The organism is Parasphingopyxis sp. (assembly GCF_052168295.1).
Lineage (GTDB): Bacteria > Pseudomonadota > Alphaproteobacteria > Sphingomonadales > Sphingomonadaceae > Parasphingopyxis.
The window spans coordinates 1-55,592 of record NZ_JBQLZN010000080.1; the positions used below are offsets into that span (position 1 = coordinate 1).

Genomic DNA, 55,592 nt, shown 5'->3' on the forward strand with positions numbered 1-55,592 from the left:
ATCGACGAGATCGAAGACAATATGGATCGGGACAAGTTTTTCGACTCGGACGAAGCCAAGGCTTTCGGCCTGGTGGACGAGGTTTACGAAAAACGGCCCGAGGTCGACTCAAAGTCCGATAGCTGAGCGCGGTTAAGCCATTAGCTATTTTCTTGTGCAATAAGTCATTGTCTAGCCGGATAACGACGCGCTAGACTGTTTGCGGCTGCGGCGATGCGGCCGGAGGGAATTGATTATGACGAAGCTGAGCGGCAGCGACTCCAAGAGCACCCTGTATTGCTCTTTCTGCGGAAAATCGCAGCATGAGGTGCGCAAGCTGATTGCCGGCCCGACCGTGTTCATCTGCGACGAATGCGTCGAACTGTGCAATGACATCATCCGCGAGGAAACGAAGGGCTCGATTTCGTCGAAGCGGGAAGGGGGCGTGCCGACGCCCGCCGAAATCTGCGAAGTCCTCAACGACTATGTGATCGGTCAGGATAGCGCGAAGCGTGTGCTCTCCGTCGCGGTGCATAACCATTACAAGCGCTTGAACCATGGCGCCGCCGGCAGCGATGTCGAGCTCGCCAAGTCGAACATCATGCTCGTCGGGCCGACCGGGTGCGGCAAGACGCTGCTCGCCCAGACGCTCGCGCGCATCCTCGATGTGCCGTTCACCATGGCCGATGCGACGACGCTGACCGAGGCCGGCTATGTCGGCGAGGATGTCGAAAACATCATCCTGAAACTGCTTCAGGCGTCCGACTATAATGTCGAGCGCGCCCAGCGCGGGATCGTCTATATCGACGAAATCGACAAGATCAGCCGCAAGTCTGACAATCCGTCGATCACCCGCGATGTCTCGGGCGAGGGCGTGCAGCAGGCGCTGCTCAAGCTCATGGAAGGCACGACCGCCAGCGTCCCGCCGCAGGGCGGCCGCAAGCATCCGCAGCAGGAATTTTTGCAGGTCGATACGACGAATATCCTGTTCGTCTGTGGCGGCGCATTTGCGGGTCTCGAAAAGGTCATCTCGGACCGGATGCAGGGCAAGTCGATGGGCTTCGGCGCGCATGTCGAAGCGCCAGACGAACGCCGGGTCGGCGAGGTTCTCCGCCATGTCGAGCCCGAGGATCTGCTGAAATACGGCCTGATCCCGGAATTTGTCGGTCGTCTCCCGGTCATCGCGACGCTGGACGATCTGGATGAGGATGCGCTGGTGCAGATTCTGCGCGAACCGAAAAATGCGCTGGTGAAACAATATGCCAAGCTCTTCGACATGGAAGATGTGAAGCTGGAGTTCACGGACGACGCCCTGATCGCGATTGCCAAGAAGGCCATCGAGCGTAAAACCGGCGCACGCGGCCTGCGGTCGATTCTCGAGGGCATATTGCTCGATTCGATGTTCGACCTGCCGACCCTCGAAGATGTCAGCGAAGTAGTGATCGACAAGGATGTCGTGGAGGGCCGCAAGGAGCCCGTGCGCGTTTTCGCCAAAACCAAGGAAAAGGCCGCCGACGACGCGGCCTGACCCTGGAAAACATGGTTTAGGTCCGGTTCGTAACTTTTGTTTCGGACACGGTAATTCGCGCGTGGCATCTGCGGCCATGCACATCTTTGCCGCCGCTTGGCGTTGATACGTGCCTCTGCACCACCATATATTGCGGTAAGCCGGGCGCGAGCCCGAAGTTGGAGTATGTGATGAGCCTTTCCCTGCCTGTTCTTCCCCTTCGCGATATCGTGGTGTTTCCGCACATGATCGTTCCGCTGTTCGTGGGACGCGACAAATCCGTCGTATCGCTCGAGCGCGCCATGGCGGCAGACAAGACGATCTTTCTCGTCGCGCAGCTCGATCCGGCCGAGGACGATCCCGACCGCGACGCGCTCTACGATGTCGGTGTGACGGCGACGGTCCTGCAGTTGCTCAAGCTGCCGGACGGCACGGTGCGCGTGCTCGTCGAAGGGCAGCAGCGCGCGTCGTTGGAGGACATCCATTATCGCGACGAACATCTGATTGCCGATATCGAACTGATCGAGGACAAGCCGGCCGACGGCCCGGAAGTGACGGCGCTTATGCGCTCGACCGTCGAGCAGTTCGACAATTACGCCAAGCTCAACAAGAAGATTCCCGAGGAAACGGCGGTCCAGCTCGGGCAGATCGAGGAAGCGTCTCAGCTATCTGATGCGGTCGCCGCGAACATCGGCGCCAAGGTCGCGGACAAGCAGACGATGCTCGTCGAGCGCGACCCGTCGAAGCGTCTCGAAATGGCTTTCGCCTTCATGGAGGGTGAGCTCGGCGTGCTGCAGGTCGAGAAGAAGATCCGCAGCCGCGTGAAGCGCCAGATGGAGAAGACGCAGCGCGAATATTATCTCAACGAGCAGATGAAGGCGATCCAGCGCGAGCTCGGAAACGAGGATGGCGAAGAGGGCGACGAGCTCGCCGAACTCGCGAAGAAGATCAAGGAAACCAAGCTTTCCAAGGAAGCGCGGACCAAGGCACAAGCCGAGCTGAAAAAGCTCAAGGCCATGGCGCCGATGTCGGCCGAGGCGACGGTCGTCCGCAACTATCTCGACACGCTGCTTGGCCTGCCCTGGGGCAAGAAGGCCAAGCTCAAAAAGGATATCGGCGAGGCGCAGAAGATCCTCGACGAGGATCATTACGCGCTGGAGAAGGTGAAAGACCGGATCGTCGAATATCTTGCCGTACAGGCGCGTACCAACAAGCTGAAAGGCCCGATCCTGTGCCTCGTCGGGCCGCCGGGCGTCGGCAAGACGTCGCTCGGCAAGTCGATCGCGCGGGCGACGGGCCGCGATTTCGTGCGCCAGTCACTGGGCGGCGTGCGCGACGAGGCCGAGATTCGCGGTCATCGGCGCACCTATATCGGCTCGCTGCCGGGCAAGATCGCGAGCAACCTGAAAAAGGCCGGTACGTCTAACCCGCTGTTCCTGCTCGACGAGATCGACAAGCTCGGCCAGGATTTTCGCGGCGATCCGGCTTCGGCACTGCTCGAGGTGCTAGACCCTGAGCAGAACGACAAGTTCCAGGATCATTATCTCGAGATCGATCTCGATCTCTCGGACGTGATGTTCGTGACCACGGCGAACACGCTGAACCTCCCGCAGCCGCTGCTCGACCGGATGGAGATCATCCGCCTGTCCGGATACACTGAGGACGAAAAGGTGGAGATCGCCAAGCGCCACCTCTTGCCCAAGCAGATCGAAGCGCACGGGCTTAAGGAGGGCGAGTTCACGCTCGAGGACGATGCGCTGCGCGCGATGATCCGAAACTATACGCGCGAGGCCGGTGTCCGCACGCTCGAACGCGAAATCGCGAAACTGGCGCGCAAGGCGCTTCGCGAAATCCTAGAGGGCGATGCGGAGTCTGTGACGGTAACGCCGGACAATCTCTCCGACTATCTCGGCGTCATCAAGTTCCGGTTCGGTGTCGGCGAGGAAGAGGATCAGGTCGGCGCGGTCACGGGCCTTGCCTGGACCGAGGTCGGCGGCGAGCTGCTCACGATCGAAGCGGTAACGGTTCCCGGCAAGGGCCAGATCAAGACGACCGGCAAGCTCGGCGAAGTCATGCAGGAATCGATTCAGGCGGCGATGAGCTTCGTTAAGGCGCGCGCGCCGAGCTATGGCATCAAGCCGAGCGTGTTCGGCAAGAAGGACATCCACGTCCATCTGCCCGAAGGGGCGGTGCCGAAAGATGGGCCGTCCGCCGGTATCGGCATGGTCACCGCGATGATTTCGACTTTGACCGGGATTCCCGTGAACCGCGAAATCGCGATGACTGGCGAAGTTACGCTGCGCGGTCGCGTATTGCCGATCGGTGGGCTGAAGGAAAAATTGCTGGCGGCGCTGCGCGGCGGCATCAAGACCGTCCTCATTCCCGAAGAGAATGAGAAGGACCTGGCCGACATTCCGGCGAATATTCGTGACGGACTCGAAATCGTCCCCGTGGGCCATGTCGATGCGGTCCTCGGGCTGGCGTTGACCGGGCAGGTCGCGCCGATCGAATGGAGCGATGCCGACGAGATCGCGACCGACCCGAGCCCTCAGGTCACGCCGGGAGTTTCAGGCGATAGTGATCCGGCGGTCCGTCACTGATTCGCAACAAAAAGGTCGCTTTGGCCCGAAAACCTAGGAATATTACCGTTTTTCTTGCCTTTTGGGCTTTACAGCAGAGGGTCAATTAGACTTAGATGCGCGCGTCGGCATAGCCGTGAGTCATTTTTACGAAATACAGAAACAAGGGGTGCGGAGAGCATGAACAAGCAGGAACTTATTTCTTCGGTCGCGGATGCATCGGGTCTGAGCAAGGCCGATGCCGGCAAAGCGTGCGAAGCCGTGTTCGATACGATCACGAGTGCGCTGAGCAATGGCGGCGAAGTCCGCCTGGTCGGTTTCGGAACCTTCTCGACGACCGAGCGCAAGGCTTCGACGGGACGCAATCCGCGCACCGGCGAGCCGATGCAGATCCCGGCCTCGACCCAGCCGAAGTTCAAGGCCGGCAAGGGCCTCAAGGACGCGGTCAACTAGACGGGCGTTTCGTTCGGCGATTGCCGGGCGGGCCGGTGGCGGGCCCTTACCGCCACGAAAAGGCGGGCGCTGTTTCAGCGCTCGCCTCTTTTCTTTCGGGTCGACACGCTTAAATGTGCCGACATGGTATCGGGCGCGTAGCTCAGCGGGAGAGCACTGCCTTCACACGGCAGGGGTCGCTGGTTCAATCCCAGCCGCGCCCACCATCACTGTCAGGCCTTGGGCGACGGTCACTGTCAGGCCTTGGGCGACGGTCGATCGAAGGTCGTGTTTGTCGGGAAAATCCACCCGTAATTATATTACAAACCATTGACGGTTGGGTCTCGGCGATCCTATGTGCGCCCCTGGCTCTGTGCCGTTCATGGCGATCGTAGTTCAATTGGTTAGAATGCCGGCTTGTGATGCCGGAGGTTGCGGGTTCAAGTCCCGTCGATCGCCCCAGTTTTTCCGATGATCTGATCACCGGCTACGCAGGAATACCGAATGTCCGCGACCTGGGACCTTCCCGATTATGACGATCATGAAGCCGTGCATCTCTTCCGCGATGCCGAGAGCGGATTGAGCGCTATTATCGCCGTACATTCGACGCATCTGGGCCCGGCCGCGGGCGGAGTCCGTTTCTGGCATTACCCCGATTCGACTCGGGCGATTACCGACGCGCTGCGCCTCTCGCGCGGTATGAGCTTCAAAAATGCAATGGCCGGATTGCCCATGGGCGGCGGCAAGGCCGTGATTCTTGCCGACCAGGCGAAGACCAAGACCGAAGACATGCTCAAGGCCTTCGGCCGGGCGATCGACAGTCTCGGCGGCCGTTACGTCACCGCCGAAGACGTCGGCATGACGGACAATGACATGGTCGTGATCCGCAGCGAGACTGACCATGTATCGGGCCTGCCGGTCGAAAGCGGTGCCGCGGGCGGCGATCCGGGCCCGTATACGGCACTCGGCGTCTTTCTCGGCGTCCAGGCCGCAGCCAAACGGGCACTCGGCGTCAATCGCCTCAAAGACGTGCATGTCGCTATCCAGGGCGTGGGCAGTGTCGGCGGCGGCCTTGCCAAGCTGCTCGCCGAAGAGGGCGCGCGGCTGACGATCGCGGATGTCAGCATCGAACGCGCCAGGGCGTTCGCCACCCAATATGGCGGCGAGGCCGTAGAGGCGGACGAAATCCTCTCGATCGAAGCCGATATCGTTAGCCCCAATGCGCTCGGCGCGATCCTCGATGAGCAGAGCATCGCGGCACTGCGGTGCGCGGCGGTCGCGGGCGGCGCGAACAACCAGCTCGCAACGCCGGCGGACGGCCAGCGCATCTACGACCGCGGCATCCTGTTCGCGCCCGATTATGTGATCAACGCGGGTGGCATCATCAATGTCGGCCTCGAATATCTAGGGCAGGGCGATGAGGCCGAGGTGAAGGCGCGTATCGCGAAGATTCCCGAGCGGCTCGAACAGGTCTGGCAGGAAAGCGCGGAAACCGGCGCTCCGTCTGCCGATGTCGCCGACCGTATCGCGCGTCGCCTGATCGGCCGCGCCTAGAAGATAACCGGCCGCGCGGGACGCGAGCGAACCCGCTCGCGATAGAGGGTGTAAAGCCCGCTGCCGATGATGATCGCCGCGCCGCACCAGGTTGCGACTGATGGTACATCCGCCCAGATCAGCCATCCGAGCGCCACGGCCCAGAGCAGCTGCGTGTAATCGAACGGCGCAACGACGACGACCGGCGCCACCCGCAGCGAAGCCGTCAGCAACAATTGTGCCGTTCCGCCCAATATCGCGATGCCGATCATGATCGCCCAGCCTTGCCAGTCGTGGCTTTCGGCGAAGAATGGCACGACGAACCCGGTTCCCACGGCCGATATCGCGGTGAACCAGAATACCGTCGTGAGCGCGCGTTCGGTCTTGCTGATCTGGCGGATCGTAATGATGACACAGGCGACGCCGAAGGCCGACGCGAGAGCCACCATGAGCCCGTCGAGCGGCAGGTTCAGATCCTGCGGCTGTACTATGACGAGCACTCCGAGAAACCCGACAAGCACTGCGCTCCAGCGATGCCATCCGACTTTCTCGAGCAGGAATATGGCCGACAGCAATGTCGCGAATATTGGCGCGGCGAAACTGATCGCCGTCGCTTCTGCGAGCGGCAGCAGCGTCAACGCCCAATAGCCGAACCCCATGGCGACAAACCCGATCACCGCGCGCCACAGATGCGCAAGCGGCCGGCGGGTCTTGATGATTTGCAGACCCGGCCGCAGCAGAACCCAGAGAAAGAGCGGCGGCAACGCGAAGGCGAAGCGCCAGAATATCATCTCGATCGGATGCAGGCCGTGATCCGCGCCGATCTTCACCATTGCCGCCATGAACGCAAATATCGTTGCCGCCAATATGCGCAGCACGATGCCGGCGACAGGCCGTTGCTCGGGAAAGGAAATGTCGCTCAAAGCTGTTTCGGCGATCCTGCTATACTGTCCCCGACGGGATTCTTTTCGCGCCGTCCTGTTATGCTTTTCCCCGCCGAGAAGCTACGCTAAGACACCGCCAAGATGCATGTTTTCGCGAATCCGACCCGTTTTCTATCGATCGCCCGCCCGCTGACGCCTTGGATGTTCTGGGGCGGATTGCTGCTCGTCGGCGCGGCCTTCGTCATGGGTCTCGTCTATTCGCCGCCGGACTTCCTGCAGGGGGAGCTCGTCCGGATCATGTATGTCCATGTGCCCACCGCCTGGCTCGGCATGGCGGGATGGAGCGGCATCCTGATCGCCAGCATCATGCAGCTCGTCTGGCGCCATCCGCTCGCGGGTATTGCCGCGCGCGCGATTGCCGCGCCCGGCGCGCTGTTTACGGCCCTGTGCCTGCTAACCGGATCGATCTGGGGCCGCCCGGCCTGGGGCACCTGGTGGATCTGGGACGGGCGACTGACCTCGATGCTGGTTCTGCTGTTTCTCTATTTCGGCTTCATGGCGCTGGCGGCCGCGAGCGAGGAGCGCGCGAGCATCAGCCGGGTCGCCGCGATCTTCGGTGTGATCGGTGCGATCAACCTGCCGATCATCCATTATTCGGTGACCTGGTGGAATTCGCTTCATCAGCCCCAGAGCCTGACGTTGAGCGGTTCGGCCATCGATAGCGCGATGCTATGGCCGCTGGGGGTTGCAACCTTGGGCTTTTCGCTGCTCTTTGGCGCGATCGTCCTGTTCCGGATGCGCGCGATCATTGCCGGCATTCGGGTCGAGTCCCGGCTACGCCGATTGGCGCAAGGATAACATCGTGGAGCCATGGCCCTTCATCATTGCCGCCTATGCGTGCACCATTGTCGGAACCGCGGGACTGACTATCTGGAGTTATATGCAAATGCGGTCGTCCGAGGCGCGCATGGACGCTCTGCGCGAGGATAGAGAGTAATGAAGGCCAAGCATCAGCGATTGGCGCTCGCCATTATCGCCGTTGTCGCCGTCACTGCGGCCGGCTTCCTGGCGCTGTACGGGCTGCGCGACAATGCCGCTCTCTTCCGCACACCGGGCGAAATCGCGGCGGAACCCGTTCCGGCCGGTCAGGCCTTCCGGCTTGGAGGCATGGTTGCACAGGGCTCGATCGAGGAAATGCCTGACGGTGTATCGATCCGCTTCCTCGTCCAGGACGCCGAAGCACAGGTGCCAGTCATCTACGCTGGCATTACGCCGGACCTCTTCGCAGAGAATTCCGGCGTTGTCGCGGAAGGTGCATTGAACGAGAATGGCGTGTTCGTCGCCGATCATATTCTCGCGAAGCATGACGAGAATTACATGCCGCCCGAACTTGCCGATGTAGAGCTGGTAGGAGATCCGCGCCGGTGATCGCCGAAGCCGGACTTGCCGCGTTATGGCTTGCCGCTGCACTATGTGGTTTGCAGCTGGTATTCGGCGTGATGGCGCTGCGTTCGAACAGCAGCGGCGCGGTCAACGCGATCCGGCCGGTGGCGATCGTGCAAGGCCTGCTGACCGTATTTTCGTTCGCGATGCTCGTATGGCTGTTCATGCGCACCGATCTTTCGGTCGAACTCGTTGCGGCGAACAGCCATTCGGCCAAGCCGATGCTCTACAAATTCTCCGGGACATGGGGCAATCACGAGGGGTCGATGCTCCTCTGGGTCGCGATCCTGGCGCTGTCCGGCTCGCTCGTCGCGATGTTCGAGAAGCGGCTCAAGGAACGCACGCTGACGGCGACGCTGGCTGCGCAGGCGGCAATCGGGCTCGGTTTCTACGCCTTTCTAATCTTCGCCTCCAATCCCTTCGCCCGGCTCACCCCGGCGCCGGTCGAGGGCCGGGGGCTCAACCCGCTGCTGCAGGATCCGGGCCTCGCCTTCCACCCGCCGACTTTGTACGTCGGCTATGTTGGTCTTTCGATCGCCTTTTCCTTCGCCGTCGGCGCACTGCTGACCCGCGATGTCGGCCCGACCTTCGCCCGGGCGATGCGGCCCTGGGTGCTCGCTTCATGGATATTCCTGACGATCGGCATCGCGGCCGGCAGTTACTGGGCCTATTACGAGCTGGGCTGGGGCGGATGGTGGTTCTGGGATCCGGTGGAGAATGCGTCGCTGATGCCGTGGCTGGCCGCGACGGCATTGCTGCATTCGGTGACGGTGCTGGCAACGCGCGATGCGTTGCGCGCCTGGACGATCATGCTGGCCGTGGTCGCCTTTTCCATGTCGATGCTGGGGACATTCCTTGTCCGTTCGGGTGTGTTGACCAGCGTCCATGCGTTTGCCGTCGACCCGCAGCGCGGCACATTCATCCTCGCTCTGCTGATCCTCTATATCGGCGGTGCACTCGCGCTCTACGCGATGCGCGTCAGCACGGTGCGGGAAGGGGAACAGTTCGAATTCATGAGCCGCGAGGGCGCGCTCGTCGCGAACAATCTCCTGCTGTCCGCCATTCTCGGTATCGTTCTGATCGGCACGCTCTATCCGCTCGGCGTCGAAGCGGTAACGGGCGAACAGCTCTCCGTCGGCCCGCCCTATTTCAACGCGACAGCGGGGCCACTGGCCTTGCTGCTGGTCGCCGCCATGGCCATCGGGCCGCTCCTGCGCTGGCGGCGCGATACCTGGCGCAATGTGATGAACCGCATATCGCTGCCCGTGCTGATTACGGCGCTGGCGCTCATGGCGCTGGTATTGTTCGCGTCGCCGATCGGGATATTGCCGATGCTTGGCTTGATGCTCGCGGCCGGCGTAGCCGCGGCCAGCATCGCGCCGCTGTGGAAACGGAACCTCCGGCGTACGCCGATGTTCATCTACGGCATGGTCATCGCCCATCTCGGTATTGCCGTGAGCATGGCCGGCATGGCCTTCGAAAGTGCGTTTAGCGAGGAAGTGCTTGTCGCTTCGGCGCCCGGCGAGACGCATCAGGTCGGGCCCTATTCGGTAACGTTCGATGGCACGCGCCCGGTCGCCGGGCCGAACTGGACGGCTGTGGAGGGCGGATTGACAGTCCAGCGCGGTGATGGCGATCCCTTCGTCCTGACGCCGCAGTCGCGCATGTTCTCCTCGCCGCAAACCGAAACCAACGAAGCGGCCATTCGCACGGGCTGGACCGGCCAGCTCTATACCGTGCTCGGCAGCAGCGACGGGGCCGGCCGGTCGCAACTTCGCCTCTGGTACAAGCCGTTCGTGACACTGATCTGGTTCGGCGCGCTCCTGATCGCGCTCGGAGGGCTCTTGTCGCTCATCGGCCGTGTCCGGCGTGAACGCCGCACCATGGAACGCGAGGCCTGGGCATGAGCGGCGATCCCGCCATCGACGAACAGAGCGTGGCCATGAAGCGCTTCATCCTTTGGGTACCGCTCGCGGTTGCCGCGATCTTCTTCGGCTTCTTCGGCTATGCGCTCTTTTTTGGGAACAGTTCGCCGCAGCAGCGCGCGATCGAATCGCAACTGATCGGCGAACCCATGCCGGAATTCGCGCTCGAGCCGTCGCTGCCTGGTCGGCCCGGACTCAGCAGTGCGGACCTTGCGACGGGCGAACCGCGCCTCGTCAACTTCTTTGCCAGCTGGTGCGTTCCGTGTATCGCCGAGGCGCCGCAACTGATGCAACTGCGCGATGCAGGCGTGCAGATCGACGCCATCGCGGTGCGCGACCGGCCTGAAGATGTGTACGCGTTCCTGCAGCGCTGGGGCGACCCCTATCAGCGGATCGGTGCCGACACGCAGAGCGAAGCGCAACTCGCGCTCGGATCGTCGGGTGTGCCGGAAACCTTTATCGTCGATGGTGACGGTGTGATCGTCCACCAGCATATCGGCGATATCCGCCCAGAACATGTGCCCGAGATCCTTTCGGCGCTGGAGAACGCGCAATGATGCGCGCGCTCGCCATATTCTTGCTGATGACTGCCATTAGCGCACCCCTCCACTCGCAATCGCGCATGCCCGAGGCCGAATGGGCCAACCGCCAGCTGCCGGACGCCGCGCAGGAGGCAGAGGCCACGGAACTGATGGAATCGCTGCGCTGTCTGGTCTGCCAGGGCCAGTCGATAGCAGACAGCGATGCGGACATGGCACAAGACATGCGCGCGCTCGTGCGTCGCCGGATCGCGGCCGGCGAGGAGCCGGAGGACATCCGCAACTGGCTCGTCGATCGCTACGGCCGCTGGATCACATACGATCCGCCCATCGACAGCGTGACCTGGCCGCTCTGGCTGCTGCCGATCCTGTTGCTCGGCATCGGCATATGGCTTGCGCGCGGCCGGTTCCGCAGGACGCGCAAGGAAAGCTGATGGGGTGGTTCGCCGCGGTCGGCCTGATCGCATTGATAGTCTTCTGGCTCTGGCGCCTTGCCGAGTTTCGCGGCCGCAAGCTCGAATGGCTGGGCGCGGCACTACTGATCGGTCTCGCAGGCTATGCATGGCAGGGCAGTCCGATCCTCGAAGGCCGTCCGACGGAGAACCGCGCCGAGCGTCCGCCGGAGGGCAGTACCGAGGTCAATGAAGCGTTTCTCGACAATCGCAACGCATCGTCCGAACGCTGGATCGAATTCGCCGAAGCCTTGAACCGTGTCGGCAATCATATGAACGCGGCCCATGCGGTCCAGAACGGGATCGATAACGACCCCGACAATCCGGATCTCTGGGTCGCGCTCGGCAATGCGTTGCTTCTGCACGGCGAGGGCCAGATGAACCCGGCCGCGCAGCTTGCGTTCGAACGCGCCGCGCAACTGGACCCCGATCATCCGGGCCCGCCTTTCTTCCTCGGGCTGGCGCTAGCCCAGGCGGGCAGGTTGGACGATGCCGAGGCGACCTGGCGCGCCTTGCTGGAACGGAGCGCGTCGGACGCGCCCTATCGCGCCGATCTGGAAAGCCGGTTGGCGAGCATCGCCCGTTCGCAGGGGCGCCCGGTCGAACTGCCCGAAGCGCCCCCGCAGGATGCCGAAGGCGAATCCTAGTTGAACGGCAGGTCGAGCGCTTCGGCGACGGCCTCGTAACGAATCTTCCCGTCCGACACGTTGAGCCCGGCGGCAAGATGCGGATTATCAGCCATCGCCTGTGCCGGACCCTTGTTTGCGAGCTGGATGACATAGGGCAATGTCGCGTTGTTCAACGCGAAGGTCGAGGTGCGCGCGACCGCGCCGGGCATGTTCGCCACGCAATAGTGGATTATGCCTTCCTCTTCGTAGACGGGCTCGTCATGAGTCGTCGCGCGCGACGTTTCGAAACAGCCGCCCTGATCGATGGCGATATCCACGATGACCGAGCCGCGCTTCATGGTCTTCAGCATTTCGCGTGTGATGAGCTTCGGCGCCGCGCCGCCGGGCACGAGCACCGCGCCCACGACGAGATGCGCGTCCTGCACTGCGGCGGCAATGGCAGCCTTTGAGGCATATCCCGTTTTGATGGACGCACCGAAATGGGTCGAGAGCTCGGCCAGGCGGTCGTTGCTGATATCATAGATCGTCACGTCCGCGCGCAGACCGACGGCCATTTGCGCCGCGTTCAGGCCAGCAACACCGCCACCGATGATGACCACAGTGGCCGGTGCGACTCCGGGCACGCCGCCGAGCAAGATGCCGCGGCCACCCTGTTCCTTTTCCAGATAATGCGCGCCCGCCTGGATCGACATGCGCCCGGCCACTTCGCTCATCGGCTTGAGCAAGGGCAGCGAGCGATTGGGCGATGTCACAGTTTCATAGGCAATGCAGGTTGCGCCGGACTTCATCAGCCCTTCGGTCTGCGGCTTGTCGGCGGCGAGGTGGAGATAGGTGAACAGGATATGGCGCGATTCCAGCATCGCGACCTCTTCCGCCTGCGGTTCCTTGACCTTCACGATCATGTCAGCCGCCGCGAAAACGTCGGCCGCGGTATCGACAATGGTCGCGCCGACCGCGCGGTAATCGTCATCGTCGAAGTCGATGCCGCATCCGGCCTTGGTTTCGACTACCACCTCGTGACCGGCCTGTACGACATCGAAAACCGAATCCGGCGTGAGGCCGACTCGATATTCGTGATTCTTGATTTCCTTGGGGATTCCGACGCGCATTGACGCCTCCTGAAATTGCTGATGCACGGCCTATAGCGGGGCCGTTCACCCTTGTCCTCCCATTGCGAACCGGCCGGTCTCGTGATAGGCCGCCCGCTTCGCCGCTCGCCACAGGAAAGGCCGGAATGCGGCGGCTGAAGCAGCATTCGCACACGCAATCTGGGGTCGCATTCGTCCGAAATGAGTGATTCACGCACCGCTCACCCTGCTTCCGGTTCGCTGGCGCGAGACCAGTCGATCCTGAAGCTCGCATTGGGGGCTCTGGCCATCGTGTTCGGCGATATCGGTATGGGGCCGCTCTATGCGTTTCGCGAGGCGTTCACGGGTCATCATCCGCTCGCGCTCGAAGCGCTGCACATTTATGGCGTGCTCAGCCTTATTTTCTGGGCCATGATGCTTGTCGTCGGCGGAAAATATCTCACAATCATCATGCGCGGGGACAATCGCGGCGAAGGCGGCAGCCTCGCGCTGCTGGCGCTCATGGGCGGCAAAAATGCCGGTAAAAGGTGGGGCGGCGGGCTCGTCATGCTTGGCGTACTGGCGACGGCCCTGTTCTTCGGCGACGCAATGGTCGGTCCGGCAGTTTCCATGCTCGGGGCGGTGGAAGGGCTCTCTATCGTCGATCCGTCCCTGCGCGGGTGGGTCATACCGCTCGCTGTCTTCCTCCTGATTTTCCTGTTTCTCATCCAGCGTTCGGGCAAGATTCGCATCGGTGCCTTTTTCGGCCCGGTAATGCTGCTCTATTTCCTCGTCATTTCCGTGCTCGGTGTTCTGAGCATATTGCAGAGCCCACAAATCCTCTGGGCGTTGAGCCCGCATCATGCGGTGCAGTTTTTCATGGCCGAGCCGCTCCGGGCCTTTCTAGCGTTGGCCGCGGTCATCCTCGCCGTGGCCGGGGCCGAGGCGCTCTACGCATTCATGGGCCGGTTCGGGCGCCGGCCGATCGGCATTTCCTGGCTATGCTTCGTTCTTCCTGCGCTCATGCTGAGCTATCTGGGGCAGGGGGCGCTCGCCCTTCGCGGCGGCGAAGCCGTAATGACCAATCCTTTCTTCCTGCTCGCACCCGCATGGTTTCAGCTCCCGCTACTGATTATCGCGACGCTGGCGGCGATAATCGCATGCCAGGCAGTGATCTGGGGCGCCTTTTCGGTGACACAGCAGGCCATCCAGCTCGGTTTCATGCCGCGCCTGCGGATCGATCACGCCGCCGGTTCGTCGGTCGGCCCGGTCTATGTTCCGGTCGTAAACTGGGCGCTGATGATCGTCGTCGTGCTGCTCGTCCTCACCTTCGGAACCGTATCGAACCTGACCGCGGCCTATGGCGTGGCCGTGGGCGGCGCGATGCTGCTCGACACCTGTTTGCTTGCCGTCCTGCTTTTGAGTTTCTGGAAATGGAACAAGCTGTTGGCGCTCCTGCTCGTCGGCATATTCTTCGCGATCGACCTGCTGTTCGTCGCCGCAACGCTCACCAAGTTCATGGAGGGCGGTTGGGTGCCGCTCGCGATCAGCGGCGTCGCCTTCATCCTCCTGACGAGCTGGGCCAAGGGCCGCGCTCTCCTGATCGCACAGATGCGCGAAACCGCCATGCCCGTGCAGGTCTTCGTCAAATCGGCGGTCGGCGAGGCGACGCGCGTGCCGGGCACGGCGGTGTTCATGACGACGTCTCCCGAGGGTGTGCCGCACGCGCTGCTCCACAATCTGAAACACAACAAGATCCTGCACGAGCGCATCGTATTGCTGACCGTTTCGATCCTCGATCGCCCCTATGTCGGCGAGCAGGAGCGCGTGAAGTACGAGGACCTGGGCGCCGGTTTCTATCGGATCATCCTGCGCTACGGCTTCAGGGAAGACACCAATGTGCCGCAGGCGCTCGAGAAGGTGACGACCTGCGGCCCGCCTTTCCGCATGATCGAAACGAGCTTCTTCCTGGCGCGGCAGACATTGCTGAGCTCTGAGAACCCGCAAATGGCGCCCTGGCGTGAGAAACTGTTCGCCTGGATGCTGCGCAATGCCGAGACTGCGATGCAGTTCTTCCGCCTGCCGACGAACCGCGTGATCGAACTGGGCAGTCAGGTCGAGATATAGGGCCGGAACGGGTTGCGCGCCGCCATCATCCTGGCCGCGGGCCGCTCGCAGCGTTTCGGCGCGGCGAACAAGCTGCTGGCCAGATATCGTGGCAAGCCGCTGTTGCAATGGGCGATCGAGCATGCATTGCGCGCGCCGGTTGGTAGGGCTTTGCTCGTCGTCGGCGCGGATCACCGCCGTCTCACATCCATCGCTGCGCACTTCCCGGCGCATCGCATTACCACGGTGGTTGCGCGAACCCCGAACGAATCGCGGCGTAAGAGTCTATTGTACGGATTGCGAGCGCTGCGCCGACACGAACGCGAATGCTTCGTATTTCTGGGAGACCTGCCGGACCTGCCCGGCGGAGTCGCCACGAGGTTGGCGGTGCGAGCACGGCGCGGCGCTGCCGCTGTCCGAGCCCGTCATCGCGGTACGCCTGGCCACCCGGTCCTGATTGGCGATACCGCGACGACGCGAAAACGCCTCGAAGCTGGCGACAAACCATTCGAACAGGACGAAATGGTGTCAATCGAATGCGGCCGGGCCATTATCGCCGATATAGATCGGCCGTGCGACTTGCGCGCGGTTCCCGTAAGAGCGTGAACAGATGACCGGCACAGACGCGCCCATCATTGTCTCCGCATTGTTCGGCGATGCCGATTTCGCCTTCTTCAATGGTCTGCGACAGGCGCATTTCCCGCCGGAGCGCAACGTAATCGATGCCCATCTGACGCTCTTTCACCATCTTCCCCCGAGCATTGTGGGTGAACTCAGGCACCGGTTGAACTTGGAAACACGCGGCGTCGCGCGACCCAAGGCCCGACTAAGCGGTGTGATGTCGCTCGGTCGCGGCGTTGCTTTTCGCATTGAGAGCCCCGAGCTCGAGGCTATTCGCGACGCGCTCGCTGACGCCTTTTCCGGTTTGCTCACCCCGCAGGACCGGCAAGGCTGGCGGCCACATGTGACTGTCCAGAACAAGGTCGATCCGGCCGAAGCAAAGCGGTTGCTGCAGAAGCTATCCGATGAGTTCGTTGCGCGCCCGGTGGTAATTTCGGGAATCGCGTGCTGGTATTATCGCGGCGGGTCGTGGGAACTGATTTCGCGGCACATGTTCGCACGCTGACGGCCGCTCAATCGATCTGGCCGATGCCCTCGCAACTCAGATCGAACGCCTCGAGCCCGGCTTCGAGATAAGCGGCGAGCATCGGCATATCCATTAGCTGTTCGACGATGGGATCGTTTTCGGGATCGGCTGCCTCCGCGACTGCCTCTTCCCAGTCTCCGGCGTCATATGTGCCGTTGCCGATCCAGGCGAGCGCAAGCATTTCCGCCTGCTGGTCTTCGGCCAGATCCTCGAGCGCGGCCTCGATCTCTTCCTCGACCGAATCATTCTTCTCGTCGATCATCACGTCATAATCGTCATCGGTGGAAATCGGGCCGTCATCATCGACTTCGTCGGGTTCGTTCGACGGCACTTGCGCATCCCATTCGCGGGCGCGCACGATGATCCGGCAAATCATGTCGAGCGGCGTTTCGAGTTCCATCTGCGTGTCTCCTGCGAACGGCTATCTCTACCGATAAACCCGCGACATGGTAGCCGAGTTCCGTGACGTAACCAAACCGGTTGACCGCATTTCGCGCGATGCCTATAGGCCCCGAGCGCCTCTTAGCGGCGCTCGCCTTCGTGCGTGGGGCGGAGTAGCTCAGTTGGTTAGAGCAGTGGAATCATAATCCATGTGTCGGGGGTTCAAATCCCTCCTCCGCTACCAAATTTCTCTTTTCCCCGGTGAAGCAATGCCTGCCGCTTGCGCGCTTGCGCCGGGCGCGGCAGGGCACCTATCTAACTGGTGCATATCGAGTGGGAATAGCCATGTCTGAAACGCATCGTACCAAAATGCTCATTCTCGGATCGGGGCCGGCCGGCCTGTCCGCCGCCATCTATGGCGCGCGCGCGGGCATGGAGCCGATCGTCGTGCAGGGCCTCGAACCCGGTGGACAATTGACCACCACGACCGAGGTCGAAAACTATCCGGGGTTCGCCGACATCATCCAGGGCCCATGGCTCATGGAGCAGATGCAGAAACAGGCCGAGAATTGCGGCGCGCGGATGATGTGGGACAGCATCGTCGACGTTGACCTGTCGCAGCGGCCGTTCCGGATGACCGGCGACGGCGGCGACGAATATATCGGCGACGTGCTGATCATTGCGACCGGCGCGCAGGCGCGCTGGCTCAATATCGAGAGCGAGGCCGCGTTGCGCGGCAAGGGGTTGTCCGCATGCGCGACATGCGACGGGTTTTTCTTTCGCGGAAAGAAGATCGCGGTCGTCGGCGGCGGGAATACGGCCGTCGAAGAAGCGCTGTATCTGACCAACCACAGCGATGACGTCACGCTGATCCATCGCCGGGACGAGCTCCGTGCCGAGAAAGTGCTGCAGGACCGCCTTTTCGCGAATCCGAACATCACCGTGCTCTGGAACAAGACTGTGGACAAGTTTGTGGGTGGCGGCGATCCCGAGGGTCTGGTCGCAATCGATCTCAAAGACACGCAAACCGGAGAGATATCCCAGATTCCGGCGGAAGGCGGCTTCATAGCCATCGGCCACGATCCGGCAACGGCACTGTTCAAAGGCCATCTCGAACTCGATGAGGATAACTATATCAAGGTCGAGACGGGAAGTACGCGCACGAGCGTGCCCGGCGTCTTCGCGTGCGGTGATGTGATGGACAAAGTCTATCGCCAGGCGGTCACCGCTGCTGGCACAGGCTGCATGGCCGCCCTTGATGCGGAGAAGTTCTTGGCCGAGAACGAGATCGAAGCGGAACTCGAAACCGCTTAACCGGCATTCTCGAAACGCCGGACTGCTGAGAGGCACGTCTCATATAACTGATCGAAATCGCCATCGCGCGCAAAGCTGTGCGCGTCAGTTTCGATGGTATCCAGAGTGAAACGCCCCTCGCCTGCCAATGCCGTCATCGCACCGTTGCGCCACTCGTCCGCAAAGCCGATCGCCGTGGCGTCGTCCTTGGCAAGGACGATATGTGCGGGGGCGTCTGATGCCGCCAGCGCATCCGCGACACGCTCGGCAAGACTGCCTTCCGTTCGGCGTGGCTTCGCAATCTTGAACACACCGCGCGCGGCCTTGCGATAGTCGATCCCGCCAGTGAGCAGCCGTTTCCAGCCGGAAAGGCTCATCAACTGATCGCGATAATGGCTCTTGATCGCGGCGGGCGGCGGTTCGTTGGCTTCCGCTTCGACTACCCAGGGATTGGCGAGAAGCATGGCGTCGATGCCGCACTGACGATGGTACAGGCAGAGCGTCGTGGCGCCATCGCACAACCCGTAACCGACTATACGATCAAGTCCTGGTATCTGGTCGCGAAACGCCGCCACTGCGGCCGCGAGATCGGGCGCGCTGGCTTCGAATCCGGGATCTTCGCCCGAACTGTCGCCGACCCCGCGCCGGTCATACCGCAGCACCGGATAGCCGGCGGCGGAGAGCGCGGTGGCAAGCTCCGCGAACCCGCGATGCGCGCCAAAGCGCGTCTGACCGCCGCCGGTGACAATGATGATGCCCGTGCGCCCGTCCGCCGGGTCGATCGACGCCGCCAGCGTTTCACCCTCGCAGGCAAAGGCGAATTGCGTGCGCACCGTCAGGCGATCCGATCCGCGACGATTTTCGCCAGATTTTCGGCAAGTTCCGGCGATCCGCTAGGTTCGGCGCGACGCCATAATGGCGGTCCCGAGATCGTGATATCGGCCTCCCCATGATCGCTTTCGAGGCGGACGGTGGTGGCGCCATCGATCGGTATGACTTCCGCATCGCGCAGGGCAGACGCGAGTTCCGCGCCGACCGGATAGCCGCCAAGATTCGTCGATCCGCCGGTGAAAACGGCCTTTTGCGCCGCGCTGTCGAAAGCAGGATCGGTCAGGCTGCGAGAACGCAGAAGATCGCGGATGAGACGCTTACCCGCCACCGGCGAGAAGCGGATATGCGCCGCGGGCTGCACGGCATCGTCGAGCAGGCATCCGCCACGCAGAGCCAGTATCGCCGATGCGCCCACATGCGCGGCCGCGTCGGTGACGGCGTGACGCCAGGCCTCCCAAGTCACATCCGCCAACGATGTCTCGCTTTCCCCGGTGCCGGGCAGGTCGGGGAGGTGGCTGGCGATATCGGATGCCGCCAGCGCGCGCATGAGGTCGGATATCAGCTTGCGCGTGCGATTCAGTTCCTCGAACAATGATGGGACGATCAGGAGCTGCCGACCGGTATCGGCCCCGAAGCTCATCATCGGATGGTCGGCGCCCTGCGATCCATATCGCGAGAATCGCGGGGCAGGGGGCGTCACTGCAGCGCCTTTTCCTTGGCGAAAGCGAGCAGGTTGCCGAAGGTTTCGAGCATTTCGGCCTCGAATTCATCGTCTTCGATCCAGATATCGAGACGATCTTCGATCTCGGTCAGCAATCCGGCAACGGCCATCGAATCGAGCTCGGGAATCGCGCCGAAAAGCTCGGTATCGGCGTCGAAAGCTGCAACCCGCGCTTCATCGAGCCCGAGTACATCCACGAGCGCCGCGCGCAGCGTTTCTTCGACCTTCTCAGCGGCTTCGGTTGCCATCAAAACATTCCCCTGCAGAACAGTTGCGACCGCCTAGTCGCTCGCGGCGCGGCGGACAAGGCCCGACGCCTTCTGGCGCAACAACGGCAACCAGGCTGCCGGATGGCGGCGGTTGTAGAGTTTTAGCTCGTATAACGGCCGCGGCGCGTCCATCCAGTCGGCCTTGTAGGGCTCGCTGCCGGTTCCGTAGTCGATGATCTCAGGCGCATCCTGTTCGATTACATGACGGAACATGGCTTTGCTGAGGATCGAGCCGGGCGAAAAACTCTTGGCGCTTTCCGCATAAGCGAGTTTGTGAATCGTGGCCCGGCCATTCTCCACATGCCAGAGCTGCGCGGCGACGGGCTCGCCGTCTTTATATGCGAGACCAAGCCGCAGCGCGCCGGCCTCGCCCTCGGTCTCGGCGAATTCCTGCATGAACTCCCAGGAGCCTTCGTCAGGTTTCCAGCTATTGGTGTATATCGTGCGGTAATCGTCCCAGGCCTGTTCATCGAACCTGTCGTGGATTACGATGTCGAGATTGGCCTTCTTGCCTTTGCGCTTGACGATGCTGCGCAGTTTTCCGGGGCGCGCATTCCAGAATGCCTCGAAGTCCGCCGGGGGATGAAGCTCCCAATTCTCCGTCTTGACCGAGCGGACCGCCGACCATCCTGCCGCTTCGAAGGCGTCTTCGATCGGTTCCGGACGGGCCACAGGCGCGATGGTGATTTCGGCAAGATCTCCAAGCTGTTGCGCTATCGCGGCAATCAGCCCGTCGTCTTCGCCCTGTCTCACCAAATCGAAGGCGAGCGTATACCAGCTTGCCAGCGCTTCGGCACTGTGCGGGCCGGCCCTGCACAGGAAGAGCCAGGCGGCCCGGTCGCCGTCGCGCGCGCGGGCGACCAAGGGCGGTCTCCCGTCCTCGCCGCAATGGCGGGCGGTCATCTCGAACCAGCTCATCCGGTCGTACAGGCTGGGCTGGTGCGCGCGGTCCAGCGTGTCGGCTGCATCCTCTGCAACGTCTGCGAGACTATCGAATAGCTTTACGTTAACTGTCATGACGCTATCCCGGTGATAGCCGCGATGCGGCGCGTGACGCCACCATCTAGCCGGAAGCGATGACGAAAGCCTTAAATCCCGACCCGCGCCCGCTCGATCACCTTTCGTTACGCGGCAAGCCCGACGATGTCGCATTGATTGACAAGCAAGGCGCTTGGGATTTCGCGGGCTTGGAGACGGCCGTCGGCGCGCTGGCGCAATGGCTGAATGAGCAGGGGCTCGCACCGGGCGATCGTGTGGCGTCTTGGCTCAACAAGACGCGGCTCGCATGCCTGATGCCGCTGGCAAGCGCGCGCGCCGGGCTCGTCCATGTCCCGATCAACCCGCTGCTCAAGCGCGCCCAGGTCGGCCATATTCTGGCGGATAGCGGGGCAGGGCTCCTCATTGCGGGAAAATCCCGGCTCGGCTCGCTCGACGAGGGCGATGCGCCCGAGAATTGCGTCATCGCCGAGGAGACGGATCCGGTCCTTGACGGCGACGGACTGCCGCCGTCGCAAAGCGATCCAGGCAGTCTTGCCGCCATTCTCTACACATCGGGTTCGACCGGGCGACCCAAAGGCGTAATGCTCAGCCATGCGAATATGTGGCTGGGCGCCATTAGCGTCGCACAGTATCTCGACGTCCGCTCGTCCGATCGGGCTCTATGCCTCCTGCCGTTCAGCTTCGATTATGGCCAGAACCAGCTGTTTTCGACTTGGTATGCGGGCGCTTCTGTGGTCCCGTTCGATTATCTGATGGCGCGTGACGTCACAAAGGCTGTCGGGCGTCATGACGTCACAATTCTGGCCGGCGTGCCGCCGCTTTGGGTGCAATTGACCGAGATCGACTGGCCCGATGAAACTGCCGGAAAACTGCGAATTCTCACCAATAGTGGCGGTAAGATGCCGGTACCCTTGGTCGAGAAGTTGCGCGAAAACTTCCCGGGTGCGGCGCTGCATTCGATGTACGGCCTTACCGAAGCCTTTCGCTCTACGACCCTCCCGCCAAACCTGATCGACACGATGCCGGAGAGCATCGGCAAGGCCATACCCTTCGCCGAGATCATGGTCGTTGCGCCCGACGGCTCGCAAACGGCGCCCGATGAACCGGGCGAGCTCGTACATGCGGGCCCCTTGGTGGCCCTTGGCTATTGGCAGGATCCAGAGCGGACGGCCCAGCGATTCAAGCCTGCACCTGATTTTTCGGACTATGGCGGCATGGCCGTATGGTCCGGGGATACGGTGACGCGCGATGCCGACGGATTTCTGCGGTTCGTCGGGCGGGACGATGCGATGATCAAGAGCGCGGGCAATCGCATATCGCCGAGCGAGATCGAGGATGCAGCGATCGGGAGCGGAGAAACGGCGGAAGCCTGCGCCTTTGGCGTCGCTGACGAGCGCCTGGGGCAGGGAATCCGTCTCGTCGTGCGCGGAAACGGGGATGCGTCGGACGATGCATTGAAACGCTATCTCAAGACGGAGCTGCCAAACTTCATGCAACCGCAGGAGATTATCTGGCAGGAAAACCTGCCGCGCAATCCCAATGGCAAGCTTGATCGTACTGAAATTGAACGGAAATGGGGCGCATGAAACCGATCGGACCGATTCCGCCGGCCTTTGCCGATCAGAAAGGCGAACTCGCTATCGGCGGGATCGGTGTCGCCGATTTGGCAGAAGCGGCAGGACAGACGCCATTCTACGCCTATGATCTCGAAATCGCCTCCCGGCAGGTCGCGCGGTTCAGAGCGGCTATGCCGGGTGATCTGCACTTGCATTTTGCCGTGAAAGCTAACCCACATCCTACTGTCGTAAAGCATTTTATGCAGCTCACCGATGGTCTGGATATGGCATCGGGCGGCGAGCTGGAGCGGGTGCGCGAGGCTGGTGCCGATATGGCGCATGTGAGCTTTGCCGGCCCTGGAAAACGCGATCCGGAGCTCGAACTCGCAATATCGCTGGACGCGACGATCAATCTCGAATCGGAAAGCGAGTGCGCGCGAGCCCTGAAAATCGCCGAAAAGCTCGGTAAAACGCCCCGACTGGCCGTCCGCGTCAATCCGGACTTCGAATTGAAAGGCTCCGGCATGAGCATGGGCGGCGGCGCCAAGCCGTTCGGCGTCGATCAGGAGCGCGTGCCGGCGCTGGTGGCCGAGATTATCGCATCCGGCGCGGATTGGCGCGGTTTCCATATCTATTCGGGGTCGCAATCGCTGGATGCGGACGCGATTGCGGAAAGCCAGCGTGCCAGCCTGGCGCTCGCCGCGGAACTTGCGCAGGCGATTGGCGAACCGCCGAAAACCGTCAATCTCGGCGGCGGTTTCGGGATTCCCTACACAGCCAACGACGCACCGCTCGATATCGAACGCATCGGCGAACAGCTTTCGGCAGCGCTCGATACGCGCGACGCCATCCTGGGCGACACGCAGTTCATCATCGAGCTCGGCCGTTGGCTGATCGGCGAAGCTGGCGTCTACGTCGCCCGTATCCTCGATCGGAAGGTCAGCAAGGACCAGCTTTTCCTCGTCACCGATGGCGGCATGCACCACCATCTCGCAGCATCGGGCAATTTCGGCATGGTCATGAAGCGTAATTATCCGGTGGCGATCGCATCCCGGATGGGTACGGAAGCAATCGAAAGCGCGACAATCGTCGGTCCGCTTTGCACGCCGCTCGACAAGCTGGCGACCGATATCGCGGTTCCACACGCGGAAATCGGCGATTTCGTCGCCGTTTTCGCCTCAGGCGCTTATGGTTTAAGCGCCAGTCCGGTTAACTTCCTCAGCCATCCGATTGCCGCGGAAATCGTGGTTAACGAAGGAAAAATAACCATTTAGCTCAACACGAATTTAACCCTTTCCGGTGCATGGAGCACGTTGGAAAGGGCCGGAATCCCAGCGCGTTTGGTTGGGGATGACGTCATCGGCCCGGAAAAGAAGGGCTTAATGATGCGCATCAAATCCTCGAAAGCGGCCTTTTTCCTGGGCGTTTCGGTTCTCGCATTATCCGGTTGCATGGGTGGTTCGGGCCAGCAATTGCCGCCGGCTTCGTTCGTCAGCACGAACCAGGGGCCGGGCGAGGAGTATGTGATCGGCCCGCTCGATCAGCTCACGGTCTTCGTCTGGCGTAATCCCGAACTGGGCGCTGAAGTGCAGGTCCGGCCCGATGGCCGCATCACGACGCCGTTGATCGAAGACATGGTGGCCGTTGGGAAGACGCCGGCCATGCTGGCCGACGACATCTCCGTGATGCTCTCCCAATATATTACCGAGCCGCGGGTCTCCGTGATCGTCAACGAATTTTCGGGCACCTATGCCCAGCGCATCCGCGTCATTGGCGCCACGGAGGAGCCGGCCTCGATCCCGTACCGCGCGAACATGACGTTGCTTGACGCCATGATCGCAGTGGGTGGGCTGTCGGAATTCGCGGCGGGCAACCGGGCTCGCCTCGTGCGGCACGACCGCGCGACCGGCCAGCAGCAGGAATATGACCTGCGCATTTCGAGCCTGCTCCGGCGCGGCGACACGAGCGCGAATGTCGACCTGCAACCTGGCGACGTGATCATCATCCCCGAAAGCATGTTCTGATCGAACGCGCTCCGGCCATCCATTCGACAAAGGCGAAACGCACGGCATGAACGGAATTTACGAAGAGATCAGGATCGCGCTGCACGCGATTTGGCAACGCCGCTGGCTGGCGCTGGCGGTTGCCTGGGGTGTCGCGCTGGTCGGCTGGCTACTGGTCGCGCTGATCCCGAACAGCTACACATCGCAAGCGCGTATCTATGTGCAACCGGACACGGTGCTGACCAACGAGATCGGCGTATCCGACCGCGATCAGCGCGCGAATATCGAGCGCATCCGCCAGACTCTCGCGTCCACCGCCAATCTGGAACAAGTCGTCCGGCAGACGGATCTTGCGCAGCAGGCGACGACCGACGACCAGATCCGCAGCCTTGCAGGACAGCTGCGCGCAAATGTGGTCGTGGCGGCCCAGCAGGATCCGAACAGCTTCAGCCAGCCCGGTAACATGTTCGAGGTGAGCGCGACTTGGGAATCGCCGGGACTTGCGCAGCAGATCAACCAGAAACTGATCGACGTGTTCGTCGAGGAGAATCTCGCGGGCTCGCGCGCTGAAGCGACCCAGTCGGTCGAATTTCTGGATCGCCAGATCGCCGAACGCGAAGAACGTTTGCAGCAGCTCGAAGAGCGCCGTGCCAATTTCGAACGCGAGTTCAGCGGCGTTCTGCCCGGCACGGGTACGATTACCCAGCGTATGGAACAGGCGCGCTCCGAGCTCCGCAATATCGAGAATGATCTTGCCGCGGCGCAAAGCTCGCTGTCGACGATCCAGGCGCAGATGAATGCGACCTCACCGACCACGCGCGTGCCCGGCTTCGGCGGCGGGGCGGCGGTGGCGGGTCCTGCGACCGCGCGCCTCAATGCCCTGCAGTCGCAATTGGCCGACGCCCGCGGCCGGGGCTGGACCGATCAGCATCCTGACGTCATCGCCCTCGAATCGCAGATTGCGCGCGCCCGCGCGCAGGCCCGCAGCGAAGGCGGCGGAGGCCGCTCGGGCGGTGGTGCTACCGCGTCGAACCCGCTCTATACTTCGCTCAGCTCGATGCTGGCGGACCGGCAGGCGCAAGTCGCGGCGCTGACCGCGCGGCGCGACCAGATCCGCGCGGGACTCGAAGCGATCGAGAGCCAGCGCCGGACCAATCCGGGTTCGCTCGCGCAACAGCAGCAACTCGACCGCGACTATCTGGCTCTTCAGACGCAGTACAATCAGCTCGTAGCTGACCGCGAGCGTGTCCGCTTGCGCGGGGACGTCGTAACGGAAACCGACAGCAACACGTTCCGTGTGGTCGATCCGCCGAGCATGCCTGGTGCGCCGGCCGCGCCAAACCGGCCGCTCCTGCTGATCCTGGTCCTGATCGCGGCGATCACGACGGGACTCGGCGCAGCCTTCGCGCAAGCGCAGCTCACCACCACCTATCCGACCGCTCGCCGGCTCGGGAACGGCACCGGACTGCCCGTTCTTGGGGCGATCAGCGAGTTCGTGCGGCCTGCCGAAGCCGAAGCGCGCCGAAAGAGTTTCCGCAAGTTCGCGGCGGCGTCGATCGCGCTGTTCGGTGTTCTCGGACTGCTCATGGTGGCCGAATTCATTCAACGCGGCATGGCTGCGTAGCGGGGTTAGAAGATGAACAAGCACAGCTCCATACGCTCAAGCGGATCGCTGCTCGAACGGGCATCCCAAAAGTTCGATTTCGCCGGCGCATTGCGTGCGGCCGAGACCGAATTTGCCACCGAGCTTCCGGTGCATCAGGCACCGGCGAATGATGCGCCTGTAACGCCGCTGCGTCCGCAGCCGGTGAGCGAAACCGTTGCGATCGACCGCGTTGCCCTCGCTGAAGGCGGCTTCGCGCTGCCGGATCAGCGTCCCGACGCGCTCGCCGAAGAGTTCCGCATCGTGAAACGGCAATTGCTGCTGCGCGCGGCCGGCGAAGACGGCGTGGCGATCGAGAATGGCCGGATGATCCTCGTCTGCTCGGCCAAACCGGATGAGGGCAAGACCTTCTGTTCGGTCAATCTGGCGCTGTCGATGAGCCGCGAACCCGATCTCGATATCGTGCTTGCCGATGGTGATCTCAGCAACCCGGAGATCGGCGCCCTTATGGGCATAGAGGACGGGCCCGGGCTGATGGACGCCATCGCCGACCCGTCGATCGATATCGAATCCTGCCTGGTCCGCACCGACATTCCGAACCTTTCGGTGCTCCGGCCGGGCAAGCGCACCGATGACGCCACCGAGCTTCTGGCGGCACAGCGCACCGGTAACGTGTTCCGCCAGCTTCTGGCCAATAGCCCGACGCGCGTCGCGATCTTCGATTCGCCGCCTGCGCTCTCGGCATCGCCTGCCTCCGTGCTCGCCCTGCATGCGGGTCAGACGGTCATGGTGGTCAAGGCCGACACGACTACCGAAGAGGAACTGCGCGAGGCGCTCGGCCTGTTGAGCGGCTGCGATCACATCCAACTGCTGCTGAACAATACGACGTTCACGCCGAACGGCAAGCGGTTCAGCAATTACTACGGATACGGGGAATAGCTATGCGTATCCCAGCCAAAAACCGCATTTTTCCGGTGGCGATTGCCAGTGCCGCCGCCACGCTTGGCTTGGCATCGCCCGGCCATGCGCGTTCGGACATAGCGCCCTATGTCGAAGTGCAGCAGATCCTGGAGTTCGATCTCAGCGGCAACGATCCGTTCAACGACGATGTCGTTACCTATACGACCGTCGCGGCCGGCGTGGATGGCGTGGTGACGTCACGCCGCTTCGAAATCGGCGCCAGCTATCGCTATGAGCGCCGGATCGGATGGGACGACTCGATTGTTGACGACGATGTCCATAGCGGCGTCGTGCGGGCCCGTGCCAATGTCACGCGCGGCCTGAGCCTCGAGGCGGGCGCCCTGGCGGCGCGTACACGCACCGAAATCGGCGGTGACGGGCTCGGCTCGCTGGTCGGCGACAATGACAACAGCACGCAAGTCTATTCGGTATTCGGCGGACCGACACTGTCGACGCGCGCCGGACCGCTCGAATTCGGCGCCGGTTACCGGATCGGTTACACCCATGTCGAAGACAATTTCGCGGCCAATACCGATCCCAACCAGGCCCCGGTCGATTATGTCGATCACAGCACCTATCATCTGGCGACTGCGAGCGTCGGCATGCCGCCGGGCGAGACGCTCCCGTTCGGTTGGATCGTGTCGGGCGGCTATGAGCGCGAGGATGCGAGCCAGCTCGATCAGCGCTACGAGGCCTATTATGGCCGGGTCGACGTCACGGTTCCGGTGACGCCAACGCTCGCGCTGGTCGGCGGCGTCGGTTACGAGGATATCGAGATCAGCCAGCGCGACGTGCTGGTCGACGCCACCGGCAATCCGGTGCTCGACGGCAATGGACGCTTCCAGAGCGACCCCAACTCGCCGCGCCTGCTCGCCTATGACGTCGACGGGTTCATTTACGATGCCGGCATATTGTGGCGGCCCAATCCGCGGCTCGAGCTCTCGGCGCGTGTCGGGCATCGTTACGATACCACGATCTACAACGGCTATCTGACCTATCAGGCCAGCTCTTCGAGCACGCTGCAGGCGGCCGTGTATAACGAGATCAGCAGTTTCGGCCGCGGTACGACCAATACGCTGGCCGGCCTGCCGACCAGCTTCACCGTCGGCCGCAACGGCTTCGGCCAGTTCAACGGCTGCGTATTCGGCGAAGGCGCCAATGCGGGCGGCTGTTTCGACACCGGTTTTGCGTCGCTTAACTCGGCGAACTTCCGCAGCCGCGGTGGCAGCATAGTCTGGGCCGGCGGTCGGGGACCATGGAATTATGGCGTCGGCGCGGGGTACCAGAACCGCCGTTATCTGGCACCGACAACGGCCGCCAATTTCTCGCTCGACCGGGTGACGGACGAAGCCTTCTCGCTGCAGGCCAATCTCGGCCGCCAGTTGACGCCCAATTCGAGCCTCGACGGCAGCCTGTACGCGACCTGGTTCAACAGCGGCATTCCGGGCGAGAGCGATGTGTTCAGCACCGGCGGTTCAGCCACCTACAGCGTGGGTCTTTATAGCGGGCTCAGCGCGCAGGCGACGGCCGGGCTGTTCGCCAACGATATCGAGGGCGAGGAGACCGACTGGCTCGGTACGCTGCTCTTCGGTGTGAGATACGGGTTCTAGGGAGATACGCGAAAGCGTTCGAAGGAAAAGATATGTATAGCGAACATTACGGCCTGTCCGGCAACCCGTTCCAGCTGACGCCCGATCCGCGTTTCTGGTTCGAGAGCGATACGCACAAAAAGGCGATGGCCTATCTCGGCTATGGCCTGGCGCAGGGCGAGGGGTTCATCGTCATCACCGGCGATATCGGGGCGGGCAAGACCACGCTGGTCGGCCATCTGATGGCGACGATCGATACGTCGCGGCTGACCGCGGTGCAGGTCGTTTCGACCCAGGTCGAGGGCGACGACATGCTGCGGCTTGTTGCGCAGCAATTCGGCTTGCAGGCACATGGCTATGAAAAGGCCGCCGTGCTCGATCAGATCGAGCGGTTTCTCCACGAGCAGGCGCGTGCGGGCAAGCGTACGCTGCTCGTCGTCGACGAAGCGCAGAATCTCTCTGTTTCGGCGCTAGAAGAATTGCGCATGCTCTCTAACTTCCAGTCGGCGGGCCGCGCGCTGCTGCAGATATTCCTGCTCGGCCAGCCCGAATTCCGGGACCGGGTCCGCACGGCGCCTAATCTCGAGCAGCTGCGCCAGCGCGTGATCGCGACACATCATCTCGACCCGATGCACGAGAATGAGGTCGAACCCTACATCGTTCACCGGCTCGCCATTGCGGGCTGGGACGGCAATCCGCAGTTTACGCCAGATGCCTATGCCGCGCTTTATGCCGCGACGGATGGCGTGCCGCGCCGGCTCAACACGCTGATGGCGCGCATCATGCTGTTCGGTGCGGTCGAAGAGCTTACCGTAATCGATGGCGAAGCCGTCCGGGCGGTCCTGGACGACATGGCCGGCGACGAGCGCGAGCTTTCCGAGCAAGCCGCATCAGAAACACAGGTCACTGAACCCACTCCGATTGTGGCTCCGGCGCTCCAAGACGTCACGGACGAGGCCGAAGAAGAAGAGCCCGAAGACGTAGCGGACGCTGACGTCTATGCATCGCTCGCGGCCATCGGTTCGCAAGAGCCGCAGTCCGGCGAAGAGAGCACCGAACCTGCTCCGGTCGAGCCGGTTGCTGAACCTGCGGTGCCCGCTCCGGTCCATTCGGTCGATACAGGCGAAGACGCCGACGATCGCGAAGCGCGCCTCGCCGCGCTCGAGGATCGCATCGAGGAACAGGAAGCGGCGCTGCGCCGGGTCTTGACGCTGCTCATCCAATGGGTGGAGGAAGACGAAGAACAGCGCAGTTTCGGCGTCGTCAGCGGCGACGCGGCCTAACCCTCGCGAGGAGGACATGACCCGCCATGCGCAATGCGCTTTCGGTCGATATCGAAGACTGGTTTCAGGTCGGCGCGTTCGAGACCGTTATCGCGCGCGATGACTGGGACGCGCTCCCGCATCGCGTGGAGCGCAACAGCGATGCCGTGCTTGCGCTGTTCGAACGGGCAGGGGTTAAAGGCACGTTCTTCACGCTGGGTTGGGTGGCAGAACGTTATCCCGCGCTGATCCGCCGGATAGCCGACGCCGGACATGAAATCGCCAGCCATGGCTGGGACCATCGCCGCGTTTTCACGATGCAGCCGGAAGAATTCCGCGCCGACCTAAAACGGGCGCGCGCCGCGCTCGAAGTGGCCGCCGGGCAGAAGATAACCGGCTATCGCGCGCCGAGTTTCTCGATCGATGCACGAACGCCCTGGGCGCATGAGATTCTCGCCGAAGAAGGCTATCGCTATTCGTCCAGCGTCGCACCCGTGGTTCACGACCACTATGGCTGGCCCGAAGCGCCGCGCTTCGCCTTTGAGCCGCTCTCCGATTCTGATCTGATCGAACTGCCGGTGACGACCGCGCGGTTTGGCGGGCGGACAATAGCGGCCGGTGGCGGCGGTTTTTTCCGGCTGTTGCCCTATCGTTTCTCGCACTGGGCGATCGGTCAGGTGAACGGGCAGGACCGGCGCCCGGCCGTGTTCTATTTTCATCCATGGGAGATCGACCCCGATCAGCCGCGCGTGGAAAACGCGCCGATCCGCTCGAAGGTCCGGCATTACAGCCGTCTGTCGGCAATGGAGGGCAAGCTCGAAAAGCTGCTCGGCGATTTCGCATGGGGAAGGGTGGATCAGGTCGCCGAAGCGCAGAAGGCGGCAATCCAATGAACGCGCCCATGTCCCTCCACAAACTCAGCGTGCGCGCTGCCGATCTGAACGATGCCGACGAATGCAGCCGCATCGAAGCCTATGTCCGCGACACCGAGGGCGGCACGCCCTTTCACCTGCCGCAATGGCTGAAGGCAGTCGAGGAGGGGTGCGGACAGAAAGCGCATATGCTGCTCGGGGAGCGCGCCGGGACGTTGCGCGGTGTCCTGCCGTTGACGGAGATGCATTCGCCCTTGTTCGGGCGCGCGCTGGTATCGAGCGGATTCGCCGTGGGCGGCGGTGCGCTCGTGTCCAACCCTGCGAACGCCAACGCCATGGTCGAAGCGGCATGGCAATTGGCCCAGCGTTTGAGCTGTCCCGAAGTCGAGCTGCGCGGCGGCGCTTTGCCGAAGGGCTGGGCCCGGCGCGAAGGCGTTTATGCCGGCTTCTCCAAGGAACTCGCGGAGGACGAAGAGGCACAGCTCCAGGCGATACCCCGCAAGCTCCGCGCCGAAATCCGCAAGGGCCTGAAAAACGATCTCGAAATTACGGCCGGCACCTCGGAGCGCGATCGGGCCGATCACTATACGGTCTATGCGACCAGCGTCCGCAATCTGGGTACGCCGGTTTTCCCGCGCAGCCTGTTCGACGCGATGCTCGATCGTTTCGGCGACGGGGCCGATATCCTGACGGCGCGGCACAAAGGGAAAGCCGTCGCATCGGTGCTCAGCTTCTATTTTGGCGGTACCGTCATGCCGTTCTGGGGTGGGGGGTTGTTCGAGGCGCGGGACCTGCGTGCCAATGACGTTCTCTACTATGCACTGATGAACCATGCGCGCGAGCGCGCATGCACGCGCTTCGATTTCGGCCGCTCGAAGATTCGCACGGGGCCATACAACCACAAGAAGAATTGGGGGTTTAAGCCTGAACCGCTCGTTTATGCGGGCAAGGTGGCCGACGGCGCCGCTCCGCGCGAGATGAACCCGAACAGCCCGAAATACCGGCTCCAGGTCGCGCTCTGGCAGCGACTGCCGCTGCCGATCGCCAACCGCATTGGCCCCTGGATCGCCAAGGGATTGGGCTGATGGGCGATATTCTCTTCCTCGCCCATCGCATTCCCTATCCGCCGAACCGCGGCGACAAGATCCGGTCCTTTAACATCCTCAGGCATCTCGCCACGCTCAGCACAGTGCATCTCGCGACCTTTGCCGATGACGATGCGGATATGGGCCATGCCGATGCGCTGCGTCCGATGCTCGGATCGCTGCATATTGGAAAACGTACCGTTTCGACGCCTGTTGGCGCGGCGAAAGCCGTACTGACCGGAAAGCCGGTGTCGCTGACCATGTTCGACAGCCCGGCGATCCGGCGCTTTGTGCGCGAAACGCTGGACGCGCGGACGATCGATGCCGTCTTCGTCTTTTCCGGGCAGATGGCGCAGTTCGTGCCGGAGCTGCCAGCGGATACGCGCTACGTCGTCGATTTCTGCGATGTCGATTCGGCGAAATTCGCCGCCTACGCGGACAGTTCCCGAGGTCTCGTGCGCTATATGCACAATCGAGAAGCCCGGTTGCTGTCTGCTTTCGAACAGCAAGTCGCGCGTCGTGCTCACCATAGCCTGTTCGTCAGTGCGGCTGAAGCCGCGCTATTTCGTGAGGATGCCGCGATCGACGCCGATCGCGTCCGTGTTCTAGAAAACGGCATCGATTGCGGGTTCTTCGATCCCGACGCGGATTTCGCAACGGTCGACAAACCGGACGGCAGTCTGATCATTTTCACCGGTCAGATGGACTATCGGCCGAATATCGAGGCGGTGCGGAGCTTCGCCGACGATGTGTTCCCAGCCATTCGCGCCAAAAAACCGGACACTCAATTCGCCATCGTCGGCCGCAATCCGACACCCGAGGTCAAGGTACTGGCGGATCGGGACGGCGTCATCGTAACGGGCAGTGTGGAGGATATTCGCAGCTGGCTCGCTGCCGCGGATGTCGTCGTCGCGCCACTCCGTACGGCGCGAGGGATACAGAACAAGGTGCTCGAAGCGATGGCCATGGCGCGCCCGGTCGTCGCGTCGGCACTGGCGTTCGAGGGTATAGACGCCCGGCCCGGCGAACATCTGCTGGTTGCGGACAGCCCGGCGCGGGAAGCGCGCCAAGTGCTGGAATTGCTCTCCGACCCGTCTCGTGCCGAAACCATGGGACAGGCGGCGCGCCGCCATATGCTCCACCGTTATGTTTGGGCCGAGACGCTCGCGCCGATCGGGGCGCTGATCGGCATGGCGGAATCTTCGCAACACGATGCCGTAGCAGCGCTGGTGGACTGAGATGACCGCGAGCCGCGCCATTGGGTATCCGGCCCTTTCGAAAGGCGTCGCCGACGCATGGCGCGTGCATCTTGCCGTGCTCGCAGCGGTCTTCGCTGCGCTCGGCATCCTGTTCCGCGCCGATATCGCGGATATGATCACCGTCTGGTGGACCAGTGAAACCTTCAACCACTGCTTTCTGATCCTGCCGATCATTGGCTGGCTGGTCTGGCAGCGCCGCGCGGAACTGGTGCAGCTCCAGCCATCCATCTGGACGCCCGGCCTTGCCGTCGTTGCAATCGGCGCAGGGGGCTGGCTGATCGCCGAAGCCGCGAGCGTTGGGGTCGGCCGTCATCTTGGCGTTGTCGTTATGCTGCAGGGCAGTGTGATCACCATCCTCGGACGGGCCGTGACCCAGGGCCTCCTGTTTCCGCTCGGCTATGCCCTGTTTCTCGTGCCGTTTGGACAAGAGTTCGTGCCAGCTCTACAGGCGATTACCGCGGATCTGAGCATGATCCTGCTCGGCCTTTTCAGCATTCCCGCCCATATCGAGGGGGTCTTTATCACGACGCCCTTCGGCTATTTCGAAGTGGCCGAGGCCTGTTCGGGCGTGAAGTTCCTGATTGCGATGGCGGCGCTGGGTGCACTGGCGGCCAATCTCTGTTTCCGGACCTGGCCGAAGCGCGTGGCGTTCATGGCGGTCTGCCTTGTCGTGCCGATCGTGGCCAACGGCATCCGGGCCTTCGGGACCATCTATCTCGCGCGCGTCTATGGCATCGAGTTTGCCGAAAGCGCCGACCATGTCGTTTATGGCTGGTTCTTCTTCGCTTTCGTGATCGCGGTCGTATTTGCGATTGGCTGGAAATTCTTCGATCGGGATCTGGACGATCCAGCCTTCGATCCTGCTGACATTCGTATCGGCCGTGCGCAGACAACCAGCAATGCCGCTATTGCTGGCATCGCTTCTCTCGTGCTGGGCATTGCCGCGGCGCCGATGCTCTGGCTTGCCGCGACCGACGCTGCCAGCGCCGATGCGCCATCCATGCGCTTGCCCGTCATCCAAGGGTGGGAGCGTACAGACGCTGCCATGCGCTATCCGTGGCAAGCCACCTATTTGGGTGCAGACCGGATAGTCGAGGGCCGGTATCGGAACGCGGAGGGCCAGACCGTCGATATCGCCATCGGCTATTTCGCGAGCCAGAGCGGCGGTCGCGATGTTGTCGGGCGCGGCCAGGGCGGGTTGCCGCCCGAGACCGAATGGTCACGGATCGAGGACCTGCCGGCCCCGGAATGGACCCGCGCCTATCGGATAATCGCGCCAGGCCCGGTCTCGCGGATCATATTCGAATATCAATGGATCGGCGGCGAGCGGATATCGGGAACCCGGCAGGCCAAGCTCGAGACGTTGCGGGCGCGGCTATTCGGCGGCGATCAGCGCGCCATCGGCGTCACCATTTCGGCAGAGGGCGATAACGCGCGCGCCGCGATGGAGGCCTTTCTCGCCGATGCCGGCGGCATCGAAAGCCTGGTTGACCGGGCGGTCCGCTTGGCCGACTGAGCCGCCATGTGCGGTATAGCAGGCATTTTTCATCTTGAGACGGCCAAACCGGTCGATGAAACGCGTGTGCGGGCGATGGCCGACAGCATGGCGCATCGCGGGCCGGACGACGCTGGTGTGTGGACGGCGCAGGGCGTCGGATTCGGGCACCGCCGTCTCGCGGTCATCGATCTCGAAGATGGCGCGCAGCCCATGGCGACGCCCGACGGCAAGCTCGTCACCGTTTTCAACGGGATGATCTACAATTATCGCGAATTACGCGCCGATCTGCTGGCGCTCGGCCACGAGTTCCAAACCAATTGCGATACCGAGGTCATTCTCCATGCCTGGCGGCGATGGGGCCCGCTCTGCATCGAGCGGTTCCAGGGCATGTTCGCCTTCGCGCTATACGACGAAGAGGCCAAAACGCTGTTCCTCGGCCGCGACAGGCTCGGCATCAAGCCGCTCTACTATGCCGAAGTATCGGACGGCAGCCTGATCTTCGCTTCCGAGCTGAAAGGCCTGTTGGCGCATCCGCTGCTGCGCCGGCGGCCCAGCGAGACGGCCGTCGAAGATTTCATGGCGCTGGGCTATGTGCCGGACGATGCGTGTTTCGTGGCGGGCGTGAAGAAGCTCCCGCCCGGCCATTATCTGATGACGCGGCGCGGCCTGCCGCTCGCTGAGCCGCGCCGCTATTGGGACGTCCAATTCTCGCCGCAGCGCCGCAAGGCAGAAGCGGCCCAAGACGAACTCGTCGCGCATATGACCGAGTCCGTGGGCAGCCGCCTGATCGCCGATGTGCCGCTCGGCGCCTTCCTCTCCGGCGGGGTCGACAGCTCGTCAGTCGTCGCATTGATGGCAGAACAGAGCCGGTCGGCCGTCGAAACCTGTTCGATCGGTTTCGACGAGGCGGAGTATGACGAAACCGACTATGCGGACCGCGTTGCCGCCCGGTTCGCGACCAATCACCGCAAGCGCACCGTGGCTGCGGACGATTTCGCGCTCATCGATACGCTCGTCGACGCATTCGACGAGCCGTTTGCCGATGCAAGCGCCATTCCGACGTATCGGGTGTGCGAACTCGCACGTGAAAAGGTGACGGTAGCGCTGTCGGGCGATGGGGCAGACGAAATTTTCGCCGGATATCGGCGGCACGTTTTTCACGCGGGCGAGGAGCGGGCGCGCAAACTTCTCCCGCACGCCATACGCCGCCCGGTTTTCGGCGGCCTGGGTGCGGCCTATCCGAAACTCGACTGGGCGCCGCGTTTCCTGCGCGCCAAATCGACATTTCAGGGGCTCGGCATGTCTAGCGGCGAAGCCTATGCGGCCTCCGTCGGCGTTACCGGACCTGCCCTGCGCAGGGCGCTCTACAGCGACAAGATGACAACCGCGCTGCAGGGGCATCGTGCCGAGGACCGCTATGTTCGCACGATGGAGAATGCGCCGGTCGAGGACGGCCTTGCCGCTGCGCAATATGCCGATCTCAAAATCTGGCTGCCCGGCGATATCCTGACAAAGGTCGACCGGATGAGCATGGCCGTGAGCCTGGAGGCGCGCGAACCGCTGCTCGATCACCGCCTCGTTGAATTTGCAGCCACGCTGCCGCTCAAGCAGCGCGTGCGCGGCGGAACGGGAAAATGGCTGCTGAAGCAGGCGATGCGACGCTATCTGCCCGAGGATATTCTCTACCGGCAGAAAATGGGCTTTGTGACGCCGATCAGCGCCTGGTTCCGCGGCGCGCTGGCGAACGAGGCGGACGCACTCGTCAGCAGCACGGCGCTCGCGGAGACGGAATGGTTCGACCGGCAGGCGATCAAGCGGATCGTGACCGCGCATCGCAGCGGCAAGGAGGAGCATGGCAGGACGATCTGGCAGCTGATGATGCTGGACCGATCGCTGCGCCGGGTGTTCGCGATCGGGCGTTAGTCGGGATAGTCAGCACCGACGAAGTAAAGCCCGTCCGGCGGCGCGTTGAGGCCGAGCCGGTTGCGGTCCGCAGCCTCCAGCGCGTCTTTGAGATCGTCCGCCGACCAGCGGCTCATACCGACCAGCGCGAGACAGCCGACCATGGACCGGACCTGATGGTGCAGGAAGGAGCGGGCCGAAGCGGTGATAGCTACGACATCGCCCTCACGCTGCACGGCAAGTGACGAGAGCGTCTTTACCGGACTTTCCGACTGGCAGTGCGCAGACCGAAATGTCGTGAAATCATGTTTGCCGACAAGCAGTTGCGCCGCCTCGTGCATCGCCACTTCGCCCAGCGGCTGCGGAATACGCCAAGCACGGCCCTGCTCAAGCGCGAGCGGGGCGCGGCGATTGACGATGCGGTATAGATAGCGCCGGCCGATACAATCGAACCGCGCATGCCATTCGTCGTCGACTTCAGCGCAATCGAGGATCGCAATTGCTTCGCCGCGCAGTTTCGCGTTGATCGCCTCGCCAAGCCGAAACGCATCGATATCCTTGGCGATATCGACGTGCGCGGCCATGGCCAGAGCATGCACGCCGGAGTCCGTCCGCCCCGCTCCATAGACGAGCACCTCCTCCCCGGTGATTGCCTGACAGGCTTCTTCGATCGCCTGCTGGACGCTCGGCCCATGCGGTTGCCGCTGCCAACCCATATAGGGTGCACCGTCATATTCGATCGTGAGCCGGAACCGGGTCATTCGAGTTTCGTGCCGGCCGGAATCGGGTAGCCACGCAGCAGTTCCGCCGTATCCATCGCCCCCTTTCCAGCCCGCTGGATACGGGTCGGGCGGATGGCGCCTTTGCCGCAAGCGATGGTCAGCGCATCGTCGAGCACCGCGCCGGTATCGCCGGATCGGCCCGAAATCTCGGCGGCAAGGACTTTGAACCGTTCGCCATCATGTTCGAAAAACGCGCCCGGCACCGGATTGAAGGCGCGGACGGCACGCTCCACCTGCTCGGCGGTTTGCGAGAAATCAAGCCTGGCTTCGGCCTTGTCGATCTTCTCCGCATAGGTCGCATCGGCTTCGTTCTGCGGGGTCGCCTCCAGCCCATCGAGTGCGTCCAGCGTATCGCAGATCAGCGACGCGCCGATTTCCGCCAACTCGGCCGTCAGCTCTCCGGCGCTCTTGTGATCGGCGAGCGTCGCCGCGTGGGTCAGCATCGGTCCTGTATCCAGGCCGCGTTCCATCTGCATGATCGTGATCCCGGTCGCCGGATCGCCGGCGAGGATCGCACGCTGGACGGGCGCAGCGCCCCGCCAGCGCGGAAGGAGCGAAGCATGGATATTGAGACAGCCATGTTTCGGTGCATCGAGAATGGCCTGATTAAGGATCAGGCCATAGGCGGCCACAACCGCGACATCGGCGTTGAGCGCCGCAAATGCCGTTTTTTCTTCATCCGGTTTGAGACTGGCGGGCGTCCGGACTTCCAACCCAAGCTCATCGGCGGCTTCATGCACCGCGGACTTGCGCGGTTTCTTGCCCCGGCCCGCCGGGCGCGGCGGCTGACTGTAGACTGCGACGATATCGTGCCCCGCATCGGCCAGCGCGCGCAGCGCCGGCACCGCGAAATCGGGCGTGCCCATGAAAATGATCCGCATGCCGATGCTTCAACCGCTTGGCAAAGGGGAGTGCAACCCCCTAACTGCATCGCATGGCATCCGCGGAGATCGAACAGCTGACCAACGCGCTCGCCCGGCTTCCCGGGCTGGGGCCGCGGTCTGCCCGGCGTGCGGTGCTCCATCTGCTGAAGAAACGCGAGGCCTCGCTGACACCCTTGCTGCGTGCGCTGGAAACGGTCGCGGACAAGCTCGCCACATGCAGCATATGCGGCAATGTCGATACCAGCGACCCGTGCGGCATCTGCACGGACGCGAAGCGGGATACGCGCTCGCTCTGCGTTGTCGAAGAAGTGGCGGACCTCTGGGCGCTCGATCGCTCCCGCCTGTTTCCCGGGCGGTTTCACGTGCTCGGCGGACGATTGTCCGCGCTGGACGGCGTGCGGCCCGAAGACCTGCATATCGACAAACTAATCGCGCGCGTCTCCGGTGGGGAGATCGACGAGGTCGTGCTGGCGATGAACGCGACGCTCGAAGGCCAGACGACCGCACATTATCTGGCCGAGCGCCTCGAATCGCATCCGGTCCGCATCACGCAGCTTGCCCATGGCCTGCCGGTCGGCGGCGAACTCGACTATCTCGACGAGGGGACGCTGGCGCAGGCGCTCAGAGCGCGGCGGCCGGTCGCTTGAAAGACAGCCATCTACGGCCTAAATCTCCGTAATGGCCATTCTACCGATTGTCGAAGTTCCGGACCCGCGTCTGAAAACCGTTTCCACGCCCGTGGAGCACGTGACGGACGAGACGCGCAAGCTGATCGCAGACATGTTTGAAACGATGTACGACGCGCCCGGCATCGGGCTCGCGGCGATCCAGGTGGGCGTGCCGAAGCGCATTCTCGTCATCGATCTGCAGGAGCCCGCACCGCACGATCACGAGGACGGCGAGGAATGCGATCACGACCATGGCGTGATCAACGACCCGCGCGTTTTCATCAATCCCGAAATCCTTGAGACTTCGGACGATCTGCGGACCTATGAAGAGGGCTGCCTGTCGATCCCCGATCAGTTCGCCGATGTCGACCGGCCCGACTGGTGCGTCGTGCGCTGGCTCGACGAAAATGGCGAGCAGCATGAGGAACGGCTCGAAGGCCTGCTCGCGACCTGCCTACAGCACGAGATGGACCATCTCGAAGGCATCGTCTTCATCGACCATCTCTCGCGCATGAAGCGCAACATGGTACTCAAAAAGCTCGAAAAGGCGCGGCGGCTGAAGGCTGCATAGGCATTAGGGCGGCTAACTTTTGACGCTGTAGCGGGACGATCCCCTTCTAACTTGACATAGTTTACGCAAAGACTGTTCAAATTAGGGCAGTTATTCTACCCTATATGGCATCGGTGCGATCGCGGCGGAGTCAGCCAGACATCCTCCAACACTGCAAGTAACCCGCTTTAGAGGTTTTCGAGCGCCGTCTGGCAATCGGTGGCGCATTCACGACACATTTCGGCGCAGCGGCGGCAGTGATCGTTGTCGTGCTTGCCGCATTCTTCGGCGCAGGCCTCGCAGTAATCGGCACACAGCTCCAGGAGTTTGCGCAGCAGCCGCTCATTGTCGCCCGTTCGCCTCGTGGCGATCTTGAACGTCGCATCACACATATCCGCGCAGTCCGAACACATCCGGATGCACTGGCGCATATCCCCGTCTTCAGCAGAGCAGGCGTCGGCACAACTGTTGCAGATTGCGGCGCAGAACATCGCATGCCGGATCGCCGTCGCAAGCGGTTCGTTCAGATGACCGGCGACATCGGGATGGGACTTGATCATTTCGGCAATCGACATGGCTCTCTCTCCTTGAAGCGGGTGTGTTCTTGTCTTCGCCAACGGGAGGGCGCAGCGATAGTTCCGCTAGCGTGGATTATTCGGTTGCCGCGGCGCCGAATGCGACTTAAGTTCTCTCTTCGTTCTCATCAGGAAAGCGCATGGACCCGCTGATCATCTCGCTTATTGTCATCGCGGCGCTCGTTACAGGTGCGGTGCTTGGCTGGGTCGCGAGTGGCCGTAGTGCGGCGCCCCTGCGTGAGGAAAATGCCCGCCTGCGCATGGAAGGCGAAGCGGTTGCGAAAGACTTGCGGACCGCGTTGGATGGCGTCCGTGATGAGCGCGACGCCGCGCAGCGGGAACTGGCCGGGCTCAAGGCCTCGGCCGAAGAGCGGGATCGTGCGTTCGAGGCCCGGCTGACCGAGCTGCGTGAAGCCAAGGAGGCACTGACGGCGCAATTCAGCGAAGTCGGCGCGAAGATGCTGAGCGAAGCGCAGAAACAGTTTCTCGAACGCGCCGATGCGCGCTTTCATCAGGCGGGTGAGAAGAATGAGGAGCGGCTCAAGCAGTTGTTGAGCCCGGTCGGCGAGCGCCTGAAAGCGTATGAGGAACAGGTCGGCAAGATCGAGAAGGACCGGACCGAGGCCTACGGTACGCTTACCGGGCTGATCGACCAGATGCGCGCCGGTCAGGAGCGGGTGCAGACCGAAGCGGCGCGGCTCGTCAATTCGCTTCGCAATGCGCCCAAGGCACGCGGGCGTTGGGGCGAGCAGCAATTGCGCAACGTGCTCGAAAGCGCCGGGCTCGCCGAGCATACCGATTTTCACACCGAGGTCAGCATTGAGGGCGAAGAGGGACGGCTGCGGCCCGATGCGATTGTGCGCGTGCCCGGCGGCCGTTCACTGGTGATCGACGCGAAGGTTTCGCTCAACGACTATCAGGACGCGTTTAACGCGGACGAGGAAGAGGCGCGCGAAATCGCGTTGGCCCGGCACTGCACGTCAATGAAGACCCATATCGAAGGCCTGTCGCGAAAGGCTTATTGGGATCAGTTCGCCGACGCACCCGACTATGTGATCATGTTCGTGCCCGGCGAGCATTTCCTGACGGCGGCGCTGGAACACGAACCATCGCTCTGGGACCATGCGTTCGACAAGAAAGTGCTGCTCGCCACGCCGACCAACCTGATCGCGATCGCGCGAACCGTCGCGGCCGTCTGGCGGCAGGAGGGGCTGGCGCAGGAAGCGAAGCAGATCGGTCAGCTCGGCAAGGAAATGTACGATCGGCTCGCGGTGGCCGCCGGGCATATGCGCACGGTCGGCAGCGGCCTCACTACGGCGGTTAACAATTACAACAAGTTCGTCGGCAGTTTCGAACGCAATGTGCTGTCGACCGGGCGGCGCTTCGCCGAACTCAATATCGAGACGGGCAAGAACGAGATCGGTGAACTGCCGCCGATCGAAGCATCGGCCCGCGAGCCCAGTGCCGCCGCGCTGCCGCAGTCGGATAACGACGAAGAAGCGCCGGACGCCGCCGAATAAGCCTCAGGCGTCTCCGCCGCACCCCTGAACGGGCGGGCTGCCGCGTTCGGTGATCGTAACGATGGCGGGGTAGGGGGCTCCGCTCATCGAGTCGGTGCAAGGCTCGTCGAGTATCTCGACGAGGATGGAATCATTCTCGTAGCGCCGTCCGCCGTCAAACTCTTCCATCTCCGGTGTCCGGGCCGTCACGCGCCGTTCGCCATAATCGGCTTCGTAGACGATGACGTCGTCATAGATGCGCAGGAACCAGCCCGGCTCCTGCCCGACGCCGGTAAAGATCGGTTCGGCTTCCGGCGTCGCCTCTTCGGCGGCGACCTCCGGCGTTTCCGCCGCGTCGGTTTCAGCCGGTTCTTCGCAGGCGGAAAGCGGGATCGCTGCGAAAGCGATGGCGGCGATCAGTGCGCGCCGGGCCATCAGTAAACTGTATCTTCGTAGACGGGTTCGCCACCCGCATAGGTCGTCGCGCAGGCCGCCAGCGAGAGCAGCAGCGCCAGTCCTAGAATGCGCATCGCTAATCCTTTCTCCGTCGTTCGAGATTGAGCCTGATACCATTTTCCGAGCGCAGGGTCAGCCGGGCAATGGGCTTCGGCACATGGCCGTCCACCGGCGTCACCGTCCAGTCGCGCATGATCGTTGCCAGCACGATCACCGCTTCCTGCAGCGCGAAGGCGGCGCCAAGGCACACCCGCGGTCCCTTGGAAAACGGAAAATAGGCCTTTTGCTCGGATTCCCGGGTCTCCGCGCGGCTGAACCGGTCGGGATCGAAAGTGTCGGGATCGTCCCAATGCTCGGTATGGCGGTGTTCGAGCAATGGGGACACGAAGAGGATCGCACCAGGCAGGATATGCTTGCCGCGCATCTCCTGCTCTTCGGTTGCATCGCGCGGGATGAAGGCGACGGGCGGATAGAGGCGTAACGTCTCGCGGAACACATCGCGCGTGAAGGGCAGGCGGCGCATCTTCTCGAATTCGAGCGGGCCGTCGGCGAACGCGGCGTCCGCTTCCGCCTGCAACCGTTCCTGCACGTCGGGGCATTGCGCGATCAGGTAGAGCGCCCAGGCCAGCCCCGAGGCCGAGGTTTCGTGCCCGGCGAGAAACATGATACCGATCTGGTCTACCAGTTCGCGCTCGTCGAACCGTTTGCCGGTTTCCGGATCCTCGGCGCGGATGAAGCTCGCCAGCATATCGCGCTCTGGCACGTCTTCGCCGCGCGCGATCGCGGCAAGCCGCTCGCGGACCGGCGCATGCAACAGCTCGCGGATCGTCGCCGCCGAGCGCCGAGCGCGCAGCCTGCCCAGCGACAGCCATTGCGGCACGCCCGCGAGAGTCCAGACGCCGTGTTGCCAGGCGAGATGCTGAAACCGCTCGAAATTCTCGAAGATGATCTCGGCCTCTTCACGGGTGAAGGGGCGCGAATAGATGGTGCGGAAGATGACGTCGGCGGTCACGTGCGTCATCTCCAGGTCGATCGGCGTGTCGGCGCCCGCCGCACCGGCCGCGAACCGCTCGGCCATCGCGTCAACCGCCTCGCGCATCAGCGGAAAGATCGCCTTGATCCGTGTCGCCTCGAAGGCTGGATCCATCATGCGGCGCTGCTGCTTCCACAGATTCCCGTTCGACACGAAGATGCTTTCGCCGAGCAGCAGTTCGAGCATCGTCGCCATCAGGTCGGACTTGGGATAGCGGTCGACATCGCCGAGGAGTATGTCCTGCACGAGATCGGGCTGGTTGACGAAATACATGGTCCGGCGCGGCAGGCGCACCTCGCCGAGCTTCATCGAATAGCTGTTCGCGTAGAGCGGCGCAGTCGAGGAATGAAAGCTCTTGATGAAACGCGCGAGCGGACCGAGCTTTTTCGGATTGCCAGCGGGTTTGGGGGGAACGAATGTTGGCATCGAAATTTCCAATATCCGTTAGTCCTGAGCTTGTCGAAGGGCGTTTATCGGTAGGAGAGACGGGCTTCGACAGGCTCAGCCCTAACGGTTCTAGCGCAAACTCTTCGCTTTGCCGCGCCGCAACCGTGTGAAGTCCCGCACGGACGGCCGATGCGCGAAACGTTCAGCGAGCGTCTGCGGCCCCGCCGTGATCGCAAAATAGTCGTAATCTGCGGGCTTCGCGGTCGCCATGATGTACTGGAAATGCAGCCGCATCCAGTTGCGCGAGCTCTTTTCGAATTCTGCGGCGGGCATGATTTCGTGGAATTTCGCATTGAGCAGCTTGGGATTGGCGCGCTCGCTATTGCGGTCGCCAATGGCGGTGTAGGGATCGACGAGCGCGAAACAGGCACCGTCGGGCGGAGCCGAAATATCGATCCAGTCGACGCCATCGCTTTCAGCCACTGCAGAGATCTCGTTGCGCATCGCCTGCGCTTCGGGGAGCCAGGCCAGCCACATGATAGTTTGACCCAAGGTTAGCAGCGACAGGGTCGGGGCCTCATCCGGCATATCGTCGAGCGCGCGGGCGACGACGGCAATTGCCAGCGCGGCGCCGTAGCTGTGCCCGACCACGAGTATTTCGTCGACGCCACCCCGATTAAGCCGCTCGCGGAGTAACGCACCGAACTCGTCGCGGCGACGATCGAGCGCACGCGTCCGGCTCTGTTCCTCGCGTTCGTGAAAACTCAGTATGCGACCAACCCAGGTCAGATTGAACTTTTGCTCGAGACGATAGGCCAGCCACAACAGGCCGAACCCTAAGGCGAGGCCGCCGATCAAGCCAACTATTCCGACCGCCAGATAACCGGCAATACTCAGCCCGATCCCAAGTAGCAGAAGAAGCAAAATAAGTAGGGCCGGCATCGTTGCCGTGACGCCGGCTGGCCAACTCCACTGAAAGGTTTTCGCGAATACACCGGAGCGGAGCGCTCGCCAGGAGGCCGTCAGCGTCACCCAAGCGAGTTTCGCCGGTTGCTTGACCCAGAATTGCCGGACGATGTCGTCCCATTCGCAATAGAGATATTCGGTTTCGGTGGCGTCCGCGCCGATCTGCGACCGCACATCCCATCGTATCAGATGGTCGGCAATCCGCTCCCGCTTCCCCACGTCGATGTCGTAACCGGATACCGCTGCCTGTCTCTCCGCCTCGGCGCGGTAGAGCTGGTGGTAATAGCGGACGCCGCGCGGGTCGAAACCGCTGAGATACAGAACGAGGCGGCGGCGAACCTTGCTCATCGCCGGAACTGGTTCAGCACTTCATAGGCCATGACGGCGGTCGAGACGGCCGCGTTCAGGCTGTCCGCCTTGCCGCGCATCGGAATTTTGACTAGCAGGTCGCACGCCGCCGCATAATCCGGCGGAAGCCCGGCGGACTCGTTGCCCGTAAGAATGAAGGCCGGAGCCGCATAGTCCGGTGCCTGATAGTCAAGCTCGGTGTCGAGGCTCGTTCCGATCAGTTGCCCATCGCCGCCTTTCAGCCAAGCGAGAAAGTCTTCCCACCGCGCCATTGCCAGCGACTCCGTGAATATCGCCCCCATCGACGCGCGCACCGCTTCCACGGAGAAGGGGTCGGCGCAATCGTCGATCAGGATCAACCCGCCGGCACCGACGGCGTCGCCGGTCCGCAGCATGGTCCCCAGATTACCCGGATCGCGCAGTGCCTGTGCGACGAGCCAGATCGGCGCCACCGTGCGGTCCAGCGCTTCGAGCGCTGTCGGCAGTTCGCGATAGACGCCGACGACCGCCTGCGGATTATCCTTGCCGGAAAGCTTGGAAAGGATGGCACGGGTCGTGACGATCGCCTCGCCGCCCGCGGCCTCGGTTGCGGCCACAAGGGACTCGGTGCGCGGATGCGGTGACCCATCGTCTGCGAAGAATATCTGCACCGGCAGATGCCCGGCCTCTTGGGCCTCTGTCAGAATCCGCAGCCCTTCTGCCAGAAACAGGCCCTCGCTGCGGCGATGTTTCTTGTCGCGCAGGGCTCTGGCCCGCTTGATCAGCGGATTGGAGAATGCCGTAATTTCGCGGGGCAGGGGTCAATCCTCCCCGAACTTGGACTCAACCAGTTCCGCAAGCTTCGCAACGGCCGCGTCGGCCCCGTCGCCTTCTCCGGCAATCGTTATCGTATCGCCCATCGCCGCACCCAGCATCATCAGGTCGAGAATGGACGAGCCGGCGACGGTCTGTCCGTCGCGCGAAACCTCGATATCGGCGTCCATCTCGCTGACCAGCGTTACGAACTTGCTGCTCGCCCGGGCGTGCAGGCCGCGCTGATTGGCAATAGTGACCGTCCGTTCGACCCGGCTCAAGCGGCTTGCCCCAATATTTCGGACGCGACGGAGATATATTTCTTGCCCGCTTCCCGGGCGGCAGCGATTGCGTCGGTTACGCTCATCGACTGCCGCGCGCTTGCCAGGCGTATCAGCATCGGGAGGTTCATCCCGGCAATCACTTCGACTTCCTCCGGGCGCATGAGCGAGATCGACAGATTGGACGGCGTGCCGCCGAACAGATCGGTCAGAACTATGACGCCATTACCGGTATCGACGGCTTCGACCGCCTTCGCGATATCCGCGCGGCGTTCCTCCATATCGTCGTCCGGCCCGATGCATATCGCCTCGATAAGGTCCTGCGTCCCCACCACATGTTCCATCGCGACGACGAATTCGCGCGCAAGATTGCCATGCGTCACTAGAACCAACCCGATCATTCACTCACCTGCAGTGCCATTTTCACCGGCGCCCACGCGCTCGACGGAATCGAGCGACGGGAAGGCCAAATCGCGGTGGGAGACCGTGGGGGAAAATCCGGCTTCACGCAACCGTTCGCCGACGCGCTCGGCGACATGGACGGACCGGTGTCTACCACCGGTACAGCCGAATCCGACGGTAACGTAGGATTTCCCCTCCGCCTGATATCGCGGCAGCAGCATCACGACCAACTCCTCGATACGCTGCAATGCTTCGTCATAGGCCGGGTCCTCTGCGATATAGTCGCCGACTTGCGGATCTAGCCCGGTGTGCGCGCGCAACTGTTCGTCCCAGTGCGGATTGCGGAGAAACCGCATATCGAACAGCAGGTCCGCGTTGCGCAATATTCCCCGGGCGAATCCGAAGGAGATGACGGTCACGACGAGCTCCTCAAGGGCCTCCGAGCCGAAGCGCGCGCGGATATCCTTCTGCAAGTCGTTGGTGGAACTGTCCGTAGTATCGACAAGATGTTCGGCCCAACGGCGCAGCGGCGTCATGAGTTCGCGTTCGAGCGCGATGCCGTGCGCGGCGGGGCGGTCGAGCGCCAAGGGGTGTCGCCGGCGGGTTTCCGAAAATCGCCGCTCAAGCTCGCTTTCCGTGCAATCGAGAAAAAGCGTTTCGATATCGAGTGCGCTCGCGGCGTTCAGGCTCTTGACGCGCTCGACAATCGCATTGGCATCGAAACCACGTGTGCGACTGTCAATGCCGATCGCGATCGAGCGTTCGGTCTTGGTCGGATCGAGCGGTTCGCTCGTTTCGAAGAGCTTTTCGAACAGGCTGAGCGGGAGGTTGTCGACCGTCTCCCAGCCCATATCTTCCAATCTGCGCAAGGCGGTCGACTTGCCGGCGCCGGACATGCCGGTGACCAGCAGAACGCGGCGATCGGAGGGAGCAAGATCGGTCATGCCTGGGCCATCGGCAACAATATAGTGAACCGCGCGCCACTTGCCGAATCCTCGCGGTTCTGTGCGGTTATCTCGCCGTCATGCCCGTCAACGATTGCGCGCGCGATCGCCAGACCCAGGCCGGAATGTTTGCCGAACTCCTCCTCGGTGGGGCGGAGGCTATGGAATCGGCGGAATATCTCCTCGGTCTGACCCTCCGGTATGCCTGGCCCTTCGTCCTCGACCGTGATGAAAACATGTTCGCCATCGGCGGTCGCGCCGAGCCGCACGGTGCCGTTCGCTGGAGAGAAGGAAACCGCATTGTCGAGCAGGTTTTCGAGCACGCGCGCCAATTGCGATCCATCGCCCATCACGATCGCGCTGCCGCTGCGCGGGCGTCCGAACGCGATCCGCACACCATCGTTTACCCCGCGCTCGTCTCGCGACGCGACGATCGAACCGATGAGATCGCCGATATCGACCCTTTCGAAGCTCGCTCGCGAAAGCTCTGCATCGATCCGCGAGGCGTTCGAAATATCGGTGATCAGCCTGTCGAGCCTTCGCACATCGTCTTGCACGACGTCGAGCAACTGCTTCTGGAGTTCGGGATCCTCGACCTTTCTGAGACTGTCGACAGCAGAGCTCAGCGACGCGAGCGGGTTCTTGAGCTCGTGGGCGACGTCAGCAGCGAGAGCCTCGGTGGCATCGATGCGCTGGCGAAGGGCCTGGCTCATATCGGACAATGTGCGGGCGAGCAGGCCGATTTCGTCGCGCCGATCTGGTAGCCTCGGCAACACGACCTCGCGCGCCCTGCCGAGCCGGACACGGCGGGCCGCGAGCGATAGGCGCCGCAATGGCCGGACGATCGTGCGCGCTAGAAACAGCGACAGCAGGATCGAAACCAGCGCGGCCGCCAAGACGATGATGCCGAGCCGCAGCCTTTCCGCGCGCACATCGCGGCGGATGTCGCGCGCATTGGCGGTCACCAATACGGTTTCGTTCACGCCGTCGAGCGGCATGGCGACGGACACCATCGGTGTGCGATCCGGTGCGAGTGCGAGTTCGGTCACCGCGCCGTCGGCATCGTCGATGTCGCGCGCGAACTCCCACGCGGCCAATTCGTCGACTTCCGGCTCCGCAAAATCGGGGAGGGGATCCGCGTTCACCACCGTCTCGATGCCTTGGTCCATCCATCGCGCAACGCTGCCTTGCCAAGTTTCGTTGGCGATATCGCGGTTCACATAGGTCGGTTCGGAAACGGCCCAGCTGTCCAGCGCGAGCTCGCCATCTGCACCGTAGATACGGATCCGATGCCCGCTCGTTGCGCCGAGCGCAGCGACGACGCCGTCCCGCGCGCCTGCCGGCGTGCGGTCGATAACGCTCGCGATCAGCTCGGCCTGCGTTTCCGTTTGCCGGGTGCGTTCCTCGAGCAGCCGCACGCGATAATTGTCGAGCCAGAAAAAGCTGCCCGCGAGCAGCGCGACGGCGAATATGTTGACGGCGAGAATCCGGCTGGTCAGCGACCAGCGGGCGGACCATGTCAGGTCAAGATCGGTATCGGTTGCCACTATTCCTCGGCGAAGCGATAGCCGACCCCATAAAGTGTTTCGATGGCGTCGAACTTTTCATCGACCTGGCGGAACTTGCGCCGCAGCCGCTTGATATGGCTGTCGATCGTACGGTCGTCGACATAGACATCGTCGGTATAGGCTGCATCCATAAGCTGGTCGCGCGATTTGACGATACCGGGGCGTTGCGCAAGCGATTCGAGTATCATGAATTCGGTTACCGTCAGCGTCACATTCTCCCCGGCCCAGCTTACGCGGTGCCGCGCGGGGTCCATTTCGAGGCGGCCACGGACGATGCGCTCGGCTATGGTCTCTTCATCGCCATTATTCTCGGCATTCTGCGCGGATAGCTCGCTGCGCCTCAATATGGCTCGGATACGCGCGATCAGTAGGCGCTGCGAGAACGGTTTAGAGATATAATCGTCGGCGCCCATGGCGAGGCCAAGCGCCTCGTCGAGTTCGTCATCCTTTGATGTAAGGAATATGACCGGGATCGCGCTTTTTTCGCGCAAACGGCGCAAAAGCTCCATCCCGTCCATCTGCGGCATCTTGATGTCCAGCACCGCGAGATCGGGCGGATTTTCGATCAGCGCCTTGAGCGCTGTCTCGCCATCCGAATAGATACGGGTCGTGAAGCCTTCCGATTGAAGAGCGATCGATACCGAGGTCAAAATATTCTTGTCGTCGTCGACAAGCGCGATCGTGGCAGTCATCCAGTCACCAATCCCTAGGCGTTGCGCGCCTGACTAGCCGCCTCCGGACGTCGCGGCAATGGGCGCTTTTACCCGATAAAGCGCGCTGCCGCGTTGATTTTTCATTCTTCAACTGCTTAGGGCTGTGAAGAGGAACAGACGCGCCTTGGACGGCTGCGAAGTTCTTTCCGATTTTCTTAGGAGATTTCTCTTGTCCGCTCATACCCCCGCTTTCGGTTTGGCCCAGCAGGGCATCGATACCGGCAGCGCCGAACTGCACTGGAACCTCACCACCGCGCCACTGATCGAAACGTCCGTACGCCGGGGCGAAGGCCGCCTCGCGAAACATGGCCCGCTGGTCGTCGAAACAGGCAAGCACACGGGCCGGTCGGCCAATGACAAGTTCATTGTCCGCGATGGCGAAACTGAAGACACCGTCTGGTGGGGCAAGGTGAACGTGCCGATGGCACCGGAGCATTTCGCCGCGCTCAAGAAGGATTTTCTCGCCGAGGTCGCGAAGAAAGACACGCTGTTCGTGCAGGACCTGTATGGCGGTTCGCAGCCCGATCACCGTGTACGCGTGCGGGTGATCAACGAACTCGCCTGGCACAATCTCTTTATACGGACGCTGCTCTGCCGTCCCGAAACGGACGAACTGCCAGGCTTCGAGCCTGAATATACGATTATCGACCTGCCGAGCTTCCAGGCCGACCCCGAACGCCATGGCACACGCTCGGAAACCGTGGTGGCTGTAAATCTATCGGAAAAGCTGATTCTGATCGGCGGCACGAAATATGCGGGCGAGATGAAGAAATCCGTATTCGGCATTCTCAACTACCGCCTGCCCGTCGACGGCGTGATGCCCATGCACTGCTCGGCGAATATCGGGCCCGATGGCGACACGGCGATCTTCTTCGGCCTTTCGGGCACAGGCAAAACGACGCTGTCGGCCGATGCGAGCCGTACGCTGATCGGCGACGACGAGCATGGCTGGTCCGACACGGCTGTCTTCAACTTCGAAGGCGGCTGCTACGCCAAGATGATCCGGCTGTCAGAAGAAGCGGAACCCGAGATCTACGCCACGACGCGGCGTTTCGGCACGGTGCTTGAAAATGTCGTGATGGACCCGGGAACGCGCGAACTCGATTTCGACGACAACAGCCTCGCGGAAAACAGCCGCGGCGCTTATCCGATCGATTTCATTCCGAACAGCTCGGAAGAGAATCTCGGGCCGGTGCCGAAAAATGTGATCATGCTGACCGCCGATGCCTTCGGCGTCCTGCCGCCGATCGCGCGCCTTACGCCCGACCAGGCCATGTATCACTTCCTGTCCGGATACACGGCAAAAGTTGCGGGCACTGAAATCGGCGTGACCGAACCCGAGGCGACCTTCTCGACCTGTTTCGGTGCGCCCTTCATGCCCCGTCATCCCAGCGTCTACGGCAATCTTCTCAAGGAGCGGATCGCCAAAGGCGGCGTCAAATGCTGGCTCGTCAATACGGGCTGGACGGGCGGCAAATATGGTGTCGGCGAACGGATGCCGATCAAAGCGACGCGCGCATTGCTCAATGCCGCGTTGGACGGCAGCCTCAACGACGCGGAATTCCGCTCCGATCCAAATTTCGGCTTCGACGTACCGGTTTCGGTGCCGGGCGTCGACGACGCAATCCTGGATCCGCGCGGCACATGGGCGGATGCCGAAGCCTATGACGAGATGGCAACCAAGCTTGTCGGCCTGTTCATCGACAATTTCAGCCAGTTCGAAGAGCATGTCGACCAAGGCGTTCGCGAGGCTGCGCCGACGGCCGCGTGAGGCCTCAGGAGAGAAGGAGTAAAGCGATGAATATCAACTCCATCCTGCGCGGGATCGGCGGCGCGCCGGACGACGTCACGAATCTTGCGGAACGGGTCGGGATCGATCCGGCCATGGCGGAACGCGCCATCGCGGCGCTCGGCATCACGCATCAGCAGGAAGGTGACACGGTCGAACTGGCCGCCGAGCAGACGGGCATGGACACGAATGTGCTCAACCAGATTGTCGAACATATCGGGGGCGAAGGTTCGCTTACCAGTTTCACAAACATGATCGACCGCGATGGCGACGGCAATCCGCTCGACGACATTGCCGATATGGCCAAAGGCCTGTTCAACCGCAGCTAGAAATCGCCCGCACCGGCCTAATCATCGCTCGCAGGCAGAGCCTCGATCGGCTCGACCGCGAGCCGGTTGCCTTCCGCGCCGACGATCTTCATCCGCGTACCAGTGTCGGCATCGGGTCCGGTGGCAGACCAGACGCTGTCGCCGACCTTGACCCGGCCCGAACCGCCTTCGATCGGTTCGATCACTTCCACGGTCTGCCCGATCATCTGCGCGATGCGCGCGTTTAGCAGCGGCGCGCTCGACAGGATGGGATATACGTCGAACCAGCGCTTGGCGACATAGACAGATGCTACAGAGCATATTGCGAAAACCAGCAGCTGCACCGCAAAGGGCAGGGGCAGGGCGAAGCCCAGCAGGCCCGTAATGATCGCCGCACCGCCGAGGAACATCAGATAGGCACCCGGCGCGATCATTTCAGATATCAACAGGATCACACCCAGGATTATCCACAGCATATCGCCGCTGATTTCCGTGCCGCCGATATTCATCGTGCGTGCCTCCTCGTAGTTCTATCGCCCGGTGCGCGGCGGGCGCCCCGGAACGACCGTCGTCGATTCGCTGTCGCCCAGCGCTTCCTTGGCGAGCTCGCCGATGCCGCCCAGCGTGCCGATAAGCTGCGTCGCTTCGACCGGGAACAGGATCGTCTTCGCATTGGGCGACTTGGCGAACGCCTCGACGGTTTTGACGTAATCCTGCGCGATGAAATAGTTGATCGCCTGCGCATTGCCGCCCGCGATCGCGTTCGACACCATCTCGGTCGCCTTCGCTTCGGCCTCCGCCTCGCGCTCGCGCGCCTCGGCGTCCCGGAAAGCCGCTTCCCGCCGGCCCTCCGCTTCTAGGATGTTGGCCTGCTTTTCGCCTTCGGAACGCAGGATTTCAGCGGTCTTCTCACCCTCCGCCTCGAGGATCGTCGCGCGCTTCTCACGCTCGGCTTTCATCTGCCGCGCCATCGCATCGACGATATCGTGCGGCGGCCGGATATCCTTGACCTCAACCCGCGTGATCTTCACGCCCCAGGGTGTCGTCGCATCGTCGACGACCGAAAGTAGGCGCGCATTGATCTCGTCGCGCTTGGACAGCGTCTCGTCGAGATCCATCGAGCCCATGACAGTACGCAAGTTGGTCGTCACCAGGTTGAGGATCGCATTATAGAGGTCCGACACTTCATACGCAGCCTTGGCGGCGTCGAGCACCTGGAAAAAGACGACCCCGTCGGTCGAGATCATCGCATTGTCCTTGGTAATGATCTCCTGGCCCGGAATATCGAGCACCTGCTCCATCATGTTCACTTTGCGGCCCACGCGATAGAGAAACGGCGTGAAGAAGTTGAAGCCGGGCGTCGCGACCGTCGTGAAACGGCCGAAATATTCGATTGTGTAGTTATAGCCCTGTCGCACGATCTTGATGCCCATGGTGACGAACACCACCACCAGCAAGGTGAGGACCATCACGACCCCGAAAAAGCCTTCCATCTGACCGCTCCCGCAAATGTTATCTCGACAATTGCTCGCATATTGAGCGCAATCGGGCCGACTGCCAAGGCTGAATCGCGGAAAAACCGGTCCGTTAGTGGAGCGGCAAAGCCGTTCGTCGAAGCCCGGCGCGCAACGTCTTGTGGCCTACACCGGCAACTGCCATGCACCCCGCATGACATTGCGATTGCTCGCCCTTTTCGCGGCCCTCATTCCCTTTTCATTCGTCGAAGCGCAAACGCCAACGGAAGCGGACCTTATGCGCCATATCGAGGTCTTGGCGAGCGACGCGTTCGAAGGCCGCGAACCCGGCACCGCCGGCGAGGCGCTGACGGTCAGCTATATCGCCGGGCAGTTTTCCGAAGCCGGGCTGATGCCGGGCTATAACGGCCGTTTTTATCAGCCCGTCAGGCTAATCACGCGCACCGACGACCGGGCCGAGATCGTCGCGACCCACAGCGGCGACGAACAGCGGACACATATCGGCATCGTCGCACTCGGCAAACGCGAATCCGTGGCGCTCGAAGACGTGCCGGTGACGTTCGTCGGGCATGCGACGGATGTTCTAGCCCCAGACGGCGGTGCGCTTGCCGATCGGAGATTCGACGGACAGGCGGTCCTGCTCCTGCGGGGTAGTCCTGCGAGCGGCGAAAGCGCACCCTCGCTCCGGCGCAGTCTCGCTTTCTTTCGAGCGCGCGGCGCCGCCGCGATCATCGCCATTGCCGAGTCCGGCATCCCCTGGGAGGCGTCACTCAACAGCATGCGCTTTCGCCAGACCTATCTTGCCGAGACACCACGGGCGGATATCGAAGCGCTCGTATCGGCGGAAACCGCAGACCTGCTCTTCGGCGATGCGGGGTATTTGCGGGACAATCTCGTCGAAATGGCGGCAGTGGAGAATTTCCGGCCCATGGTTTTGGATCTGCGGCTCGATCTGCGCGCCGAGACTGTGATGGACCGCTATGACGGGATCAACGTGGTTGCGTTGCTGCCAGGAACCGCGCGAACCGGCGAAACAGTAATGTTCACGGCCCACCACGACCATTTCGGCATCTGCGCGCCCGACAGCGCGGAGGACCGGATCTGCAACGGCGCGGTGGACAATGCTAGCGGGACGGCCGCCTTGATCGAGGCCGCCCGTGCCCTTGCGGACGGCCCGCGGCCGGAACGCGACATTATGTTTATGACGACAACCGCGGAGGAAAGCGGCCTGCTCGGCGCCTATGCCTTTGTCGATGCGCCGCCTTTCCCGCTCGACAATATCGTCGCGCTGTTCAACCTCGATACCATCGCCATCGCGCCGCGCGGGATGCCGGTGGGCATAATCGGGCGTGGACTGACGCCACTTGACGCGCTGATTGATACCGTCGCGCGCGAACAGGAGCGGGAGAATTACGCGGGCACGGAGATGAACGTCTTCGTCCAGCGCCATGATGGCTGGGCGTTTCTCGAGAACGGCGTTCACGCCGTTTCGGTGGGTGGCTCCTTCGTCGACCGCGAGCTGCTGAACGGCTTTCTGCGCGGTGCGTATCACGGTCCTGACGACGAAATCGAGGGCATCGAATTGGGCGGCGCGCTCGAAGATCTGCTGCTGCACATCGCGCTCGGCCGGGCATTTGCCGATCCCGCACGCTATCCGACGCCTCAGCGCTAGCGTCCCACGCACTTCCTGCCTATAGACGCGCGACAGCGAATCTCGAGCAAGGTGAACGCGGTCATGGAAATCAACGAAGGACTCACATTCGACGACGTCCTTTTGCGCCCGGCAGAATCCGAAATATTGCCCAGCGCCGCCGATACGCGGACCCGCCTGACCCGGGAGATCAATCTCAATATTCCGATCCTTTCCGCTGCCATGGATACCGTCACCGAGGCCGATATGGCGATCGTGATGGCGCAGCTCGGCGGTATCGGCGTCCTCCATCGCAACCTTTCGATCGAGGAGCAGGCGGGCGCCGTGCGCGCGGTCAAGCGGTTCGAGAGCGGCATGGTCGTCAACCCTATCACCATGGCGCCGGACCAGACGCTGGCCGAAGCGCTGGAACTCATGGAGCGCAATCGGATCTCCGGTATTCCGATCACCGAGAGCAGCGGCAAGCTGGTCGGCATCCTCACGAATCGCGACGTCCGGTTCGCCGAAAACCCCGATCAGCCGGTCTCCGAACTCATGACGAAAGAGAATCTGGCAACCGTGGGGCAGGGAGTTACCCAGGAAGAGGCCCGTCGGCTCTTGCATCAGCGGCGGATCGAGAAACTGATCGTCGTGGATGACGATTATCGCTGCGTCGGACTGATAACCGTCAAGGATATCGAAAAGGCTGTGACCTACCCGCATGCGACGAAGGACGCTTCGGGCCGGTTGCGTGTCGCCGGTGCGACGACCGTGGGGGATACCGGATTCGAGCGGACCGAAGCGCTGATCGATGCGGAATGCGATCTCATCATTATCGATACAGCGCACGGCCATAACCGATCCGTCGGCGAGGCGGTCGAGCGCGTAAAAAAGCTCTCGAATTCGGTGCAGGTCGTCGCGGGCAATGTCGCGACCGCCGAAGGCGCGCGCGCACTGATCGATGCGGGCGCGGACGGCATCAAGGTTGGGATCGGCCCCGGTTCGATCTGTACGACGCGGGTCGTCGCCGGCGTCGGCGTGCCGCAGCTGACCGCCGTGATGGAATCGTCCGCGGAAGCCGCCAAGTCGAACGTGCCGGTCATCGCCGATGGCGGCCTGCGCACTTCCGGCGACGTCGCCAAGGCACTGGCAGCCGGCGCTTCGACCGTAATGATCGGCTCCTTGCTCGCTGGCACGGCCGAAGCGCCCGGCGAAACGTTTCTCTATCAGGGGCGCT

At 62.6% G+C, this 55,592-nt stretch carries 55 protein-coding genes and 3 tRNA genes (1 of these 58 running past the window's edge); 37 read left to right on the top strand and 21 right to left on the bottom strand.

The genetic code is table 11. The features are described from left to right. Positions 1-9 precede the first annotated feature (9 nt). From ACTS1Z_RS12555 to ACTS1Z_RS12585, 7 genes are all read left to right on the top strand, one after another. On the top strand, positions 10-126 hold the full coding sequence (locus ACTS1Z_RS12555) for an ATP-dependent Clp protease proteolytic subunit (protein ID WP_442624925.1): 117 nt from the start codon (positions 10-12) through the stop codon (positions 124-126). Between the two features lie 109 nt (positions 127-235). After that, on the top strand, positions 236-1,507 hold the full coding sequence (gene clpX, locus ACTS1Z_RS12560) for an ATP-dependent Clp protease ATP-binding subunit ClpX (protein WP_442624814.1): 1,272 nt from the start codon (positions 236-238) through the stop codon (positions 1,505-1,507). 170 nt (positions 1,508-1,677) lie between these two features. Beyond that, entirely contained in the window at positions 1,678-4,086 is a 2,409-nt protein-coding gene (gene lon, locus ACTS1Z_RS12565) for an endopeptidase La (protein ID WP_442624815.1), read from the top strand. Between the two features lie 159 nt (positions 4,087-4,245). Next, positions 4,246-4,518, top strand: coding sequence for an HU family DNA-binding protein (locus tag ACTS1Z_RS12570; protein WP_442614634.1), 273 nt, complete (start codon positions 4,246-4,248; stop codon positions 4,516-4,518). A 131-nt stretch (positions 4,519-4,649) separates the two neighbouring features. Beyond that, positions 4,650-4,724, top strand: a tRNA-Val gene (locus ACTS1Z_RS12575). 158 nt (positions 4,725-4,882) lie between these two features. Continuing rightward, positions 4,883-4,959: transfer RNA gene (locus ACTS1Z_RS12580), tRNA-His, on the top strand. A gap of 42 nt (positions 4,960-5,001) precedes the next feature. Continuing rightward, positions 5,002-6,051, top strand: a complete 1,050-nt coding sequence (locus ACTS1Z_RS12585) for a Glu/Leu/Phe/Val family dehydrogenase (RefSeq protein WP_442624816.1) — start codon at positions 5,002-5,004, stop codon at positions 6,049-6,051. Here the strand turns inward: ACTS1Z_RS12585 and ACTS1Z_RS12590 are convergent. Continuing rightward, positions 6,048-6,953 carry a DMT family transporter gene (locus tag ACTS1Z_RS12590; RefSeq protein ID WP_442624817.1) on the bottom strand — a complete coding sequence of 302 codons (906 nt, stop codon included), beginning with the start codon at positions 6,951-6,953 and terminating at the stop codon, positions 6,048-6,050. The two genes, ACTS1Z_RS12585 and ACTS1Z_RS12590, sit on opposite strands and share 4 nt — an antisense overlap. A gap of 102 nt (positions 6,954-7,055) precedes the next feature. On the opposite strand from ACTS1Z_RS12590, the gene ccmC reads away from it, so the two are divergent. The 6 genes from ccmC (at position 7,056) to ACTS1Z_RS12620 (ending at position 11,920) form a co-directional block, all read left to right on the top strand. Next, complete coding sequence (ccmC, locus tag ACTS1Z_RS12595) at positions 7,056-7,772, top strand: heme ABC transporter permease CcmC (RefSeq protein WP_442624818.1); 717 nt, start codon at positions 7,056-7,058, stop codon at positions 7,770-7,772. A 138-nt stretch (positions 7,773-7,910) separates the two neighbouring features. Continuing rightward, complete coding sequence (gene ccmE, locus ACTS1Z_RS12600) at positions 7,911-8,342, top strand: cytochrome c maturation protein CcmE (RefSeq protein WP_442624819.1); 432 nt, start codon at positions 7,911-7,913, stop codon at positions 8,340-8,342. Next, positions 8,339-10,264: a heme lyase CcmF/NrfE family subunit gene (locus ACTS1Z_RS12605; RefSeq protein WP_442624820.1), complete on the top strand. Its 1,926-nt coding sequence runs from the start codon at positions 8,339-8,341 to the stop codon at positions 10,262-10,264. Before ccmE ends, ACTS1Z_RS12605 begins: the two co-directional genes overlap by 4 nt. Next, on the top strand, positions 10,261-10,839 hold the full coding sequence (locus ACTS1Z_RS12610; RefSeq protein ID WP_442624821.1) for a DsbE family thiol:disulfide interchange protein: 579 nt from the start codon (positions 10,261-10,263) through the stop codon (positions 10,837-10,839). Before ACTS1Z_RS12605 ends, ACTS1Z_RS12610 begins: the two co-directional genes overlap by 4 nt. Further along, entirely contained in the window at positions 10,836-11,255 is a 420-nt protein-coding gene (locus ACTS1Z_RS12615; RefSeq protein WP_442624822.1) for a cytochrome c-type biogenesis protein, read from the top strand. Before ACTS1Z_RS12610 ends, ACTS1Z_RS12615 begins: the two co-directional genes overlap by 4 nt. Continuing rightward, a complete protein-coding gene (locus tag ACTS1Z_RS12620) occupies positions 11,255-11,920 on the top strand; it encodes a tetratricopeptide repeat protein (protein ID WP_442624823.1) in 666 nt (221 codons plus the stop codon). The genes ACTS1Z_RS12615 and ACTS1Z_RS12620 overlap by 1 nt, the downstream gene beginning before the upstream one ends. On the opposite strand, the gene ald is transcribed toward ACTS1Z_RS12620, so the two are convergent. Continuing rightward, on the bottom strand, positions 11,917-13,011 hold the full coding sequence (ald, locus tag ACTS1Z_RS12625) for an alanine dehydrogenase (protein WP_442624824.1): 1,095 nt from the start codon (positions 13,009-13,011) through the stop codon (positions 11,917-11,919). The two genes, ACTS1Z_RS12620 and ald, sit on opposite strands and share 4 nt — an antisense overlap. Positions 13,012-13,170: 159 nt before the next feature. On the opposite strand from ald, the gene ACTS1Z_RS12630 reads away from it, so the two are divergent. The 3 genes from ACTS1Z_RS12630 to ACTS1Z_RS12640 are packed head-to-tail and all read left to right on the top strand — an operon-like array spanning position 13,171 to position 16,201. Continuing rightward, positions 13,171-15,096 carry a potassium transporter Kup gene (locus tag ACTS1Z_RS12630; protein WP_442624926.1) on the top strand — a complete coding sequence of 642 codons (1,926 nt, stop codon included), beginning with the start codon at positions 13,171-13,173 and terminating at the stop codon, positions 15,094-15,096. Positions 15,097-15,108: 12 nt separating this feature from the next. After that, the gene (locus tag ACTS1Z_RS12635; RefSeq protein WP_442624825.1) at positions 15,109-15,681 is read left to right on the top strand and encodes a nucleotidyltransferase family protein; all 573 of its coding nucleotides are present in this window, start codon (positions 15,109-15,111) and stop codon (positions 15,679-15,681) included. 4 nt (positions 15,682-15,685) lie between these two features. Continuing rightward, a complete protein-coding gene (locus tag ACTS1Z_RS12640; RefSeq protein WP_442624826.1) occupies positions 15,686-16,201 on the top strand; it encodes a 2'-5' RNA ligase family protein in 516 nt (171 codons plus the stop codon). A 7-nt stretch (positions 16,202-16,208) separates the two neighbouring features. On the opposite strand, the gene ACTS1Z_RS12645 is transcribed toward ACTS1Z_RS12640, so the two are convergent. Next, positions 16,209-16,622, bottom strand: a complete 414-nt coding sequence (locus ACTS1Z_RS12645) for a DUF3775 domain-containing protein (RefSeq protein WP_442624827.1) — start codon at positions 16,620-16,622, stop codon at positions 16,209-16,211. A gap of 148 nt (positions 16,623-16,770) precedes the next feature. Between ACTS1Z_RS12645 and ACTS1Z_RS12650 the strand changes: the two genes are divergently transcribed. Together ACTS1Z_RS12650 and trxB are read left to right on the top strand one after the other, a co-directional pair. Further along, positions 16,771-16,847: transfer RNA gene (locus ACTS1Z_RS12650), tRNA-Met, on the top strand. 125 nt (positions 16,848-16,972) lie between these two features. Beyond that, complete coding sequence (gene trxB, locus ACTS1Z_RS12655; protein ID WP_442624927.1) at positions 16,973-17,917, top strand: thioredoxin-disulfide reductase; 945 nt, start codon at positions 16,973-16,975, stop codon at positions 17,915-17,917. Here the strand turns inward: trxB and ACTS1Z_RS12660 are convergent. From ACTS1Z_RS12660 to ACTS1Z_RS12675, 4 genes are read right to left on the bottom strand one after another with little or no spacing between them, the layout of a single operon-like run. After that, on the bottom strand, positions 17,914-18,729 hold the full coding sequence (locus ACTS1Z_RS12660) for a hydrolase 1, exosortase A system-associated (protein WP_442624828.1): 816 nt from the start codon (positions 18,727-18,729) through the stop codon (positions 17,914-17,916). The genes trxB and ACTS1Z_RS12660 overlap by 4 nt on opposite strands. A 2-nt stretch (positions 18,730-18,731) precedes the next feature. Further along, on the bottom strand, positions 18,732-19,370 hold the full coding sequence (locus ACTS1Z_RS12665) for a hypothetical protein (RefSeq protein WP_442624829.1): 639 nt from the start codon (positions 19,368-19,370) through the stop codon (positions 18,732-18,734). A gap of 53 nt (positions 19,371-19,423) precedes the next feature. Beyond that, positions 19,424-19,696: a phosphopantetheine-binding protein gene (locus tag ACTS1Z_RS12670; protein WP_442624830.1), complete on the bottom strand. Its 273-nt coding sequence runs from the start codon at positions 19,694-19,696 to the stop codon at positions 19,424-19,426. Positions 19,697-19,729: 33 nt separating this feature from the next. After that, positions 19,730-20,734: a GNAT family N-acetyltransferase gene (locus ACTS1Z_RS12675; RefSeq protein WP_442624831.1), complete on the bottom strand. Its 1,005-nt coding sequence runs from the start codon at positions 20,732-20,734 to the stop codon at positions 19,730-19,732. 59 nt (positions 20,735-20,793) lie between these two features. Between ACTS1Z_RS12675 and ACTS1Z_RS12680 the strand changes: the two genes are divergently transcribed. From ACTS1Z_RS12680 to ACTS1Z_RS12735, 12 genes are all read left to right on the top strand, one after another. Next, positions 20,794-22,302, top strand: a complete 1,509-nt coding sequence (locus ACTS1Z_RS12680; RefSeq protein WP_442624832.1) for an acyl-CoA ligase (AMP-forming), exosortase A system-associated — start codon at positions 20,794-20,796, stop codon at positions 22,300-22,302. Next, the gene (locus ACTS1Z_RS12685; RefSeq protein ID WP_442624833.1) at positions 22,299-23,546 is read left to right on the top strand and encodes a pyridoxal-dependent decarboxylase, exosortase A system-associated; all 1,248 of its coding nucleotides are present in this window, start codon (positions 22,299-22,301) and stop codon (positions 23,544-23,546) included. Before ACTS1Z_RS12680 ends, ACTS1Z_RS12685 begins: the two co-directional genes overlap by 4 nt. A 108-nt stretch (positions 23,547-23,654) precedes the next feature. Then, complete coding sequence (locus ACTS1Z_RS12690) at positions 23,655-24,296, top strand: XrtA/PEP-CTERM system exopolysaccharide export protein (protein WP_442624834.1); 642 nt, start codon at positions 23,655-23,657, stop codon at positions 24,294-24,296. Positions 24,297-24,342: 46 nt separating this feature from the next. Then, entirely contained in the window at positions 24,343-25,899 is a 1,557-nt protein-coding gene (locus ACTS1Z_RS12695; protein ID WP_442624835.1) for an XrtA system polysaccharide chain length determinant, read from the top strand. Positions 25,900-25,911: 12 nt separating this feature from the next. Next, the gene (locus ACTS1Z_RS12700; protein ID WP_442624836.1) at positions 25,912-26,817 is read left to right on the top strand and encodes an AAA family ATPase; all 906 of its coding nucleotides are present in this window, start codon (positions 25,912-25,914) and stop codon (positions 26,815-26,817) included. 2 nt (positions 26,818-26,819) lie between these two features. Then, positions 26,820-28,448, top strand: a complete 1,629-nt coding sequence (locus ACTS1Z_RS12705; protein ID WP_442624837.1) for a hypothetical protein — start codon at positions 26,820-26,822, stop codon at positions 28,446-28,448. 32 nt (positions 28,449-28,480) lie between these two features. Continuing rightward, positions 28,481-29,710: an XrtA/PEP-CTERM system-associated ATPase gene (locus ACTS1Z_RS12710; RefSeq protein WP_442624838.1), complete on the top strand. Its 1,230-nt coding sequence runs from the start codon at positions 28,481-28,483 to the stop codon at positions 29,708-29,710. A gap of 26 nt (positions 29,711-29,736) precedes the next feature. Beyond that, positions 29,737-30,582 carry an XrtA system polysaccharide deacetylase gene (locus ACTS1Z_RS12715; RefSeq protein ID WP_442624839.1) on the top strand — a complete coding sequence of 282 codons (846 nt, stop codon included), beginning with the start codon at positions 29,737-29,739 and terminating at the stop codon, positions 30,580-30,582. Positions 30,583-30,590: 8 nt separating this feature from the next. Next, complete coding sequence (locus ACTS1Z_RS12720; protein ID WP_442624840.1) at positions 30,591-31,646, top strand: FemAB family XrtA/PEP-CTERM system-associated protein; 1,056 nt, start codon at positions 30,591-30,593, stop codon at positions 31,644-31,646. Continuing rightward, positions 31,643-32,884: a TIGR03087 family PEP-CTERM/XrtA system glycosyltransferase gene (locus ACTS1Z_RS12725; RefSeq protein ID WP_442624928.1), complete on the top strand. Its 1,242-nt coding sequence runs from the start codon at positions 31,643-31,645 to the stop codon at positions 32,882-32,884. Before ACTS1Z_RS12720 ends, ACTS1Z_RS12725 begins: the two co-directional genes overlap by 4 nt. A 1-nt stretch (position 32,885) precedes the next feature. Next, a complete protein-coding gene (gene xrtA / locus ACTS1Z_RS12730; RefSeq protein WP_442624841.1) occupies positions 32,886-34,421 on the top strand; it encodes an exosortase A in 1,536 nt (511 codons plus the stop codon). 6 nt (positions 34,422-34,427) lie between these two features. Beyond that, positions 34,428-36,326 carry an XrtA/PEP-CTERM system amidotransferase gene (locus ACTS1Z_RS12735; protein ID WP_442624842.1) on the top strand — a complete coding sequence of 633 codons (1,899 nt, stop codon included), beginning with the start codon at positions 34,428-34,430 and terminating at the stop codon, positions 36,324-36,326. Here ACTS1Z_RS12735 and truA read toward each other — a convergent pair. Both truA and fmt read right to left on the bottom strand, forming a co-directional pair. Beyond that, positions 36,323-37,066 (bottom strand): tRNA pseudouridine(38-40) synthase TruA, encoded by a 744-nt coding sequence (gene truA / locus ACTS1Z_RS12740; RefSeq protein ID WP_442624843.1) that lies wholly within the window; start codon positions 37,064-37,066, stop codon positions 36,323-36,325. The two genes, ACTS1Z_RS12735 and truA, sit on opposite strands and share 4 nt — an antisense overlap. Beyond that, positions 37,063-37,968, bottom strand: coding sequence for a methionyl-tRNA formyltransferase (fmt, locus tag ACTS1Z_RS12745; protein WP_442624844.1), 906 nt, complete (start codon positions 37,966-37,968; stop codon positions 37,063-37,065). Before fmt ends, truA begins: the two co-directional genes overlap by 4 nt. Before the next feature lie 53 nt (positions 37,969-38,021). Between fmt and recR the strand changes: the two genes are divergently transcribed. Together recR and def are read left to right on the top strand one after the other, a co-directional pair. Beyond that, positions 38,022-38,618, top strand: a complete 597-nt coding sequence (gene recR / locus ACTS1Z_RS12750) for a recombination mediator RecR (RefSeq protein ID WP_442624845.1) — start codon at positions 38,022-38,024, stop codon at positions 38,616-38,618. Positions 38,619-38,649: 31 nt separating this feature from the next. Further along, positions 38,650-39,210: a peptide deformylase gene (gene def, locus ACTS1Z_RS12755; protein WP_442624846.1), complete on the top strand. Its 561-nt coding sequence runs from the start codon at positions 38,650-38,652 to the stop codon at positions 39,208-39,210. Positions 39,211-39,377: 167 nt separating this feature from the next. On the opposite strand, the gene ACTS1Z_RS12760 is transcribed toward def, so the two are convergent. Beyond that, the gene (locus ACTS1Z_RS12760; protein ID WP_442624847.1) at positions 39,378-39,764 is read right to left on the bottom strand and encodes a four-helix bundle copper-binding protein; all 387 of its coding nucleotides are present in this window, start codon (positions 39,762-39,764) and stop codon (positions 39,378-39,380) included. A 140-nt stretch (positions 39,765-39,904) separates the two neighbouring features. Here ACTS1Z_RS12760 and ACTS1Z_RS12765 point away from each other — a divergent pair, with 140 nt between their 5' ends. Beyond that, positions 39,905-41,284 carry a DNA recombination protein RmuC gene (locus ACTS1Z_RS12765; RefSeq protein WP_442624848.1) on the top strand — a complete coding sequence of 460 codons (1,380 nt, stop codon included), beginning with the start codon at positions 39,905-39,907 and terminating at the stop codon, positions 41,282-41,284. Between the two features lie 3 nt (positions 41,285-41,287). Here ACTS1Z_RS12765 and ACTS1Z_RS12770 read toward each other — a convergent pair whose 3' ends face one another. The 9 genes from ACTS1Z_RS12770 to ACTS1Z_RS12810 all read right to left on the bottom strand — a co-directional run bounded on the left by ACTS1Z_RS12770 (position 41,288) and on the right by ACTS1Z_RS12810 (position 49,132). Further along, positions 41,288-41,698 (bottom strand): hypothetical protein, encoded by a 411-nt coding sequence (locus ACTS1Z_RS12770; RefSeq protein ID WP_442624849.1) that lies wholly within the window; start codon positions 41,696-41,698, stop codon positions 41,288-41,290. A 97-nt stretch (positions 41,699-41,795) separates the two neighbouring features. After that, positions 41,796-43,178 (bottom strand): cytochrome P450, encoded by a 1,383-nt coding sequence (locus ACTS1Z_RS12775; RefSeq protein ID WP_442624850.1) that lies wholly within the window; start codon positions 43,176-43,178, stop codon positions 41,796-41,798. Positions 43,179-43,268: 90 nt separating this feature from the next. Next, a complete protein-coding gene (locus tag ACTS1Z_RS12780; protein ID WP_442624851.1) occupies positions 43,269-44,453 on the bottom strand; it encodes a hypothetical protein in 1,185 nt (394 codons plus the stop codon). Further along, positions 44,450-45,250: a TrmH family RNA methyltransferase gene (locus ACTS1Z_RS12785; protein ID WP_442624929.1), complete on the bottom strand. Its 801-nt coding sequence runs from the start codon at positions 45,248-45,250 to the stop codon at positions 44,450-44,452. The genes ACTS1Z_RS12780 and ACTS1Z_RS12785 overlap by 4 nt, the downstream gene beginning before the upstream one ends. Positions 45,251-45,253: 3 nt before the next feature. Next, positions 45,254-45,526: an HPr family phosphocarrier protein gene (locus ACTS1Z_RS12790; RefSeq protein WP_442624852.1), complete on the bottom strand. Its 273-nt coding sequence runs from the start codon at positions 45,524-45,526 to the stop codon at positions 45,254-45,256. Then, positions 45,523-45,927 carry a PTS sugar transporter subunit IIA gene (locus tag ACTS1Z_RS12795; protein ID WP_442624853.1) on the bottom strand — a complete coding sequence of 135 codons (405 nt, stop codon included), beginning with the start codon at positions 45,925-45,927 and terminating at the stop codon, positions 45,523-45,525. The genes ACTS1Z_RS12790 and ACTS1Z_RS12795 overlap by 4 nt, the downstream gene beginning before the upstream one ends. Then, positions 45,928-46,872, bottom strand: coding sequence for an RNase adapter RapZ (gene rapZ / locus ACTS1Z_RS12800; RefSeq protein WP_442624854.1), 945 nt, complete (start codon positions 46,870-46,872; stop codon positions 45,928-45,930). Then, positions 46,869-48,419, bottom strand: a complete 1,551-nt coding sequence (locus tag ACTS1Z_RS12805; RefSeq protein ID WP_442624855.1) for an ATP-binding protein — start codon at positions 48,417-48,419, stop codon at positions 46,869-46,871. Before ACTS1Z_RS12805 ends, rapZ begins: the two co-directional genes overlap by 4 nt. Continuing rightward, the gene (locus ACTS1Z_RS12810) at positions 48,419-49,132 is read right to left on the bottom strand and encodes a response regulator transcription factor (RefSeq protein WP_442624856.1); all 714 of its coding nucleotides are present in this window, start codon (positions 49,130-49,132) and stop codon (positions 48,419-48,421) included. Before ACTS1Z_RS12810 ends, ACTS1Z_RS12805 begins: the two co-directional genes overlap by 1 nt. Positions 49,133-49,322: 190 nt before the next feature. Here ACTS1Z_RS12810 and ACTS1Z_RS12815 point away from each other — a divergent pair, with 190 nt between their 5' ends. Continuing rightward, positions 49,323-50,924: a phosphoenolpyruvate carboxykinase gene (locus ACTS1Z_RS12815; RefSeq protein WP_442624857.1), complete on the top strand. Its 1,602-nt coding sequence runs from the start codon at positions 49,323-49,325 to the stop codon at positions 50,922-50,924. 26 nt (positions 50,925-50,950) lie between these two features. Next, positions 50,951-51,271 (top strand): hypothetical protein, encoded by a 321-nt coding sequence (locus ACTS1Z_RS12820; RefSeq protein WP_442624858.1) that lies wholly within the window; start codon positions 50,951-50,953, stop codon positions 51,269-51,271. A gap of 17 nt (positions 51,272-51,288) precedes the next feature. Here the strand turns inward: ACTS1Z_RS12820 and ACTS1Z_RS12825 are convergent, their stop codons facing one another. Both ACTS1Z_RS12825 and ACTS1Z_RS12830 read right to left on the bottom strand, forming a co-directional pair. Beyond that, entirely contained in the window at positions 51,289-51,759 is a 471-nt protein-coding gene (locus ACTS1Z_RS12825) for an NfeD family protein (RefSeq protein ID WP_442624859.1), read from the bottom strand. Positions 51,760-51,780: 21 nt separating this feature from the next. Beyond that, on the bottom strand, positions 51,781-52,719 hold the full coding sequence (locus ACTS1Z_RS12830) for an SPFH domain-containing protein (RefSeq protein ID WP_442624930.1): 939 nt from the start codon (positions 52,717-52,719) through the stop codon (positions 51,781-51,783). Between the two features lie 199 nt (positions 52,720-52,918). Between ACTS1Z_RS12830 and ACTS1Z_RS12835 the strand changes: the two genes are divergently transcribed. Beyond that, positions 52,919-54,397 carry a M20/M25/M40 family metallo-hydrolase gene (locus ACTS1Z_RS12835; RefSeq protein ID WP_442624860.1) on the top strand — a complete coding sequence of 493 codons (1,479 nt, stop codon included), beginning with the start codon at positions 52,919-52,921 and terminating at the stop codon, positions 54,395-54,397. A gap of 63 nt (positions 54,398-54,460) precedes the next feature. Next, a protein-coding gene (gene guaB, locus ACTS1Z_RS12840) for an IMP dehydrogenase (protein ID WP_442624861.1) crosses the window boundary here: on the top strand, positions 54,461-55,592 show its 5' portion. It continues 323 nt past the right edge of the window; the window shows 1,132 of its 1,455 coding nt (coding positions 1-1,132); it begins with the start codon at positions 54,461-54,463; the stop codon falls past the right edge of the window.

Excerpts from the sequence above, each read along its gene's own strand:
- clpX (WP_442624814.1), top strand. The coding sequence starts at position 236 with ATGACGAAGCTGAGCGGCAGCGACTCCAAGAGCACCCTGTATTGCTCT.
- lon (WP_442624815.1), top strand. The coding sequence starts at position 1,678 with ATGAGCCTTTCCCTGCCTGTTCTTCCCCTTCGCGATATCGTGGTGTTT.
- ACTS1Z_RS12570 (WP_442614634.1), top strand. The coding sequence starts at position 4,246 with ATGAACAAGCAGGAACTTATTTCTTCGGTCGCGGATGCATCGGGTCTG.
- ACTS1Z_RS12585 (WP_442624816.1), top strand. The coding sequence starts at position 5,002 with ATGTCCGCGACCTGGGACCTTCCCGATTATGACGATCATGAAGCCGTG.
- ccmC (WP_442624818.1), top strand. The coding sequence starts at position 7,056 with ATGCATGTTTTCGCGAATCCGACCCGTTTTCTATCGATCGCCCGCCCG.
- ccmE (WP_442624819.1), top strand. The coding sequence starts at position 7,911 with ATGAAGGCCAAGCATCAGCGATTGGCGCTCGCCATTATCGCCGTTGTC.
- ACTS1Z_RS12610 (WP_442624821.1), top strand. The coding sequence starts at position 10,261 with ATGAGCGGCGATCCCGCCATCGACGAACAGAGCGTGGCCATGAAGCGC.
- ACTS1Z_RS12615 (WP_442624822.1), top strand. The coding sequence starts at position 10,836 with ATGATGCGCGCGCTCGCCATATTCTTGCTGATGACTGCCATTAGCGCA.
- ACTS1Z_RS12620 (WP_442624823.1), top strand. The coding sequence starts at position 11,255 with ATGGGGTGGTTCGCCGCGGTCGGCCTGATCGCATTGATAGTCTTCTGG.
- ald (WP_442624824.1), bottom strand. The coding sequence starts at position 13,011 with ATGCGCGTCGGAATCCCCAAGGAAATCAAGAATCACGAATATCGAGTC.
- ACTS1Z_RS12640 (WP_442624826.1), top strand. The coding sequence starts at position 15,686 with ATGACCGGCACAGACGCGCCCATCATTGTCTCCGCATTGTTCGGCGAT.
- ACTS1Z_RS12645 (WP_442624827.1), bottom strand. The coding sequence starts at position 16,622 with ATGGAACTCGAAACGCCGCTCGACATGATTTGCCGGATCATCGTGCGC.
- trxB (WP_442624927.1), top strand. The coding sequence starts at position 16,973 with ATGCTCATTCTCGGATCGGGGCCGGCCGGCCTGTCCGCCGCCATCTAT.
- ACTS1Z_RS12665 (WP_442624829.1), bottom strand. The coding sequence starts at position 19,370 with ATGATGAGCTTCGGGGCCGATACCGGTCGGCAGCTCCTGATCGTCCCA.
- ACTS1Z_RS12670 (WP_442624830.1), bottom strand. The coding sequence starts at position 19,696 with ATGGCAACCGAAGCCGCTGAGAAGGTCGAAGAAACGCTGCGCGCGGCG.
- ACTS1Z_RS12675 (WP_442624831.1), bottom strand. The coding sequence starts at position 20,734 with ATGACAGTTAACGTAAAGCTATTCGATAGTCTCGCAGACGTTGCAGAG.
- ACTS1Z_RS12680 (WP_442624832.1), top strand. The coding sequence starts at position 20,794 with ATGACGAAAGCCTTAAATCCCGACCCGCGCCCGCTCGATCACCTTTCG.
- ACTS1Z_RS12685 (WP_442624833.1), top strand. The coding sequence starts at position 22,299 with ATGAAACCGATCGGACCGATTCCGCCGGCCTTTGCCGATCAGAAAGGC.
- ACTS1Z_RS12690 (WP_442624834.1), top strand. The coding sequence starts at position 23,655 with ATGATGCGCATCAAATCCTCGAAAGCGGCCTTTTTCCTGGGCGTTTCG.
- ACTS1Z_RS12695 (WP_442624835.1), top strand. The coding sequence starts at position 24,343 with ATGAACGGAATTTACGAAGAGATCAGGATCGCGCTGCACGCGATTTGG.
- ACTS1Z_RS12700 (WP_442624836.1), top strand. The coding sequence starts at position 25,912 with ATGAACAAGCACAGCTCCATACGCTCAAGCGGATCGCTGCTCGAACGG.
- ACTS1Z_RS12705 (WP_442624837.1), top strand. The coding sequence starts at position 26,820 with ATGCGTATCCCAGCCAAAAACCGCATTTTTCCGGTGGCGATTGCCAGT.
- ACTS1Z_RS12710 (WP_442624838.1), top strand. The coding sequence starts at position 28,481 with ATGTATAGCGAACATTACGGCCTGTCCGGCAACCCGTTCCAGCTGACG.
- ACTS1Z_RS12715 (WP_442624839.1), top strand. The coding sequence starts at position 29,737 with ATGCGCAATGCGCTTTCGGTCGATATCGAAGACTGGTTTCAGGTCGGC.
- ACTS1Z_RS12720 (WP_442624840.1), top strand. The coding sequence starts at position 30,591 with ATGTCCCTCCACAAACTCAGCGTGCGCGCTGCCGATCTGAACGATGCC.
- xrtA (WP_442624841.1), top strand. The coding sequence starts at position 32,886 with ATGACCGCGAGCCGCGCCATTGGGTATCCGGCCCTTTCGAAAGGCGTC.
- ACTS1Z_RS12735 (WP_442624842.1), top strand. The coding sequence starts at position 34,428 with ATGTGCGGTATAGCAGGCATTTTTCATCTTGAGACGGCCAAACCGGTC.
- truA (WP_442624843.1), bottom strand. The coding sequence starts at position 37,066 with ATGACCCGGTTCCGGCTCACGATCGAATATGACGGTGCACCCTATATG.
- fmt (WP_442624844.1), bottom strand. The coding sequence starts at position 37,968 with ATGCGGATCATTTTCATGGGCACGCCCGATTTCGCGGTGCCGGCGCTG.
- recR (WP_442624845.1), top strand. The coding sequence starts at position 38,022 with ATGGCATCCGCGGAGATCGAACAGCTGACCAACGCGCTCGCCCGGCTT.
- def (WP_442624846.1), top strand. The coding sequence starts at position 38,650 with ATGGCCATTCTACCGATTGTCGAAGTTCCGGACCCGCGTCTGAAAACC.
- ACTS1Z_RS12760 (WP_442624847.1), bottom strand. The coding sequence starts at position 39,764 with ATGTCGATTGCCGAAATGATCAAGTCCCATCCCGATGTCGCCGGTCAT.
- ACTS1Z_RS12765 (WP_442624848.1), top strand. The coding sequence starts at position 39,905 with ATGGACCCGCTGATCATCTCGCTTATTGTCATCGCGGCGCTCGTTACA.
- ACTS1Z_RS12770 (WP_442624849.1), bottom strand. The coding sequence starts at position 41,698 with ATGGCCCGGCGCGCACTGATCGCCGCCATCGCTTTCGCAGCGATCCCG.
- ACTS1Z_RS12775 (WP_442624850.1), bottom strand. The coding sequence starts at position 43,178 with ATGCCAACATTCGTTCCCCCCAAACCCGCTGGCAATCCGAAAAAGCTC.
- ACTS1Z_RS12780 (WP_442624851.1), bottom strand. The coding sequence starts at position 44,453 with ATGAGCAAGGTTCGCCGCCGCCTCGTTCTGTATCTCAGCGGTTTCGAC.
- ACTS1Z_RS12795 (WP_442624853.1), bottom strand. The coding sequence starts at position 45,927 with ATGATCGGGTTGGTTCTAGTGACGCATGGCAATCTTGCGCGCGAATTC.
- rapZ (WP_442624854.1), bottom strand. The coding sequence starts at position 46,872 with ATGACCGATCTTGCTCCCTCCGATCGCCGCGTTCTGCTGGTCACCGGC.
- ACTS1Z_RS12810 (WP_442624856.1), bottom strand. The coding sequence starts at position 49,132 with ATGACTGCCACGATCGCGCTTGTCGACGACGACAAGAATATTTTGACC.
- ACTS1Z_RS12820 (WP_442624858.1), top strand. The coding sequence starts at position 50,951 with ATGAATATCAACTCCATCCTGCGCGGGATCGGCGGCGCGCCGGACGAC.
- ACTS1Z_RS12825 (WP_442624859.1), bottom strand. The coding sequence starts at position 51,759 with ATGAATATCGGCGGCACGGAAATCAGCGGCGATATGCTGTGGATAATC.
- ACTS1Z_RS12830 (WP_442624930.1), bottom strand. The coding sequence starts at position 52,719 with ATGGTCCTCACCTTGCTGGTGGTGGTGTTCGTCACCATGGGCATCAAG.
- ACTS1Z_RS12835 (WP_442624860.1), top strand. The coding sequence starts at position 52,919 with ATGACATTGCGATTGCTCGCCCTTTTCGCGGCCCTCATTCCCTTTTCA.